We start from the raw sequence: 54901 nt of genomic DNA, 5'->3' as shown, positions 1-54901 counted from the left end.
GTCGAGGCTGCGGGGTCGGGGATGCAATACATTCCCCGACCCCGTATTCAATTCAGAAGAGAACCCCTGCATGCGCTTGGCGTCATTCCAGATCACCAACTTTCGCTCGATCCACGACAGCGGCCTCATCGATTCCTCGCAGATCACGGCGATCCTCGGTCGAAATGACAGCGGCAAGTCGAACCTGCTGCGCGCACTGCACAGCCTGAACCCGGCCGAGGGCTTGGCCGAGCTGAGCCCCATCAAGGACTTTCCGCGCCACCGGCGCCTGGACGAGTGCACCGGCGACACGCCGGTCGTCTTCACGCGCTGGGCGCTGGACGACAGCGAGCAGGCCGCGCTGGCCGACATGCTTCCGCGCGCGGCCGGTGTGCGCCACGTCACCGCGAGCCGTGGCTACGGCGCGGCGCGCTCGGCCGGGCTCGAAGGGCTCGCGGCGCTGTCGCTCGACGTGAGCGACATCAAGGGCAAGGTGCGCAAGATCGTGCCGGCCGTGAAGGCCGCCGCCGAGAAGGTCGCGGAAGAGGCGAAGGCCGCGCTGGAGCAGGCGGCCGACACCTTCGACGCCGTGATGATCATGAGCCCCGACTACATCCGGTGGTCCGCCGGTGCGGTCGCGGCGGTGCAGGCATTGCGCCGTGCGCTGGCCGCGGCGGGCGCCGAGCTCAGCGACAAGCAGGACCAGATGCTGGCCGAGCTGGAAGACATGGCCCTGGCCATCGCCAACGACGCACCGGCGCTGGCCAGGGCGCAGGCCTGGGTGCTGGAGAAGCTGCCGCGCTTCGTCTACGTCGACGAGTACCCGGCGCTGCCCGGGCGCCAGAACATCGCCGAGTACCTGGGGCGCCAGGGCTGGGGCCAGCGCACGCCCGCGCAACGCAGCTTCGGCCAGCTGTGCAAGGTGGCGGGGCTGGATCCGCAACGGCTGCAGGATCTGCTCGAGAAGAACGACCTGGCCACCCGCAACCAGCTGGCCAACCGCGCCGGCGCGGTGGTCACGGCAGAGATCCGCCGGCTGTGGAAGGACCGGGCGTTGAAGGTGCGCTTCAACCTCGACGGGCAGCACCTGGACACGCTGGTGTCCGACCCGGGCGACGCCTACGAGGTGGAGGTGAACCTCGACGAGCGCAGCCGCGGCTTCCAGTGGTTCTTCTCGTTCTACGTCGCGTTCTTCGCCGACACCCAGGGCGGCCGGGCGCAGGACGCCGTGCTGCTGCTGGACGAGCCCGGGCTGCACCTGCACGCCCACTCTCAGGCCGACCTGCTGGCGCACTTCGAGAAAGACTTCGGCAGCCAGATTCTCTACACCACGCACTCGCCGTTCATGGTGCCCGTGCACCGGCCCGACGCGGTGCGCACGGCCAGCAGGAGCGAGCGCGCCGGCACCACGGTGAGCAATACGGCCGAGGGCGATGCGCGCACGCGGTTTGCGCTGACGGCCGCTCTGGCGCTGAGCCGGATGGCGGCCGAGCCTGCGCCGGTGGCCGTGCCCAGCCCGGCTGCGGCGGCGCCTGCATCCGCCCCGGCGGCGGTCGCAGAGCCGGCCTGATCCGCCGCGGCAGGGCTCAGGCGGTCAGGCCCGGCTGTCCGCCGCTTCCAGCCGCGCCATCGCCTGGTTCACCGCGCCCAGGCGCACGTCCTGGGTGCGCGAGGCCTCGACGATGGCTTCCATGATCTTCGAGGCCTGCTGCGCCGAGTGCTGAATTTCCTGCATCACGCGGCCCGACTCCTGCACCTTTGCATTGCCGGTCTGCACGCGGGCCGCCGAAGCGGAGATCAGCCCGCTGATCTCGCGCGCGGCCGCCGCGCTGCGGTGGGCCAGGCTGCGCACCTCGCCGGCGACCACGGCAAAGCCGCGGCCCTCTTCGCCCGCGCGGGCGGCTTCCACGGCCGCGTTGAGCGCCAGCATGTTGGTCTGGAAGGCAATGCCGTCGATCAGCCCCACGATGTCGGAGATGCGCCGGGAGTCGGCCTGGATCTGCTGCATCGTCGTCATGGCGTCGGCCGAGGCGCTGGCGCCGTCGAGCGCAACCGTGGCAACCTGGCGGGTGTGGCTGTGCGCGTCGTCCGCCTGCGTGGCGCTCTGCTTGACCAGGTGCTGCAGTTCCTCGAACGCGCCCTGCACCATGCGCGTGGCTTCGAACCGTGCCGTGATGTCGGTGGCGTACTTGACCACCTTGAACGGCTGGCCCGACTGGTCCAGCACGGGGTTGTAGTTGGCCTCGATCCACACCGTGTTGCCTTCGCGGCCCACGCGCGCGAACTGGCCCTGGTGGAACTGCCCGCGCCCGAGGTGCTCCCAGAACGCGCGGTACGCGGCGCCCTGGCGCTCCTCGGCGCTCACGAACATGCTGTGGTGCTTGCCGACGATCTCGTGTTCGTGGCGGTAGCCCAGTGCGTCCAGAAAGTTGCGGTTGGCGCGCAGGATGCGGCCTTGCAGGTCGAATTCGATCACGGCCTGCGCCCGGCCGACCGCAGCCAGTTGGCTTTGCGTCTCGGCGTCGCGCAGCACCTGCTGCGAAATGTCCATGGCGTACTTGACGACCCGCACCACCTTGCCCGAGCCGTCGAGCACGGGGCTGTAGTTGGCTTGCAGCCACACCTCGCGGCCGTTGCCGGTGATGCGCCGGCAGCGCCCCACAAAGGCCTCGCCGCGCTGCAGCCGGCTCCAGAACTGCAGATAGTTCGGCGAACCCTGCTCGGTCGCGTCGACGAAGGTGCGGTGGTGCCGGCCCTTGAGTTCCCTCAGCGAATAGCCCATGAGCGCCAGGAACGGCTCGTTGGCATAGACCACGGTGCCGTCAGGCTCGAACTCGATGACCGCCTGGTTGCGGTAGAGCGACTGGAGCTGGCGGCGCGCGGAAACACGCGGACCCGACACAAGGGAGACCAGGGATGCGAAGAGGTTCATGACTCGAATCTGAGAACGATGGCATTACTCTACGCAGGCAAAGTCTGTCCGGATGTAAGAAATGTGCGCAATTTAATTGCGTAGCAGCCTATCTTTCAGAGGTCATCCGACCACCCGCTTCAGCGCCTCGAAGCAGGCCGGGTCGATGGCGGTGCCGACGCTCGCGGCCATCAGCGTGAGCGCTCCGGCGAGCGGAACCGCAGCGCGGTAGGGGCGCGTGGCGCAGAGCGCATCGAAGATGTCCGCGGTCGTGATGATGCGTGTCTCCAGCGGGATCTGTTCCGCCTTCAGCCCGCGCGGATAGCCCGTGCCGTCGAGCCGCTCGTGGTGGGCCGCCGCGATGCGTCCCAGGTCGCCGAAAGCGCCGATGCGCGACAGGATCGTTTCGGTGTGCTGCGCATGCCGCCGCACGGCGTCCCATTCGGCGCGGTCCAGCTTGCCGGGCTTGTCGAGCACCGCGTTGCTCACACCCAGCTTGCCGACGTCGTGCAGCAGTGCGCCGCGGCGCAGCCAGCGGCGGCGCGCGGGCGCCAGGCCGAACTCAAGGGCGATGTTGTCCACGCTGGCGGCCACGCGCGCGCTGTGGCCGGCCATGAACGGGCTCTTGCCGTCCACCACCTCGCCGAAGGCTTCGGCGATGTCATCGAGATAGCCGTCGTCCAGCGCGACCCGGCCCCTGGCCGGTTCCATCGCGAACACGCGGGCCTCCAAAGCCGGCGAAGCCAGGCGGTGCCAGAACAGCGGGTCGAGTGCGACATGGTCGAACGCCGCCACCAGCGACGGGTCGAACCAGGTGCCCGAGCGGCGGCGTACTTCATGAATGGCCAGGGGGGCGTGCCCCGCGCCATGGAGCACCTCCACCGCCTGCGACAGCAACGCGATGCGCGCATGCAGCGCAATGGCGTCGCCCTTGAGTTGTTGCGGCCGTCCGCTGCCGTCCCAATGTTCGTCCAGGCTTGCGATGCCTTGCGCCACCGGCTCGCCGAAGCGCAACCGCCGGGCGATGCCCGCGCCGCGCGTGCAGCGGGTGCGAATGAGCTCGTCCGCAATCAGCGGGCCGTTGCGCAGCACGTGCAGCAGCCCGCGCAGCCGGGCCGGCAGGCCGGCCTTCGAGCCGGTGTGCCTGAACACGAAGCGCAGCATGCGCGGCCAGCTGTCGCCGACCTCCTTGAACTCGCGCTTGAAGCGCAGGTCGTCGGTCATGTACAGCTCGGAAATGCGCGCGGCGTTGCTGCTGCAGCCCAGGTCCTTGAGAAGCACGGTGTAGTACAGGTCGCGCAACGACGCCTCGTCCAGGCCGATCTGCCGCCCGATGTTCATGCCGATCCAGCAGGCGCGCACGCAATGCCCCCTCGGCTGGCCCGAGGTGAGGTCCAGCGCGTGGCTCAGGGGCCCGATGAGTTCTGACAGCGCGAGGCCGCCGGCCGTGAACGCCTGCGAGTCCGGGAAGGCGTGGGAGGAAGGCATCTCCGTGTTATCGGCACGGCCGCCGGAAACTTTAAGCCTTAGTTCTCAATGCCGGTGGCGTCGCCGGCTGGCTTGAACATGTGCTCGCCCGCGAAATCCACGAACGCGCGCACCTTGGGCGAGAGCTGCCGGCTCGACGGCCACAGCGCGGAGAACTGGCCCTGGCGCACCAGGTGCGTGGCCAGCACACGCTGGAGTTCGCCGCGGCCCAGCGCATCGCGCGCCAGGAAGTCGGGCATGTAGGCCACGCCGAGGCCCGCGACGGCCGCGCCCAGCATGGCCTCCATGTTGTTGCACAGCAGGCCCGGCGGCAGCTGTTCGGGCAGGCCGGGCAGGTCCCATTCCTCGACCTTGCCGCCGGTGACGAACTTGTAGCGCAGGCAGGCGTGCCGCGCGAGGTCGGCCGGCACCAGCGGCACGCCGTGGCGCGCCAAATAGGCGGGCGACGCCGCCAGCACGAAATGGAACGGGCCGAGCCGGCGCGCGACCAGCTGCGAGTCGACCAGCTCGCCGCTGCGGATGGCCACGTCCACGCCTTCGGCGATCACGTCGACCAGCCGGTCGTTGAAGTCGAGGTCGAGCTCGATCTCGGGAAAGCGCGCCTTGAAGGCCGGCAGCACCGGCAGCAGGAAGCGATAGCCGATGGTCGGCAGGCTCACGCGCAGGCGGCCGCGCGGCGCGGCCACTGCGTCCTGCATCATGGCGCGCGCGTCGTCCAGTTCGTCGAGGATGCGGCGGCAGCGCTCGTGGAACATCGCACCCTCCTGCGTGAGCCGCGTGTGGCGCGTGGTGCGGTTGAATAGGCGCACCCCGAGCTGCTGTTCCAGCCGTGCGACGTTCTTGCCCACGGCGGAGGCCGAGATGCCCAGCAGCCGGCCGGCCTTGGCGAAGCTCAGGAGGTCCGCCGCGCGCACGAAGGATTCGAGTCCGCTGAAGCTGTCCATGGATTGGCAACCTTGGGTTGGGGGTCTGAGGATCAAAGGCGCCATTCTCATTCCATTGAATCCTTTTTATCTTTGCCCCTTCTTGTTCTTTCTGCGCGAAGGCGCTTTTTCGATGCTCTCGTCCTCCTCCAAGAACTGGCTGCTCGCCGCCGTCTGCCTGGCCGCGCTGGGCATGCCGCTGAGCTTCACCGGCCCGGCCGTGGTGCTGCCCGCCGTGCATGCCGCGCTCGGCGGCAGCCCGGTGCAACTGAACTGGGTGACCAATGCCTTCATGCTGAGCTTCGGCGCCACGCTGATGGCCGCCGGCGCGCTGGCCGATGCGTACGGCCGCAAGCGGGTGTTCCTGCTGGGGCTCGCGGTGATGGCGCTGGGCAGTGCGCTGCTGACGCTGGCGCCGGGCATCGTGGCCTTCGACCTCGCGCGCGCCCTGCAGGGGCTGGGCTCGGCCGCGGCCTTCGCGGCGGGCACGGCCGCGCTGGCGCAGGTGTTCGACGGCGCGGCGCGCATGCGGGCGTTCAGCCTCATCGGCACCGCGTTCGGCGTGGGGCTGTCGTGCGGTTCCGCGCTGTCGGGCTGGCTGGCCGTGGCGTTCGGCTGGCAGGCCGTGATGCTGGGCCCCGGGGCTGTCAGCCTCGTGGCGCTGTGCATGGCCGCGGCCTGCATGCGCGAGTCGCGCAATCCGCACGCGATGGGCCTGGACCTGCCGGGCACCATCACCTTCACCGCCGCGCTGAGCCTGCTCACGCTGGGCGTGCTGCAGGCGCCCGACAGCGGCTGGGGCAGCCCGTGGGTCGTCGGCCCGCTGGCGGGCGCGGCGCTGATGGGTGCGGCCTTCATCGCCATCGAGCGGCGCGTGGCGCACCCGATGCTCGACCTGACGCTGTTCCGCTTTCCGCGCTTCGTCGGCGTGCAGTTGCTGGCCGCGGCGCCGGCCTATGGCTTCGTGGTGCTGCTGGTGCTGCTGCCGATTCGCTTCATCGGGCTGGAAGGGCGCAGCGCGCTGGAGGCGGGCAGCATCATGTTCGCGCTGTCGGGGCCCATCCTCGTGGTGCCGACGCTGGCCGCGTGGCTGGCGCACCGGTTCTCGGCCGGTGCGATTTCCGCGGTCGGGCTGCTGGTGTGCGCGGCCGGGCTGGTCTGGCTGAGCCGCTGCGCGCCGGGCGCGCCGCTGCACGAACTGGCCGGGGCGCTGCTGCTGATCGGCGCGGGCATCGGCCTGCCGTGGGGCCTGATGGACGGGCTGGCCGTGAGCGTGGTGCCGCGCGAGCGCGCGGGCATGGCGTCGGGCATCTTCAACACGGTGCGGGTGGCGGGCGAGGGCATTGCGCTGGCGCTGGTCGGGGCGGGGCTCGCGGCGCTGGTGGCGGCGCAGCTGGGGCGCCTGGGCCATGACGCCGGGGCGTCGCAGGCGGCCCAGCGCATGACGACGGGCGACCTGTCGCAGGCGATGGCGTTGCTGCCCGGCATCGACCGCGCGGTGCTGCTTCAGGCGTACGGCGCTGCGTTCGGCACCTTGCTGTGCGTGCTGGCGGGGGTGACGGTGCTGACGGCGCTGGTGGTGTTCGTGTTCCTGCGCGGCGAGGCGCAGGCGCAAGAGGCGGCGGGGGCGTTGAAGTCGCCGGCTTGCTGAGGGGACGTCTTGCTCCTTCCCCTGACAGGTGAAGGCTGGGACGGGGGCACGCGGCCTTCGCAAAAGCCGCTGGTGTTTGACATGCCGCTTGCCCCCACCCCAGCCCTCCCCCGGAAGGGGAGGGAGCAAGGCAGGGTGTCACAAGGAAGCACTCGATCTTCCTGTCCAATAGCGGCATGGACCATTCACCGAACGCGCTCGCAGAGCGGCTGACCGAACTCGAGATCAAGTCCAGCTACGCCGAAGACCTGCTCGAGCAACTGAACATGACGATCTACCGCCAGCAGGAACAGATCGACCGGCTGATCCGGCAGGTTGCGCAACTGCGCGAGCAGAGCCAGAACGCGATGCAGGACGGCTCGGGGAGCAATCCTCGCGACGAGTTGCCGCCGCATTACTGAGGCGCAGGCTCGGCCGTGCGCACCGAGGCAGGCGCTCAGCCGTGCGCGTGCCAGAGCACGGCGAAGAAATGGCAGGTGCTGCCCGCGAGCACGAACAGGTGCCACACCGAATGCGCAAAGCGCACCTTGTTGTCGAACAGGAACACCACGGCGCCCGCCGTGTAGAAAAGCCCGCCTGCCACCAGCCAGCCCAGCCCTGCCGCCGACATGCGCTCGTACAGCGGCACGGCCGCCATCAGCGCCATCCAGCCCATCGCCACGTACAGCCCGGTCGACCACAGCGGATGCTGCAACCGGTTGAACAGCTTGGCGCTCACGCCCAGCACCGCGGCCGCGCAGATGGCGCCGAACAGCGTCCAGCCCAGCGGCCCGCGCAGCACGCCGAACAGGAAGGGCATGTAGCTGCCCGCGATGAACAGGTAGATGGCCGCGTGGTCCAGCCGGTTGAACCAGGCCTTGGCGCGGCCCATGGGCAGCGCGTGGTACAGCGTGGAAATCAGGTACAGCACGATCGCCGTGCCCGCGAACAGGCAGGCGCCGACCACGCCCGCGGCCTGCCCCTTCTGCGCCGCGCTGTAGACCAGCACGGGCAGCGAGGCGATGGCCAGCACCAGGCCCAGGCCGTGGCTCAGCGCGTTGAAGAGTTCTTCCATCGCCGTCTGGTCGCGTGCCGCCAGGAGGGTGCTGCGTGCCGCGGGTTGCGTCTGTGAAGGAGCTGTCATCGGTACCTCATGCGCGTGGGGTGGATGGGGGAGACGGGTTGCAAGAACCGCACCGTGCCGGCCTGGCCCGGCTCGGCCCGGCCCGGCCCGGCCTTATTTGACCTGCTGCTTGCCCAGCTTGCGCGCCAGCGTGCGCCGGTGCATGCCGAGCCTGCGCGCGGTCTCCGAGATGTTGAAGCCGGTCTCGGCCAGCGTTTCGTGGATGCGTTCCCATTCGAGCGTCTTGATCGAGGTGGAGCGGTTGGTCAGCTCCACCTCGGTGGTGCCGGCCGCACGGCCGAAGGCGGCCTCGATGTCGTCGGTGTTCGACGGCTTGGCCAGGTAGTGGCAGGCGCCCAGCTTGATGGCCTCCACCGCGGTGGCGATGCTGGCGAAGCCCGTGAGCACCACGATCAGCATCTTGGGGTTGTGACGGTGCAGGATCTGCACGCAGGCCAGGCCCGAGGCCTCGCCGTTGAGTTTCAGGTCGACCACCGCGTAGCCGGGCGACCTGGCGGCCAGCAGGGACTCGACCTCCACGAGGTTGGTCGCCTGCGCCACGCCGTAGCCGCGGCGCTCGAACGAGCGGCCGAGCGCGCGCGCGAAAGCGTCGTCGTCCTCGACGATCAGCAACTGGCGCTCAGCTTCGGTGTCTGTCATGGCCTTCCGATTCGATGGTTCCGCTCGCCGGGAGGGCGTCGTTCCCGACGAACGCGACGTCCTCTTCTTCCTCTTCTTCCACTTCTTCCTCTTCCAGCACGATCGCCGCCAGCGGCAGCGTGATCTTCACGATGGCGCCGCCCTCGGGCCGGTTGAGCGCCGCGACGCGTCCGCCCACCGTGCGCGCCACGTTGACCACCAGAAACAGCCCCAGGCCGCCGCCGGGGCGGCCCTTGCTCGACTGGTAGGGTTTGCCGAACTCCTTCAGGATGGCCGGCAGAAAGCCGGGGCCCGCGTCGGTGACGGTGATGGTCAGCGTGTCGGCGTCGTGCGCCGCTTCCAGGCGCAGCCAGTGCGGCGACGCCTCCAGTGCATTGTCGAGGACGTTGCAGATCATCTGCTTGAGCGCCGAGTCGGAGACCATGGGCAGGTCGCGGCCAAAGCGGTTGTCGTACTCGAAGTCCTCGATGGGGCGGGTGGTGCGCCATTCCGCGACCAGGGCGTCCAGGAAGGTGCTGACGGTGGTTTCCTCGGACGACTCGCCGCGCGCCTCGCCGGCCGACAGCAGGATGCCGCTCACGATGCTCTTGCAGCGCTGGATCTGCAGTTCCATTTCGGCCACTTCGGTCAGCAGTTCGGGGTCGGAGCTGAAGTGCGGCAGCCGGCGCCAGTCGCCCAGGATCACCGCCAGCGTGGCCAGCGGCGTGCCCAGTTCATGGGCCGCGCCCGAGGCCAGCAAGCCCATGCGCACGATGTGTTCTTCTTCCGAGGCGCGCTGGCGCATGTCGGCCAGCCGCGCATCGCGCGCGCGCAGGTTGCGGCTGATGCGCGTGATGAAGATCACCAGCAGCGCCGCGTTCAGCGCAAAGCACACCAGCATGCCCTGGATGTAGGGGCTCCACAGGCCGCGGTCGTGGTCCAGCGGCAGCGCGAGCGGGCGCGAGAACAGCGCCAGCAGCGCAAAGCAAAGGCTGGTGATGACTACGATGGTCCAGATCGACCAGGGCTTGAGCAGCACCGCGCCCAGCGTCACCTGCAGCAGGAACAAGAACACGAAGGGGTTGGTCGCGCCGCCGCTCAGGTAGAGCTGCGCCGTGAGCGTGGCCACGTCGATCAGCAGCGCCAGGAACAGTTCGCCGTTGGTCACGCGCCGGGGGCTGCGCGAGCGCCACAGGCTGACCATGTTGAAGAGCGCCAGGCAGGTCAGCACCTGCAGCATGTGGTCCAGCGGCAGCCGGATGGCGAAGCCGTAGTGCACCAGCAAGATGGTGACCACCTGCCCGACCACGGCGAACCAGCGCAGCTGGATCAGTTGCAGCATGTTCTGGTGGCCAGTGGCGTTGTCCAGGGTCGAGAACCCGACGCGGGGGGCAGGCAGCTCGCCCGCGACAGCCTCGGTCGTGGCGAACATCTTGGGTGGGGTGGGCGTCGGCATGGCCTGCATTTTCGCCGCACCCTCGGGGCTCACTCCGGTGACCCTCGGCGCTTCTCGTCGCGCCAGACGAACCACGCCGCGCCCAGCACCATCAGCGCCAGGCCGTACCAGGTGAAGGCATAGACGGCGTGGCTGTTGGGAAAGGCGATGACCGTCAGGCCGCCGGCGGGCCATGCGGGTGTGTCGGTGGACGGCGCTGCCTGCGCCGGTGCCCCCTCGGCATCGATGAAGTAGGGCGCCACCTTCGTCAGGCCGCGCGCCGCGGCAATGGCCTGCACGTCGCGCGAGAACCAGCGGTCGGCCGCGGGGTCGTTCTTGCGCAGGAAGCCGCCGTTCGGCTCGGTGAGGCGCAGCAGGCCGTTGACGGTCGTCTCGCCCTGGGGCTCGGGGGTGGTGCGCGCCTGGCGTTCACGCGCTTCGGGTGGCACGAAGCCGCGGTTGACCAGCACCGTGGTGCCGTCGGCGGCCTTCAGCGGGGTGAGCACCCAGAAGCCGGCGCCGAGCCGGGTGCTGGCCTGCACCAGGGTCTCTTTGTCGTGGAGGAAGGTGCCGGCGATGCGAAGGTGCCGGTACTCGTCGTTCGCCGCGCTGATGGCGGGCCATTCGCCTTGCCCCGGGGCCGCGGAGGCCGGGGCGTGCACGCGCCGGTCGACGCGGGCGATGAGATCGAGCTTCCAGGCCCGGCGCTCGACTTGCCAGGTGCCGAGTGCGAAGAACCCGGCGAAGGCGATGATGCCGAAGACCGCCAGCGCCACCCGCGCGGCGGCCGAACGCTGGCGGACTGCCGGCACTGCCATCAGGGCATGTTCTTCATGTCGTGCATGGACGGCATCATGTTGGTGTTCATGTGGTACATGACCCACAGCGAGCCGGCCAGCGTGATGACCACGACCACGATGGTGAAGATGAGTGCCAGCAGGTTCCAGCCGCCTTCGGACTTGGCGTCCATGTGCAGGAAATACACCATGTGCACCACGATCTGCACCACGGCGAAAGCGAGGATGACCAGGGCGGTGGTGTTGGGCTTGTCGAACACCTTGGCCATCACCAGCCAGAACGGAATGGCGGTCAGGATCACGGCCAGCACGAAGCCGGTCATGTAGCCCTTGAAGGTGCTGTGGCTCACGGGACCGTCGTCATGGTCGTCGTGGCCATGTGCGCCGTGGCCGGCGTTGTCGATATGCGCGCTCATTGCAGCGATCCCATCAGGTACACGAAGGTGAAGACGCCGATCCAGACCACGTCCAGAAAGTGCCAGAACATCGACAGGCACATCAGGCGGCGGCGGTTGGCGGCGGTGAAGCCGTGCTTGGGCAGCTGCACCATCAGCACGATGAGCCAGATGATGCCGAAGGTCACGTGCAGGCCGTGGGTGCCCACCAGCGCGAAGAACGACGACAGGAAGGCGCTGCGCTGCGGGCCGGCGCCTTCGTGGATCAGGTGCGCGAATTCATACAGCTCCAGGCCGATGAAGCCCGCGCCCAGCAGGCCGGTGATGGCCAGCCACACCAACACGCCGCCCATGCGGCGCTGCTGCATCTGCAGCATGGCGAAGCCGTAGGTGATGGACGACAGCAGCAGCAGCGAGGTGTTGATCGCCACCAGCGGCAGGTCGAACAGGTCGGCGCCCGAAGGGCCGGCCGCGTAGCTGCGGCCCAGCACGCCGTACACCGCGAACAGGCACGCGAAGATCAGGCAGTCGCTCATCAGGTAGAGCCAGAACCCCAGCAGGGTCCCGTTCTCCGGATGGTGGTCTTCGTTGCGGACGTTGAACAGCTCGAAGGTGGGCACGCTCGCGGCGTTGCCCACGGTGTTCGTGTGGCTGGAGGGGAGGGTGGTGCTGTTAGACATGGGCAGCCAGGAGGCGCGTGCGCGCGTCTTCGGTGCGAACCACTTCATCCGCGGGGATGTGGTAGTCGCGCTTGTAGTTGAAGGTGTGGACGATGATGGCGACCAGCATGGCGACGAAGCTCACGCCGGCCAGCAGCCACATCTGCCAGATCATGGCGAAGCCGAGCACCGCGCTCAGTGCGGCGATGACGAAGCCGGCGGCCGTGTTCTTCGGCATGTGGATCGGGCTGAAGCCGTCCAGTGCGCGCTGGTAGCCGCGGGCCTTCATGTCCGACCAGGCGTCGTTGTCATGGATGCGCGGGGTGAACGCGAAGTTGTAGGCCGGCGGGGGCGACGAGGTCGACCATTCGAGCGTGCGGCCGTCCCATGGGTCGCCCGTGGTGTCGCGCAGCGAATCGCGGCGGATGTAGCTCACCACCAGCTGGATGATGAAGCACGCAATGCCCAGTGCGATCAGCACGGCGCCGAAGGCGGCGACCTGGAACCAGATCTGCAGCGACATGTCCTGGAAGTGGCTCATGCGGCGCGTGACGCCCATCAGGCCGAGCACGTACAGCGGCATGAAGGCGGTCCAGAAGCCGACGATCCAGAACCAGAACGAGCACTTGCCCCAGAACGGGTCGAGCTTGTAGCCGAAGGCCTTGGGGAACCAGTAGGTGATGCCCGCCAGCATGCCGAACAGCACGCCGCCGATGATCACGTTGTGGAAGTGGGCGATCAGGAACAGGCTGTTGTGCAGCACGAAGTCGGCCGGGGGAACCGCCAGCAGCACGCCGGTCATGCCGCCGAACACGAAGGTGATCATGAAGCCGATGGTCCACATCATGGGCAGCTCGAAACGGATCCGGCCGCGGTACATGGTGAAGAGCCAGTTGAAGATCTTCGCCCCGGTCGGGATCGAGATGATCATCGTCGTGATGCCGAAGAACGAGTTCACGCTGGCGCCGGAGCCCATGGTGAAGAAGTGGTGCAGCCACACGAGGTACGACAGGATGGTGATCACCACCGTGGCGTACACCATCGAGGCGTAGCCGAACAGGCGCTTGCCGGAGAAGGTGGAGACCACTTCCGAGAAGATGCCGAAGGCCGGCAGGATCAGGATGTACACCTCGGGGTGGCCCCAGATCCAGATCAGGTTCACGTACATCATGGCGTTGCCGCCCATGTCGTTCGTGAAGAAGTTGGTGCCGACGTAGCGGTCGAGCGACAGCAGGGCCAGCACGGCGGTCAGCACCGGGAAGGCGGCGACGATCAGCACGTTGGTGCACAGGGCGGTCCAGGTGAAGACGGGCATCTTCATCATGGTCATGCCGGGCGCGCGCATCTTCACGATGGTCGCCAGCAGGTTCACGCCGGAGAGCAACGTGCCTACCCCCGCTATCTGCAATGACCATATGTAGTAGTCGACCCCCACGTCGGGGCTGAAGATGATGCCCGACAGCGGCGGGTATGCCAGCCAGCCGGTCTTGGCGAATTCGCCGACGAACAGCGACGCCATCACGAGGCCGGCGCCGAAGGTGGTCATCCAGAAGCTGAAGTTGTTCAGGAACGGGAAGGCCACGTCGCGCGCGCCGATCTGCAGCGGCACCACGAAGTTCATGAGGCCCGTGACCAGCGGCATCGCCACGAAGAAGATCATGATCACGCCGTGGGCGGTGAAGACCTGGTCGTAGTGGTGCGGCGGCAGGAAGCCGGCGTTGTCGCCGAAGGCCATCGCCTGCTGGGCGCGCATCATCAGCGCGTCGGCAAAGCCGCGCAGCAGCATCACCAGGCCCAGGATGATGTACATGATGCCGATCTTCTTGTGGTCGATGCTGGTGATCCAGTCACGCCACAAGGGGCCCCACAGCTTGAAGTACGTCAGGGCGATGAGGACGGCGAGGCCGCCCAGCACCACACCGCCGAAGGTTGCGAGCAGGATGGGCTCGTGGAAGGGAATCGCCTCCCAGGAGAGGCGGCCGAAGACCAGCTTCGTGAGGTCGAGGTGTTCGAGCATCGTTATTCTTCGGTAGTGCACATTGCCGTGACGTACTTACGCTTCGGCGAATTGATGTTGTCGGGCTGCCAGGGTTGCATGGTGGCCACGTTGAAGGCGCCGGGCTTGCCCAGTCCGCCGTCGGCATCGATGGCCATCATCTGCTTCATGCACATCTTGCTGCTGTCGACGCAGCGGTTCAGGATGGCGTCGTACAGGTCGGGCGCGACGCTCGCGTAGTGGCGCACCGGCTCGCGTTCGCTGGGCGCCTCGAGCTTCTGGTAGAGCGCGCGGCTGAGTTCGCCTTCGGTGCCGGTCTTGACCTTGGCGACCCACTGGTCGAAGTCGCCGTGGCTCAGGCCGTGGAACTTGAAGCGCATGCCCGAGAAGCCGGCGCCGCTGTAGTTGGCGGAGAAGCCTTCGAACTCGCCCGGCTTGTTGATGACCGCGTTCAGCTTGGTCTCCATGCCCGGCATGGCGTAGATCTGGCCGGCCAGCGCGGGAATGAAGAAGGAGTTCATCACCGAGGAGGCCGTGATCTTGAACAGGATCGGGCGGTCCACCGGGGCGGCCAGCTCGTTCACCGTGGCAATGCCCTGCTCGGGGTAGATGAAGAGCCACTTCCAGTCGAGCGCCACCACTTCGACCACCAGCGGTTGCGTGTCCGCGGGAATGGCGCGCTGGGCGTCGATGCGGCGCAGCGGCTGGTAGGGGTCCAGCGTGTGGGTGCTGATCCAGGTGATCGCGCCGAGCGCGATGATGATGAGCAGCGGCGCCGCCCAGATCGCCAGCTCGAGCTGGGTGGAGTGGTCCCAGTCGGGGCTGTAGACGGCCTCCTTGTTCGACTGGCGGTATCGCCAGGCGAAAAGAATGGTCAGGGCGACCACCGGGATGATGATGATCAGCATCAGCACGGTGGAGACGACGATGAGGCGTCCCTGCTGATGGGCGATGTCGCCGGAGGGGTTCATCAACACCGTGTTACAGCCGGCCAGGAGGGCGACTGGAAGCAGCAGGAGTGATCGGCGAAGGTTCTTTAGGATGTGCATGCCGTGGGGAAAAGAGGTGCAGGGTCGGCGCAAAATGACCCCACAATCTACGCCGTGAGACGGGTTTTGCCTATTGGACGTTTTGTCCTATGGCGGTAAACGTGTTTCAGTGAGACGCTACAGGTTGTCCATGATCCTTATGTGTCGCGCGCCCCCGCGACATTCGAAATACAGCAAGCAATGACGACGTCCAGCATCACTCCGCCAGGCGCCCATCCGCAGCCGAGCTCGCCTGAACGCGACGCCCGCCCGGGTGACGACCACTCGCACATCGCCCCCGGCGAAATCGCCGTCGGCGTGATCATCGGCCGCGCCTCCGAATATTTCGACTTCTTCGTCTACGGCATCGCCTCAGTGCTGGTGTTCCCGGCGGTCTTCTTTCCGTTCGAGCAGCACCTCGAAGGCGTGCTGTACTCCTTCCTGATCTTTTCCTTCGCGTTCATCGCGCGTCCGTTCGGAACTGTCATCTCGATGGCCATCCAGCGACGATTCGGGCGGGAAGCCAAGCTGACGCTGGCGCTCTTCGTGCTGGGCACGTCCACGGCGGGCATCGCGTTCCTGCCCGGCTATGCCAGCCTGGGCTTCACGGCCATCGTGCTGCTGTCGGTGTTCCGCTTCGGCCAGGGCCTGGCGCTCGGCGGCTCGTGGGACGGCCTGCCGTCGCTGCTGGCGCTGAACGCACCGGCCAACCGCCGCGGCTGGTACGCCATGCTGGGCCAGCTGGGCGCGCCCATCGGCTTCTTCATTGCCAGCGCACTGTTCGCCTATCTGTATTCGAGCCTGCCGCGCGAGGACTTCCTCGACTGGGGCTGGCGCTACAGCTTCTACGTGGCCTTCGCGATCAACGTGGTGGCGCTGTTCGCCCGCCTGCGCCTGGTGGCCACCGAAGAGTATTCGCGCCTGCTCGAAGAGCGCGAACTGCAGCCCACCAGCGTGGTCGAGCTGGTGCGCTCGCAGGGCAGCAACCTGCTGATCGGTGCCTTCGCCGCGCTGGCCAGCTATGCGCTGTTCCACCTGATCACCGTGTTCCCGCTGTCCTGGATCACGCTGTACTCCGACCAGTCGGTCTCCGAATTCCTGGTGGTGCAGATGATCGGCGCGGTGCTGTGCGCCGCCGGCATCGTGGCCTCGGGCCTGCTGGCCGACCGCATCGGCCGCCGCTTCACGCTGGGTGGCCTGGCTGCCGTGATCGCCGCGTTCAGCGGCTTTGCACCCACGCTGCTCGACGGCGGCCGGGTCGGCCAGGACATCTTCATCCTGCTGGGCTTCGTGCTGCTGGGCCTGTCGTACGGCCAGGCGGCCGGCGCCGTGACGTCCAACTTCGCCCCCAAGTACCGCTACGTCGGCGCGGCCCTCACGGCCGACCTGGCCTGGCTCGTCGGTGCGGCGTTCGCACCGCTGGTCGCGCTGGGCCTGTCGGCCCACTTCGGGCTGGCCTACGTCAGCATCTACCTGCTGTCGGGCGCCGTCGCCACGCTGGTGGCGCTGGGGCTGAACCGGGCGCTGGTGCGCGACTGACCGCCGGCACTGCCGCCACGTTTCTTTCAGAAGGGGCCTTTCGGCCCCTTTTTCATGAGGATGACCGGATGTTCGCCGCTGCAATTTTCGACATGGACGGGCTGCTCATCGATTCCGAGCGCCCCATCATGGCCGCCTGGATCGAGGCCGCCCGCACACTCGACATCGAGCTTTCGCACAGCCAGTACCTGCAGGTGGTGGGGCTGGCGATGTCGGAATCGCGGCTCATCCTGGCCGGGCTGCTGGGCGGCACCGAGGCCTACAGCCATGCCGTCGACCATGTGCGCCAGCGCCTGCAACTGGAGCGCTCGGACGGCACGCCGATGTTTCCCATCAAGCCCGGCGCGGCCGAGCTGCTGGGCGCGTTGCGCGCGCGTGGCGCGCGCTGCGCCGTGGCCTCGTCGTCCACCCGCGGGCAGATCGAGGCCTGCCTGGGCAGTCTCGGCGTGCTGCACCATTTCTCGGCCTTCGCGGGCGGCGACGAAGTGGCGCGTGCCAAGCCCGATCCGGCGCTCTACCTGCTCGCGGCCGAGCGCCTGGGCGTGGACCCGGCGGAATGCATTGCCTTCGAGGACAGCGAGAACGGCGCCAAGGCCGCGCTGGCCGCGGGCCTGCGCGTGGTCGTGGTGCCCGACCTGAAGCACCCGCCCGCGGCGATCGTCGAGCGGGCGTTCCATGTGCTCGAGTCGCTCAACGACGCGGTGCCGCACCTGCCTCGCTGGTTTCCGGCGGAGGCGGCGAGGCTGCCGTGATCAGGTGCGGCACGCGCCTTTCTTGAAAAGCCGGCCGCAACCCGCGCGATTCAGAGCACTTCGTCGCGCAACTGCGGAAACACCTTCGATACCTTGGCGAGCAGGTAGTCGCCGTAGCGCCCGCTGAAGGCGTGCACGTTGGCGCGGTCCCAGCGCTCGGCGCTGTCGTCGCGCGCCTGGGCCCCCTTGACGCCTTCGAGGCCCTCGATGCGCTGCACGCGCGCGTCGAAGTTCGGGTCGAAGAACAGCGGGAACGACAGCCGGTCGTGGCCCGAGGTGTTGCGCTTGACCCGGTGCGGCGTCGATCTGTACAGCCCGCCGGTCATGCGGTCGAGCATGTCGCCGATGTTGCAGACGAACGAGCCGGCAACGGGCGGCGCGTCGACCCAGCCGCCCGGCGTGTGCACCGCGAGGCCGCCGATGTGGTCCTGGTGCAGCACGGTCAGCAGCCCGTAGTCGGTGTGCTCGCCCACGCCCCATTGCACGTCGAGGCCTGCGGGCGCGGGCTGCGTCGGGTAGTTGAACAGCCGGAACAGGATGAGCGGATCGGCCGTGTAGCGCTCGGCGAAGTAGGCCGCAGGGAGGCCCAGGCTCAGCGCAATGCCTTCCATCAGCCGGTGGCCCAGTTGCGTGACCGCCGCCATGTAGTCGAGGATGGTTTCGCGAAAGTCCGGCAGGTCGGGGAACAGGTTGGGCCCATGCACCGGCGTCTTCGCCAGCACCCGCGGGTGGGTGGCGGGCAGCTCGGTGCCGAGGTAGAGGCCTTCCTTCCAGTCGGGCCGGCCCGAGGTCAGCTCGCCGCCGAGCGGAAAGTAGCCCCGCCACGCACGACCGCCCAGCGCCATGCGCCACCGCATCTTGGTGTCCTCCGGCAGCGCGAAGAAGCGGTGGCTCAGGTCTTCGAGCCGCTGCACCAGCGCCGCATCGACGCCGTGGCCCGTCACATAGAAGAAGCCGTGCGCGCGGCAGGCCGCGCCGATCTGCGCGGCCACCGCGTCGCGGCCGGACGTGCCCGCTATTAGGGGCGCCACGTCGATGAGAGGGAGGGATGCGAGGTTCGTCATGCGTCGCGTGCAAAAGGGGAGCGGATGTCGGACAGGAACTGCTGCGCGCGCGGATGCTGCGGGCGGTTGAAGAAGTCGTCGGGCGTGGCGCGCTCCAGCACCTTGCCTTCGTCCATGAACAGCACGCGGTCGGCCACTTCGCGCGCGAAGCCCATCTCGTGCGTGACGCAGACCATGGTCATGCCGTCGCGCGTGAGGTCGCGCATCACCAGCAGCACCTCGCCGACCATCTCGGGGTCGAGCGCGCTGGTGGGCTCGTCGAACAGCATCAGCGGCGGCTGCATGGCCAGCGCGCGTGCAATGGCCACGCGCTGCTGCTGGCCGCCCGAGAGTTCGCTCGGCCACGCATCGGCCTTGTTGGACAGGCCCACGCGGTGCAGCAGCGCCATCGCGCGCTCGTCGGCCTCCTTGCGCGACAGGCCGCGCAGCTGCATCGGCGCCATCGTGCAGTTCTGCAGCACCGTGAGGTGCGGGAACAGGTTGAACTGCTGGAACACGAAGCCGATGCGCGAGCGGAAGGCGTTCACGTCCAAGCCGCTCGCGTGGATGTCCTGGCCGTCGACCACGATGCGGCCCGACTGGATCGGCTCCAGCCGGTTGAAGGTGCGGATCAGCGTCGACTTGCCCGAGCCCGAGGGGCCGCACACGACCACCACCTCGCCCTTGTGGATGGTCTCGGTCACATCGACCAGGGCGTGATAGCTGCCGTACCACTTGTTGACTTTGTCGAGTTCGATCATGCGGTCACCTTGGCGGTGGCGGTGGAGATGCCGCGGCGCGCGAGCCGGCGTTCCAGCCAGTAGGCGAAGCGCGACAGGCCGAAGCAAAGAATGAAGTACGTGCCGCCCAGGATCAGGTAGATCTGGGCCGGCTTGGTGAACACCTGCGTGTTGATCTGCGTGGCGATGAACGACACCTCGGCCAGTCCGATGATGTAGCCCAGCGAGGTCTCCTTGATGGTCGAGACGAACTGGTTCACCAGCGAGGGCAGCATGCTGCGCAGCGCCTGCGGCAGCACCACCAGGCGCATCGCGCGGCCGTAGCCCAGGCCCAGCGCGCGGGCGGTTTCCATCTGTCCGCGCGGCAGGCCCTGGATGCCGGCGCGCACGATCTCCGCGAGGTAGGCCGCATCGAAGATGACCAGCGCGATCAGCATGGTGGTGAACTGGTCGGTCTTCACGCCGGTGACGCTGGGCAGGAAGAAGTAGGCCCAGAAGATGACCATCAGCAGCGGCACCCCGCGCACCACGAACACGAAGCCGGTGACCGGCCAGCGCAGCCAGCGCCACGGGCTCACGCGCGCCAGGCCCAGCAAGATGCCCAGCGGCAGTGCCAGCACCAGGCCGCACGAGGCCAGCAGCAGCGTGAGCACCAGCCCGCCGAGCGGGCCGTTGGGGTACTGCCCGATGAGGAAGTACACCCAGTAGTCGTTGATGATTTCGATCATCGGCAATGGCCCCCACGCTCGGCACCGCGTGTGCTCGCTGCCCCCCGAGGGGGCCGCTCGCGCCTTGGGGCGGCCCGGCGTCGCTCGAACGCCGTCATATCGTCCTCACCGGAAAGCGGTGTTGGTACCACGTGGCCAGCCCCGTGATGACCAGCGACACCGTCAGGTATGCCGCGCTCGCGAACGCGAAGGACTCGAAGCTGCGAAAGGTCGCGCTCTCGACCTGGCCGGCCTGGTACATCAGCTCGGCCACGCCGATCACGGTGGCGATGGAGGTGTTCTTCCACAGGCTCAGTGTCTGCGAAATGAGTGGCGGCACCGTCACGCGCAGCGCCTGCGGCAGCACCACGCGGCGCATGGTGGCGAGGTAGCTGAAGCCCATGGCGCGGCCCGCCTCGAACTGCACGGTGGGAATCGCGCGGATGCCGCTGCGTATGTCTTCCGCCATGAAGGCCGCGGTGTAGAGCGCGAGCGCGATGATGGCGCTGTAGGCCTCGATGTGGCCCGCATAGAGCCATTGCTTGATGCCCTCAGGCAGCAGCTCGGGCGCACCGAAATACCAGAACAGCATGTGGGCGAGCAGCGGGATGTTGCGTATCGACTCCACGTAGGCAAAGCCCAGCCAGCGCAGCGGCGCGAAGGGCGACAGCCGCAGCATGGCCACCACCAGCGCGATGGGCAGGGCCAGAACCAGCGCGGCCACGAGCAGCTGCAGCGACAGCAGCAGGCCCGCGACCAGCATGTCGTGGTACTTGCCGGTGAGCAGCAAGGAATAGTCGAACAGGGGCATGGGGGGCGACAGTATCACTGCCGCGTGGGGGATTCGCTCCCTCCCCCGCTGGGGGAGGGTTGGGGTGGGGGCACGGCGGCGGCTGTTACGGCGCGGCGCCTATATGGAGGCCGCGTGCCCCCATCCCGGCCTTCCCCCAGCGGGGGAAGGAGAAAGACCGAAGACCGGGGGTCAGTCGATCTTGTCGCTGTCGAGCTTGAAGTCGCGCGTCTGGAAGCCCGAGGCCGTCGTCGGCCCGTACCACTTCACGAAGATCTTCTGCGCCTCGCCCGACTTCTCGAGCTCGCGCAGCGTGTCGTCCACCACTGCCTTCAGGCCGCTCTCGCCCTTCTTGATGCCGATGGCCAGCGCCTCGGTGCTCAGGTTCTGCTTGAGGACCACGTACTGCGCCTTCTGCGGGCCCAGCTTGGCGTAGCTGCGCAGCAGCGCCGCCTCGTCGTCCACGTAGCCCACGCCCTTGCCCTGCTGCAGCGCCTGGAAGGCCTGCTGGCTGGTGTCGAAGGTCACGACCTCGACGTTGGGCACCGCCTTGCGGATGTTGGGCTCCTGCGTGCCGCCGCGGATGGTCAGCACCTTCTTGCCCGCGAGCTGCGGCACCTCGGTGATGCCGCTGTCCTTCTTCACGATGGCCTTCTGGCCGGTGACGAAGGTGGTGAGCGAGAAGTCGATCTGCGCCTCGCGCTCCTTGTTGTGCGTGAGGCCGGCGGCCACCAGGTCCACATGGCCCTGCTGCAGCTCGGGAATGCGCGCGGCCACGGCAATCTGCTTGAGCACCGGCTTCACGCCGATCTTCCTGGCGATGGCGTTCACCAGGTCGACCTCGTAGCCGACGATCTGGCGCGTCTTCGGGTCGACGAAGGTCGCGGGCTCGTCGGTGCCGAGCACGCCGACGACCAGCTCGCCCTTCTTCTTGATGTCGGCCAGCTGGTCGGCGTGGGCGACGGTGCCCAGCAGCAGGGTGGACGCGGCGACGGCCGCGGCAATCAGGTTCAAGCGCATGTTCTTCTCCTTGAGGGATGGCAGGGCGAGACCATATCAATAAAACCTCAGATCATTAAATGGTCAATTCATATATCGACATGTGTGCGTGGCTATGAGGCCGGCGTGGGCCACGGCTGCCTCCTGCCTGTGTGGCTGCTGAAGGTGCCGCCGCCTGCCTGGGTTAAATTCGCGGCGCCCCACGCGCTGCGGCGCTCCTGCCGCTCTCCTGCGGCCTGCGTCCCGCGTCCCATCCAGCGAGCTCCCCATGATCATCAAACCCCGCGTGCGCGGCTTCATCTGCGTCACGACCCATCCCACCGGCTGCGAGGCCAACGTCAACCAGCAGATCGCCTACGTGAAGGCCCAGGCGCCCATCGCGGGCGGGCCGAAGAAGGTGCTGGTGATCGGTGCATCGACCGGCTACGGCCTGGCCGCGCGCATCACCTCGGCCTTCGGCTGCGGGGCCGACACGCTGGGCGTGTTCTTCGAACGCGCGGGCAGCGAGACCAAACCCGGTTCGCCCGGCTGGTACAACACCGCCGCCTTCCACCGCGCCGCCGCCGCCGAAGGCCGCTATGCGAAGAGCATCAACGGCGACGGCTTTTCCGACGCGGTGAAGCAGCAGACCATCGACACCATCCGCGCCGACCTCGGCCAGGTCGACCTGGTCGTCTACAGCCTGGCCGCGCCGCGGCGCACGCACCCGAAGACGGGGCAGGTCTTCAACTCGGTGCTCAAGCCCATCGGCAAGTCGGTGAACCTGCGCGGCCTCGACACCGACAACGAGACCGTGAAGGAGACCGTGCTCGAAGCGGCCACGCAGGAAGAAATCGACAACACCGTGGCCGTGATGGGCGGCGAGGACTGGCAGATGTGGATCGACGCGCTGCAGCAGGCCGGCGTGCTGGCCGACGGCGCAAGGACCACGGCCTTCACCTACCTGGGCGAGCAGATCACACACGACATCTACTGGAACGGCTCCATCGGCGCGGCGAAGAAAGACCTCGACCAGAAGGTGCTCGGCCTTCGCAAGACGTTGGCCGCGAAGGGCGGCGACGCGCGCGTGTCGGTGCTCAAGGCAGTGGTCACGCAGGCCAGCTCGGCCATTCCGATGATGCCGCTGTACCTGTCGCTGCTGTTCAAGGTGATGAAGGAGCAGGGCACGCACGAGGGCTGCATCGAGCAGGTGCACGGCCTGTATGCCGAGAGCCTCTACGGCAGCGCACCGCACATCGACGACGAAGGCCGTCTGCGCGCCGACTACAAGGAACTGGCACCCGATGTTCAGGCGCAGGTGCTGGCACTGTGGCCCCAGGTCACCAGCGAGAACATCCACGCGCTCACCGACTTCGCGGGCTACAAGACCGAGTTCCTGCGGCTCTTCGGCTTCGCGGTCGATGGCGTGGACTACGAGGCCGACGTGAATCCCGATGTGGAGATTCCGAACCTCGTGCAGGGCTAGCCAGCGCACAGAGGGATACTCCCGCCCATGCAGATTCAAGACAAGCCGCCCGCCGGCACGCCCTTCGAGTGGATCGGCGGCGAACCCAAAGTGGAGGCGCTGGTCGAGCGCTTCTACGACCTGATGGACCTCGAACCCGCCTACGCGCAACTGCGCGCCGTGCACGGCACCAGCCTGGACAACGCACGCCAGCGCCTGTTCTGGTTCCTGTGCGGCTGGCTCGGCGGCCCGCAGCACTACACCGACCGTTTCGGCCATCCGATGCTGCGCGCGCGCCACCTGCCGCAGAGCATCGGCGGGCACTCCATCGGCATCAAGGAGCGCGACCAGTGGCTGGCCTGCATGGACCAGGCCATGGGCGAGACGGGCGTGCCCGAAGACCTGCGCGAACGCCTGCGCGACTCTTTTTTCAAGACCGCCGACTGGATGCGCAATCGCGGCGAATGACCGACCCACAACGATTTCGAAAGACGCTTTCCTCATCATGAATTCCATCGTCATCATCGGCGGCGGCCACGCCGCGGCCCAGTTGTGTGCCGGCCTTGCGGAAGCAGGGCAGGGCGCGCGCGTGCACCTGGTCTGCGAAGAGGCCTGCGAGCCGTACCACCGCCCGCCGCTGTCCAAGGCCTTCCTGAAGAGCGCCGAAGAGGTCACGCAGCCGCACAAGGCCGCCGACTGGTACCGCGAAGCGGGCATCACGCTGCACCTGGGCGATGCGGCCGTGGCCATCGATCGCGAGGCGCACACCGTCACGCTGCGCTCCGGCGCGGTGCTGCCGTGGGAGCGCCTGGTGCTGGCCACCGGCACGCGGGCGCGCCAGATGCCCGACCTGAAGCCGGGTCTGGAAAACGTCGCCAGCCTGCGCGCCGCCGATGAAGCGCATCGCCTGCGCGCGCGGCTCGCCTCGGCCGAGCGGGTCACCGTGCTGGGCGGCGGTTTCATCGGGCTCGAAGTGGCGGCCACCGCCAAGGCGCTCGGCAAGTCGGTGCAGGTGATCGAAAGCGCGCCGCGCCTGCTGGGCCGCGCCGTGTCGCCCGAGCTGTCGGCGCACGTGCTCGCCACGCACCGCGCGGCGGGCATCGACATCGTGCTCGGCGCGCAGACCGGCGCGTTCGAGGTCGAGGGCGACCGGCTGTTGTCGGTGCAGGTCAACGGCGTGAAGCAGCCGGTCGACCTGTTGCTGCTGGGCATCGGCGCGGTGCCCGAGACCGCGCTCGCGCAAGCGGCCGGCATCGAATGCGCCGACGGCATCGTGGTCGATGCACAGATGCAGACCAGCGCGGCCGGTGTGCTGGCGGTGGGCGACTGCACACGCTTTCCCGACCGCCGTGCGGGCCGCGTGCTGCGGCTCGAATCGGTGCAGAACGCCAACGACCAGGCCCGCACGGCCGTCGCCACGCTGACCGGCGCGGGCCGCGATCATGATGCGGTGGCGTGGTTCTGGTCCGACCAGGGCGGCATGCGCCTGCAGATGGCGGGCCTGATGCCGGCCGAAGGCACGCCGGGCCTGACCAGCGTGCGCCGCCCGGGCCCCAAGCCCGAGGCGTTCTCGCTGTTCCACTATGTCGACGGGCAGCTCGTGTGCGTGGAGTCGGTGAACGCGCCGGTCGACCACATGATGAGCCGCAAGCTGCTCGAAGCGGGGCGCAGCCCGGATGCGGCGGCTGTGGCTGACGTGTCGGTGCCGTTGAAGAACCACTTGGCCTGAAGCCGCCGCGTCTTGCTCCCTCCCCCGCTGGGGGAGGGTCGGGGTGGGGGCTCGCCGGCGATCAAGACATCGCAGCCTGTGCAAAGGCCGCGTGTCCCCCATCCCCGTCTTCTCCCAAAGGGGGAAGGGGCGAGACTCAGCGCCGCACGGGCGCCAGCAGCACCACCAGCGCCCCCGCCCCGCCTTCGGCCGGCTTGGCCTGCACGAAAGCGATGACTTCGTTCTTCTGGATCAGCCAGCGCTGCGCCTTCGTCTTCAGCACCGGCTGCTTGCCCGGCGAGCCCAGCCCCTTGCCGTGCACCACGCGCACGCAGCGCAGCCCCTGCTTGTGGGCGGTGCGGATGAAGCCGCCGAGCGCCTCGCGCGCCTCGTCGCTGCGCAGGCCGTGCAGGTCGAGCTGCGCCTGGATGGACCATTCGCCCTTGCGCAACCGTGCCGTCACGCCGGTGCCGATGCCGGGGCGGCGGAAGCTCATGGCGTCGTCCACGTCGAGCAGCGTGGTCACGTCGAACTCGTCGGACAGCGACTCGCGCAGCACGCGCTGCTCGTCGAGCTGGTGCTGCACCGGGATGGGCGCGGGCCGATCGGGCGCGAGCGGCACCGACGCCTTGCGGCGCAGCGGCTCGGTGGCACCGATGGCGCGGGCGAACAGGTCTTTTTCGGCCGCGCGCCTGCGTTCGGCCGCGGCCTTGGCCGCCGCTTCGGCGGCCTCGCGTTCGCGCGTTTCGGCAAGCACGCGCTGCACCTGCTTCAGGTCGGCCAGGTTCTTGAGGGAGGGGGGACGCGGCGCCATCAGAGCAGCCCTTTCTCGGCCATCGAGAAACTCTGCCCGGGGCTCACGATGACGTGGTCGAGCACCCGCACGTCCACCAGGGCCAGCGCGGCGCGCAGCGTTTGCGTGAGCGACTCGTCCGCGCGCGAGGGCTCGATGCTGCCGCTCGGGTGGTTGTGCGACAGCACCACGGCCGCGGCCTGGTGGTGGATGGCGCGAGTGACCACTTCGCGCGGGTAGACGCTGGTCTGCGTGAGCGTGCCGCGAAACAGCTCTTCCAGCGCGATCAGGCGGTGCTGCACGTCGAGGAACACCACCGCGAACACTTCGTGGGGGCGCGAGCCGATGTGCAACTGCAGGTACTGCTTGACCGTATCGGGCGAATCGAACACCGCGCGTTCTTGCAGCCGCTCGCCCATGGCGCGGCGGGCCAGCTCGAGCACCGCGATCAGCTCGGAGCGCTTGGCGCTGCCGCCCATGCCCTTCACGGTCTTGAGCTCGTCGGGGCCGGTGTGCAGCAGGCCCGACAGGCCGCCGAAGCGTTCGAGCAACTGCTGCGCCAGCTGCAGCACGTTCTGGCCCGCCACCCCGGTGCGCAGCAGCAGGGCCAGCAGCTCGGCGTCCGCAAGCGCGGCGGCCCCGCGCGAGATGAGTTTTTCGCGCGGGCGGGCGGCGAGAGGGAGGTCCTTGAATGCCATGAAACCCTGGGTGAAACCTTGGCGGAGCCGGGTGGAAGTCCCGCTCCTTAAAATGAGGGCCAGTTTATCGGGACACCCACCTTGTCTTTGCCCACCTCTGATGCCCCCATGTCCCAAGTTGTGACTTCTGGCTCCTTCCTGACCCTGCATTACCGGCTGGCCGGCCCCGCGGGCGACATCATCAACACCTTCGCCGACAAGCCCGCGACCCTGTCGCTGGGCACCGGGGAGCTTTCTCCCGCCATGGAGCAGCGCCTGATGGGCCTGGAAGAGGGCACGCACGCCACCTTCGAGCTGCCCGCCGGCGAGGCCTTCGGCGAGCGCAACCCCGACATGCAGCAGTGGGTGGCCCGCACGCTGCTCGCGAAGATGGGCGACCCCGACGAGAAGTACGCCACGGGCGACGTGGTGCAGTTCCCCACGCCCGACGGCACCGGCAGCTACGCCGGTGCGGTGGTGGAGGCCAGCGACACGGCGGTGCGCTTCGACTTCAACCACCCGCTGGCCGGCCAGCCCGTCACTTTCGAAGTGAAGCTGATCGGCGTGCTATGAACCCGGCCATTTCCGAAGTCCTCCTTGCCGAGCCGCGCGGCTTCTGCGCCGGCGTCGACCGCGCCATCGAGATCGTGGAGCGCGCGCTGGCCAAGTTCGGCGCGCCGATCTATGTGCGCCACGAGATCGTGCACAACACCTACGTGGTGAACGAGCTCAAGGCCAAGGGCGCGATCTTCATCGAGGAGCTGTCCGACGTGCCGCCCGGCGCCACGCTGGTGTTCAGCGCGCACGGCGTGAGCAAGGCGGTGGAGCAGGAGGCGCGCGACCGCGGCTTCGAGATCTTCGACGCCACCTGCCCGCTGGTGACCAAGGTGCACGTCGAGGTGGCCAAGCTCGCGAAAGAGGGCTACGAGTTCATCATGATCGGCCACAAGGGCCACCCCGAGGTCGAGGGCACGATGGGCCAGCTCACGAGCGGCATCCACCTGGTGGAAGACGTGGCCGACGTGGCCAGGGTCTCGCCGGGCCAGACGGACAAGCTCGCCGTGGTCACGCAGACCACGCTCAGCGTGGACGACGCCGCCGAGATCGCCGCCGCCGTGCGTGCGCGCTTTCCGAAGGTGCGCGAGCCCAAGCAACAAGACATCTGCTACGCCACGCAGAACCGCCAGGACGCGGTGAAGATCATGAGCCCGCAGGTCGACCTGGTGATCGTGGTCGGCAGCCCCACCAGCTCCAACAGCAACCGCCTGCGCGAGCTGGCCGAGCGCCTGGGCACCGAGAGCTACATGGTCGATTCCGCCGAAGAGCTCCGGCCCGAGTGGTTCGAAGGCAAGGCCCGCATCGGCCTCACGGCCGGTGCCTCGGCGCCCGAAGTGCTGGTGAGCGAGGTGATCGACCGCGTGCGCGCGTTGGGCGCGGTGTCGGTGCGCAAGATGGACGGCATCGAGGAAACCATCAAGTTTCCGCTCCCCAAGGGCCTCAAGCTCGACGACATTCCCCCTCCCGGACACATCTCTTGAACGACACGACAACGAATCACTGGCGCTCTGAAATCGATAGCGCCGCCGCCAGGCTGGACGAACGTGCTGGCCACTTTTTGCGCCAAACCCCGCTGTGGAAGCTGCCGGTTGCCGCATTCGGCGTCGACGCGCGGGGCGCCGAGGTCTGGCTCAAGCTGGAGCACATGCAGGTCAGCGGCAGCTTCAAGGCGCGCGGCATGATGAACCGGCTGCTGGCCAACGACATTCCCGCCAGCGGCGTGGTCGTGGCCTCGGGCGGCAACGCCGGCATTGCCACCGCCGCCGCGGCGCAGGCGCTGGGCGTGCCTTGCCAGGTGTTCCTGCCCGGCGTGTCGCCCGAAGCCAAGCGCGCGCGCCTGCGTGCGCTCGGCGCCGAAGTGGTCGTGGTCGGCCAGTTGTACCCCGATGCGCTGGCCGCCTGCCTTGCGCGCCAGAAGGAATCGGGCGCCTTGCTCACCCATGCCTACGACCAGCCCGAAGTGGTGGCCGGTGCCGGCACGCTGGGCCGCGAAATCGAAGCGCAGGGTGGCCTGCCCGACGCGGTGCTCGTGAGCGTGGGCGGCGGCGGCCTCATCGGCGGCCTGGCCGGCTGGTTCGAGAAGCGCGCCCGCGTGGTGGCGCTTGAGCCCGAGAAGGCCCCCACGCTGTACCGCGCCCGCGAAGCCGGCGAGCCGGTCGACGTGGACGTGAGCGGCATCGCCGCCGATTCGCTGGGCGCGCGCCGCATCGGCAACATCGCCTGGGAGATCACGCAGCAGCAGGTCGAACACGCGCTGCTGCTGTCCGACGAAGCCATCCGCACCGCCCAGCAGTGGCTGTGGAAGGAGCTCAAGCTCGCCGTGGAGCCGGCCGCCGCGCTGCCGCTGGCGGCGCTGCAGACCGGCGCCTACGTGCCGCGCGCGGGCGAGAAGGTGTGCCTGATCGTCTGCGGCGCCAACGTCGACCCCGCCACCGTCGCCTGACAGCCCCAGAAACCCGAACTCTAGAATCGACCGATGCTCGACATCACCCTGCTCCGCAAAGACCTGGCCTCCGCTGTGGCCGGCCTCGAAAAACGCAAGAAGAACCAGCCCTACCTCGACGTGTCGGCGTTCACCGCGCTCGAGGCCGAGCGCAAGACCGTGCAGACCCGCAGCGAGGAAATCCAGGCGCGCCGAAACACGCTGAACAAGCAGATCGGCCCGCTCAAGGCCAAGGGCGAGTCCACCGACGCGCTGATGGCCGAAGTCAATGCGCTGAAGGCTGAGCAGGAGTCGCAATCGAAGCGCCTCGACGAGATCCAGCCCGAACTGCATGCGCTGCTGCTCGCCGTGCCCAACCTGCCGCACGCCAGCGTGCCGCTGGGCGAAGACGAGACCGGCAACGTCGAAGTGCGCCGCTGGGCCCCGCAAGGCGGTGCCGGCGCCAACGCCGTGCCCCTGGCCTTCGCACCCAAGGATCACGTCGACCTGGGCGCGCCGCTGGGCCTCGACTTCGAGATGGGCGCCAAGCTTGCCGGCTCGCGCTTCACCGTCATGAAGGGCCCGATCGCGCGGCTGCACCGCGCGCTGGCGCAGTTCATGATCGACACGCAGACCGAGAAGCACGGCTACACCGAGTGCTACGTGCCCTACATCGTCAACGCCGCCACGCTCAGCGGCACCGGCCAGCTGCCCAAGTTCGAGGGCGACCTGTTCGCCGCGAAGAAGGGCGGCCAGGACGGCGAGCCTGCGCCCGATCATTCGGCGCTGTACCTCATTCCGACCAGCGAAGTGCCGCTGACCAACTTCGTGCGCGACGAGGTGGTGGCCGAGTCGCAACTGCCGATCAAGCTCACGGCCCACACGCCGTGCTTCCGCTCCGAAGCGGGGAGCGCGGGGCGAGACACGCGCGGCATGATCCGCCAGCACCAGTTCGACAAGGTCGAGATGGTGCAGGTCGTGCACCCCGACACCAGCTACGACGCGCTCGAGCAAATGACCGGTCACGCCGAGGCCGTGCTGCAGGCGCTGGAGCTGCCCTACCGCGTGGTGCTGCTGTGCACCGGCGACATGGGTTTCGGCGCCACCAAGACCTACGACCTGGAAGTGTGGCTGCCGGCGCAGGACACGTACCGCGAGATCAGCTCGGTGTCGAACTGCGAAGCCTTCCAGGCGCGCCGCCTGCAGGCCCGCTTCAAGAATGCCAACGGCAAGAACGAACTGGTGCACACCCTGAACGGTTCCGGCTTGGCCGTGGGCCGCGCGCTGGTGGCGGTGCTGGAGAACCACCAGAACGAAGACGGCTCGATCAACGTGCCGGCTGCGTTGCGCCCGTACATCGGCGGCGCTGAAATCTTGCGCGCCTGATTCTTTTTGTAGAAACGCCTTCAATTACCCGTATAATCGAAGGCTCGACAGACACCGGAGAGGTGGCAGAGTGGTCGAATGTACCTGACTCGAAATCAGGCGTACTAGCGATAGTACCGAGGGTTCGAATCCCTCCCTCTCCTCCAAGAATGGCCCCGCAAGGGGCTATTTTTTTGCCCGTACGTTCCCGAGCTCGCAATAAAAGGCGTTGCGCGGGGACTGCCCCGGCGCAACGCCCTGGTCGCAAAAACTCAGCCCCGCTCGGCCTATTCGATCCTGAACACGAACTCCTGCGTCGCCAGGATCTCCGCATCCCCCGTCGTCTGGCATTCGTATCGCATCATGGCCGAGCGCACGGCCGACTGGTACACCTTCGGCCCCGACAGGAAGCGCACCTCCGTCACACGTCCGCCCTTGATGCGCACCTCCGCCTTCACCACGCCGCTCGTGCCTTCGTCCAGCGCCTTGCGCGGCATCTCGGGCTTGACCTGCCTCGGGCATGCGACGGCGATGTCGGTCGACGTCGCCTGCGCCGGTGGGGCCGGCGGCGCGGGTGGCGCAGGCGGTGCGGCCGGCGGCGGCGCGACCGGCTCCTGGCTTTGCACCGCCGTGATCGCGGGCGCGGTGCTCGGCGGCGGCGTCACGGCCGGCGGCGGCACGTAGGCCGGCTTGGGCGGTGGCGGCGCCTTGGGCGGCGCCTGCTTGATGACCTTCTTCGGCGGCGGCGGTGGAGGAGGCGGCGGAGGCGGCGGCAGCTTCATCTCCGCGATGATCGTCGCGTCCATCGGCTTCTTGATCATCTCCACCGCCTGGCGGGCCAGGCCCGACACGAGCGCATAGCCGACCAGCACATGGAACAGCACCATCACGCCGATGCCCACGGGGCCGAAGCGCGACTTGGGGTCGAAGTCGTTGGCGCGGCTCATGGAACGAACTGCTCCGAACCCATGATGCCCAGCTTGGTCAGGCCCGAGCGCTGCGCCGAGGCCATCACGCCGGCCACCATGTTGTACTTGGCGCCCTTGTCGGGGCGCAGGTGCACCTCGGGCTGCACCGGCTGCGCGGCGACCTGCTCGAAGCGCCGCTCCACCTCGGCCAGCTCGCCCACGGCCTCGCCGTTCCACAGCACGGTGCTGCGCGCGTCGATGTCGATGCGCAGCACCTCGGGCTTGATGTCGCTCGGCGGCGGGTTGCCGTTGGGCATGTTCAGGTTCACCGCGTGCAGCTGGATCGGGATGGTGATGATCAGCATGATCAGCAGCACCAGCATCACGTCGATCAGCGGGGTGGTGTTGATGTCCATCATGGGCTCGTCGGACGGCGCGCCGCTGCGGCGCCCCTGTTTTTCTTTTCGCATGGCTGTGCCTTCTCAGTTGCGCGCGGGGGGCTCGGTGATGAAGCCCACCTTCACGATGCCGGCCGACTGGCACGCGAAGATGATCTTGCCCACCGGCTCGTAGTCGGAATGCCAGTCGCCGCGGATGTGCACCTCGGGCTGCGGCGTCATCGCGGCCACCTTCTTCAGCTTGTCGGCCAGGCTCGTCACGTCGCGCACAGGGGTGTCGTACCAGTAGATGCGCCCCGCGGCGTCCACCGACAGCACCACGGTATCGGGCTTGCTTTCGCGCACCTCGTTGCGCTGCTTGGGCACGTCCACCGGCACCGAGTAATTGACCACCGGGATGGTGATGAGGAAGATGATCAGCAGCACCAGCATCACGTCGACCAGCGGCGTGGTGTTGATGGCGGCAATGGCCTGTTCCTCGTCGCCTCCGGCGGATGGGATGTTCATCGCCATGGTGTGGGTCGCTCGCTTGCGTGCGGTGTCGCGGCGCTCAGGCCGGGGCGCTGCCGGCCAGGATCACCGAGTGCAGCTCGCCGCTGAACTCGCGCACGTCGTCCATCACGGTGATGTTGCGGCGCAGGAGCCAGTTGTAGCCCAGCACCGCGGGCACGGCCACGGCCAGCCCGATGGCGGTCATGATGAGCGACTCGCCCACCGGCCCGGCCACCTTGTCGATCGACGCCTGCCCCGCGATGCCGATGGCGGTGAGCGCGTGGTAGATGCCCCAGACCGTGCCGAACAGCCCGACGAAGGGCGCGGTGGAACCCACCGTGGCCAGCAGCGACATGCCGTTGCTCAGGCGGCGCTGCACGCGCTCCGTCGCGCGGTGGATGCACAGGTCGACAAAGTCCGCGAAGTCGACCTTGCCGCGCAGGCCGTCGTGCTTGCGCGTGGCGTGCACGCCCGCGTCGGCAATGAAGCGGAAGGGGCTGCCCTCGGCCAGCCGCTCGGTGCCGGCCTGCACGGTGCCTTCGTTCCAGAACGCGTTGTCGACCTCCTTCGCCTGGCGGCCCATGCGCATCTGCTCGAGCAGCTTGGTGACGATCACGTACCAGCTGCCCATCGACATGATCGCCAGGATGAGCAGCACGGTCTTGGCCACCAGGTCGCTCTGCGCCCAAAGTGCGCCCACGCCGTAGGGGTTGTCGACCTTGGCCGCGGCGGGTGCCGACACGGAGGGTGCCGCGGTCGGCATTGCGACTGCCGAGGCTGCCGGCGCGGAAGCGGCTGCGGCCGCGGGTTCAGCCGCCGCTGCAGGGGCCGCGGCGGCCTGTGCTTCGGCAGCGTGCGGCGTGGCGGCCAGTGTGAGTGCCAGAACGAACGGGGCGGCCGCGGCCATCAGCTTTGCGCAGAAGGTTTTCATCATGAGTGACTCCAAAAAAACATTACGTGTCCAGCGTCAGGCCGCGGGCTTGGCCGCATGCCAACCCTGGGCCTTGCCCCAGACGGCGTGCACTGCCGCACCGCTGCCGCGCACCACGTGGTAGCGGTCGTAGGGCGCGGCGGTCATGCAGGCGTGGTGCGGCAGGATGCGCACGCGGCTGCCCAGGGGCAGGGCGTCGAACATGGCCTGCACGGCCGCCTTGCCGTCGCCTTCGCAGGCGACCAGGCCGTGCTCCTGGTGCAGCTCGGCCACGCGCAAGCCGGGCAGCGGCGTGGTGCCCTGCGCATGGCACACCAGCCCGAAGCCCAGGCCGTCGCGAAACTCCGCGCCCGACGCGTCCTTCGACAGCGCGAGCGCGCCCGCGTCGATCAGCACCCGGCGCGAGCGCGGGTTGTGCCCGATCACCGTGGCCAGCACCGACAGCGCGATGTCCTCGATGCGGCAGATGCCGCGCGCGGCCTGGTCCAGGTCGAAGAAGGTGTAGACGCCGGGGCGCATCTCGGTGACGCCGTCGAGCCGGTCGGCGCACACCGCCGTCGGCGTGGCGCCCACGCTGACCGTGCCCACCTCGAAGCCGGCCGCGCGCAGGCGATCGGCCGCATGCACCGCGCCGGCCCGCTCGGCCTCGGCAATGCCGCGTATCGCGGCCAGCCCGGCGGCGTGGTAGCTGTGGCCCGCGTGCGTGAGCACGCCGGCCAGTTGCAGCGACTCGCTGTCTTGCACTTCTCGCGCAATGGCCAGCAGTGCCTCGTCGTCGGGCGCGACGCCACCGCGCCCGCCGCCGGTGTCGATCTCGATCAGCAGGGCGAACTTCGCACCCAGCGCGCGCGCACGCGCGGCCGCGGCCTGCACCGCTTCGACGCGATCGGCCAGCAAGGTCACGCGCGCGAAGTGCGTGCGCTGCACCAGGTGCAGCGCATCGATCTTGCCCGCGTCGATGCCCACCGCATAGGTGATGTCGAGGAAGCCGCGGCTGGCGAAGTAGTCCGCCTCGGCCACGGTCGACACCGTGATGGCGCCGCTGTGCCCGCGCGTGGCCAGGCGCGCTACCTCGGCCGACTTCGAGGTCTTCAGGTGCGGGCGCAGCGCCACGCCGTGGCGTGCCGCGCGCTGCGCCATCGCCTCGCAGTTGCGCTCGAGCACGGTGGCGTCGAGCAGCAGCGCGGGCGTGGTGAGTTCGGCCAGCACCGTGCGGCCGAGTTCCATCATTGCGCCCATCCGAGCTCCGCCATCATCAGGTCGACCGCTTGCGCGATCTGCTCCACGAAGGGCGGCAGCAGCACCAGCGTCATGTGCGCGGCGCCCTCCACCAGCTGCATGCGGCCGCGCGTCGACAAAGCCGCATGGTCCTGCTGGTACTCGGGCCAGAGCCGCTGGAGGTTCGCGGCGCCTTCGACCGCTGGCGGCAGCTTGTCCTGCGATGCCCACACCACCGCCACCGGCCGCGCGCCCAGGTCGGGCGATGCCGCGGCCTGCTGCGCGACCTGCGGCAGGCCCGTGTGCTCCGAGACCATCGTGTCGATGGTCTCGGGCGTGTAGGTCGCCTTCAGCTGCCGCACCACCTCGGGCATGTCGGCGAACATCGCCTCGATCGGCGCCATCTCCGGCGGCGGCGCGCCCCCGGCCTGGAAGGCGCTGCGCTTCGCACGCTCGGCATCCAGGTGCGCCTGCGGCAGCGGCTGCCTGAACAGTTCGTACTGGTCGGGGTGGCTGGCGTCGAGCATCACCAGCCCCACCACCTGCTCGGGATACAGCCCCGTGTAGATGCGGTTGAGCAGCCCGCCCATCGAATGGCCGACCAGCACGACCGGCCCGGTCACGCCGGCCGCCGTCAGCAGCGCGTGCAGCCGGTGCGCATTGCGCTGGCCGTCGAAGGGCTCGGGGTCGGCGTCGCTCCAGCCCATGCCGGGGCGGTCGTAGGCAACCACCGGGTACCTGGCCGACAGCGCCTGCCGCAGCCGCCCGTAGGTCGCCGAGGCGCAGCCGCCGCCGGCCTCGATCACCAGCGTCGGCTGCAGCGCGCTGGCCGGTGCCGGGCCGCTGCGCTGCAGGTGCATGGCGAGCCCGCCGATGTCGTACAGCTCGCCGGGCGCGGCGATCTTCCATGGCTTGGCCGCCTGCGCGGGCAGGCGCCTGGGCGCTTCCACGCGCGGCCAGTAGTCGAGGTCGCGCACGCGGTACGGCAGGTTGGCGAAGTCGGTGCTCAGCGAGGCCGGCGTCGACACGTACAGCACCGACTTGGCGATGGGCCCGAACTCGGCATGAAAGTGCTGCGCCGACTTCACGATGACCAGCTTCTTGGCCGAGAGGTCGATGCCCAGGCCCGTGAAGAGGTCGGTGCCGATGACCTGGTTGCGCTTGCTGATGAGCACGATGTCCACGCCGTCGGCGGCCTGCACCCACACGCACGGGCCCATGGGCGTGCGCACGCCCGAGAGGCCGCCCTGCGAATGCGCCTCCACCACGCGCATGATGGTCACGTGCAGGTCGATCGGGTCGCCCGAGGCCGGGCCGCACTTGCCGCCCAGGCGCAGCTCGAAGCTCGCGCCTTCGCCCGCGTCGCGGCACAGCTGCACCGCGCCCAGGTCCCACACGCCGCCGAAGGCCACGTCGCCGATGCCGCGCTCGACCACCGCGCGCAGCATGAAGGTGCTGTCGCTGGTGGCGCCGCCGCCGGGGTTGTCGGCGGTGTCGGCAATGACCACGGGGCCGTCGGGCGTGGCCATGGCCTTGGCGAGCGTCTCTTCGATCGAGAGCGAGGGCACGCCGGTCTCGTGGCGCAGGTCCCAGAAGGCGCGGCCCAGTTCCTCCGCGAGCCTGGCGGCGAGCACGGGGTCGTTGTCGGTCACCACCCACAGCTTGGCGCCCGACTCGGGCACGTCGGCCCAGGGGAAGCCATGGCCCAGCGACACCGAGAGCACGCCCGGCAGCTGTTCGGCAGCCTGCATGCGGCGCACGAAGCCGGCCATCGGTTCGCGCGTGGTGTGCCACTTGCCGACCATGCGGCAGTCGTGCACGGCCGTCACGGGGTGCACGCGGCCCTGCGCGGTGTCGACGACGATGCGGATCAGCTCGGTCAGGCGATCGAACGCGTCGGTGTGCGGATATTCCTTGTAGCAAATGATCGCGTCCGCCTCGGTCAGCATCTTCTGCGTGAAGTGGCAGTGCAGGTCGAGCGACACGCCGATGGGCACCTTCGGCCCGACGATCTCGCGCACGCGCGAGATCACGTCGCCTTCGCAATCGTCGTAGCCGTCGGCCACCATCGCGCCGTGCAGCACGAGGATCACGCCGTCGACCGGCCCGGCGTTGCGCAGGTCGTCCAGGATTTCATCGCGCAGGCGTTCGTACACGCTGCGCACAGTGCGACCCAGGGGCTGCGCAAAGGCCAGCAGGCTCTCGACCGTCTCGTGGCCTTCGGCGGCGAGCTGCCTGCGCACTTCCACCGCGTACAGGCCGTAGCCGGCCGCGTCGCGTGTGCTCGCATCGCCGCGGAAGATGCCGTATTCCTCGTAGCTGCCAAGGCCGGTGGGGGCCGAGACAAAGGTGTTGGTCTCGGTGGCGAACAGGGTGGTGAAGAACTTCATGCGCGGGGCTCCTGGCGGGCAAGGTGGATGTTTCTGGAGCGCGTCGTGGCGAACAGCAGTCCCACGACCCGGCCGTCCTTGCGCTCCACGTTGAGAACCGATTTGCCCAGCTGGGACAGCAGCGGGTCGATCGAGGAGAGCGTCATCACGTCGGCCGACAACGGCGTCAGCACGCACACGTGCTGGCCATGGCGGCCCTGCACGGTGAGCTGCAGCTTGCCGTCGACCAGCGCCATCTGCGCGGTGGCGTCGAGGTCGGGGCTGGTGTAGTCGCCGCACAGCTGGTCGGCGAGCGACACGGCATCGGGCGCGGTCTCGGGCAGGCGCTCGAAGCGGCGCGGCTGGCCGCCTTCGTGCAGCACGAAGGCATCGGGTGCGCGCTGGGGATCGATGTCGGCGGCGTCGAGCACGAGGTCGTTCGTGGGCAGGTCCTGCAGGCCCAGCCACAGCTTGCCGTCGCCCTGGTTCAAGGGTTTCGCCTCGCCGGCCTGCCACGACATCGCCAGCTTGCCGGCCACGTCCACGAAGCCCAGCACGCTGCCCGTGGAGGGGGCGTGGTAGCGCTGGCCGGGCAGCGCGGGGAAGGCGCTGGCCAGCGGGCGCACGTCGGGCGGCGCCAGCGCGTCGCCCAGCAGCAGCTCGATCACCTTGAGGGCCAGCGCCCCCGGCGACACCGGCGCGCCGTTCACCATGGCGATGATGTCCAGCCCGTGGCTGGGCACGCTGATCATCTGCGACTGCGCGCCGAGCACGGCGCCGGCGTGGTGGACGATCTCGACGCCGCGGTACGGGTGGCGCGCCAGCCCGAAGCCGTAGTTCACCGTCGAGCCCGACGACAGCGTGGTGGGCGCCGACAACAGGGCCCAGCTCTTCGCGCTGCCCACGATCTTCTCGCTGCCATGCATGTGCGCGAGCCAGCGCAGCATGTCGTCCGCGGTCGACACCAGCGAGCCGCCGCCGTCGAGTTCGCACGGGTACAGGCCGCGGCGCCAGCCGCCGCCGGGCGCGGGCATGTACAGGCCGGCCATGCCGGGGACCACGTCGAGGTCGGTCTGCACCGACGACGTCTGGTGCATGCCCAGCGGGCCGAACAGGCGCGCCTTCAGGAAGTCGTCGAAGCTCTGGCCGCTCACGCGCTCGACGATCTTGGCCAGCAGGAAGTAGCCGCCGTTGCTGTAGACCATGTGCGTGCCCGGCTCGAAGTTCAGCTCGCTCTGGCGCGCCATGGCGGGCAGGCCCGGGCCGGGCAGCGTGAACGTGAGGCCGTGCGCAATGGCCCACAGTTCGTCATGGCCGCGCCAGCCGCTGGTGTGCGTGAGCAGGTGGCGCAGCGTGGGGCCGTTGGCGCTGAGCTGCGGCAGCTCGGGCAGGTATTTCTGCACCGGGTCTTCCACGTCGAGCAGGCCCTCTTCGGCCAGCAGCAGCACGGCCATGGCCGTGAAGTGCTTGCTGGTGGAGGCGATGCGCATGCGCGTGGTCGGCGTGAGGGCCACGCCCATCTCCAGGCTGGCCATGCCGACGGCGCGGCGGTACAGCAGGCGGCCATGCTGCGCGATGCCCAGCACCAGGCCGGGCGCGTCGCTGCGGTTGAGGGGCGCCACCAGCGCGTCGATGGCGGCCAGTGCGCAAGCGGTGTCAGAGGGGGAGGCGGAGGATTCGGGTTGTGACATGGAAGGACGACAAGCGATGAAGGATCGGAGCGGGAAGAAAGGTCAGGTCGGCTGCGCTTCGCGCATCAGGCGCACGAACGGGCCTTCGGTGGCGCGCAGCACCATGGCGCCCAGGCAGCCGCCGACCAGCGTGGTCGCGACGATGGACACGGCCAACCCGTTGGGCATTGACTTGAGCGCGTCCGACAACATGCCGACCATCAGCGGCCCCACCACGCCGAAGGGCAGGCTGGCCAGCGTGAGCATCGCGATGGTGCGGGCGCGCAGGTGCGGCGGCGCCGCGTCCTGCAGCACGTTGGGCAGCAGCACCGCGCTGCCGATGAGCGGCACCACCAGCAGACCCAGCAGCATGAAGTTGTGGTTGGCCGAGCTCGTGAACAGCAGCAGCGTCGACATCAGTGCCGCCGAGAAGTTGCCCAGCATGATCAGGCGCAGCGCCGCGGCCGGCCCCATGCGCGGCTGCACATAGCGCATCGACAGCACGCCCAGCAGGCCGCCGGCCACCGTGCCGCACAGGAAGGCCAGGCCCATGCCCTGACCCATCTGCACCGGCGTGACGCCGTAGGTGCGCGCCGTGACGATCGGCAGCCAGGTGCCCAGCGAGCTCAGGCCCACGCTGGTCAGGCCCACGCCGGTCACCAGGCCCGCGAAGGTGCGCCAGTGCAGGCGCAGGTGTTCGCGCAGGGTCGTGGCGCCCGAAGCGTCGGCGGCCTTTGCACCCGGCTTCGCTGCCTGCGCACCGCCGCGCGGCGTGCGCCGGATCGACAGCACCAGCAGCGTCACGGGAATCCCGGCGCAGGCCAGCACGAAGAAGGTCAGGCGCCAGGCTTCGAGCTGCTGCATCGCGACGGGCAGCCAGGGCCGCAGGTCGTTCGTGAGGTGCACGATGGTACCGCCCAGCAGCGCACCCAGCGCACTGCCGAAGATGGCCGACAGCGCGAACACCGCGTTGGCCAGCACCCGCTGCGCACGCGGGAACAGGTCGGGGATCATGCTGTTGGTGATGGGCGTGAGGCCGGCCTCGCCCACGCCCAGGCCGACGGAGGCGACGAACAGCACGCCGTAGTCCATGGCCGTGCCGCGCATGGCGGTGGCGGCGCTCCACAGCACCACGCAGGCGGCGAGCACCACGCGCCGGTCGTAGCGGTCGCTGAGCCAGCCCAGCGGCAAGGTGGCGATGCCGGTGAACAGCACGATGCCGGCGCCCTGCAGCAGGCCGATCTGCGTGTCGGAGAGCGACAGCGTCTGGCGGATCGGCTCCGTCAGCAGCGTGAGGATGACCTTGTCGATCGACCCCAGCACGGTGGCGATGATGAGCACCGACAGTGCGTACCAGGCGCTGGTGGGCGCCTTGAGGGTCGTTTCCAGGGCCGCAGGGGCGGCCGCATCCAGCGGCATCGGCGCCGCGAAAGGTGGGAGGCCAGCCATGTCAGAACGGAACGTTGACGTTCACGCCGATGGTGCGCGCCGGCACGAGCGCCGCGGTCACCACGTTCGGGTTCGCGTTGAGTCCGGTTTCGATCGACACGAGGCCGCGCCGGTTCGTCAGGTTGCGCACATAGGCCGAGACGCTGAAGCGCTTGAAGTCGATGCCCGCCTGCAGGTCGACCAGCGTATAGGCCGGCATCATGATGCTCGGCAAGGACGTGCTGCCGCGGTAGCCCGCGTCGCGCTTGCCGGTGTAGCGCGCGCTGATGCCGACGTAGGCCGGGTGGTCGGCGAGGCTGAAGTTGCGCGTCACGCCCAGCGTGGTGGCAAAGCGCGGCGTGTGCGGCAGGCGAGTGCCGGCCTTGGCGCCCAGGCCCGTGGCGTCCTCGGTCAGGCGCGCGTCGATCGCGGCGGCGTTGGCGGTGAAGCGCCATTCCTTGCTGGGCTTCCAGTTGAGCGTGAGTTCGCTGCCCTTGATGCGGGCCGAGCCCGCATTGGTGACGAAAGTGAAGCCGCCGCTGCGCGTGGGCTGCTGCACGCCGCTCCACTCGATGTCGTAGAGCGCCGCTTCCAGCGACAGCGTGCGGTCGAGCAGGTCGGCCTTGTAGCCCAGCTCGTAGCTCCACAGCGAGTCGGAGTTGTACATCGGCTGCACCACGTTGCGGTCGGTGTTGGCCTTCAGCACATTCGGACCGCCGGGGCGGTAGCCGCTGGCCGCGCGGAAGTACGCGGTGCTCGTCTCCGACAGCGTGTACTTGGCCGCGGCCAGGTAGGTGGTCGGGCTTTCCGACGAGGTGCCTGCGGCCTCGGAGGCGACCGCGCCGACCAGCTGGCCGGTCTGGCGGCTGGCGTACTTCTGGTTGTTGCGCGACAGGCGCAGGCCGCCGGTGAGCGAGAACGCGGGCGTGACGTTCCAGGTGATGTCGCCGTAGGCCGCCTCCTCGCGGTAGCGCGACGACTGCGTCGACGTCAGCAGGCCGAGGCTGCCCCGGCCCCCGATCAGGTTGGCGTCCATGACGCCGTTGTTGCTGCCGCGCTCGCGGTTCAGGTACAGGCCCGCCAGCCACTCGATGGTGGTGCCCGAGCGCGAGGTCAGGCGGAACTCCTGGCTGACGCGGTGCTGCTCCACGGCGCTGTTGACCGGCACCGAGGCCACCGGCACGCGCAGCGCGCTCAACGCCGGTCCGTACAGGCCGGTGACGTCGACGGTGTTGTTGATCTTCACGTCCTGCGCGGAGGTGATCGAGTTCAGCCGGGCCCAGCCGAAGTCGTACTCCACGTCCAGCCCGAACAGCTGCGTGAGGTTGCGGACCGATTCGTTGGCCGACAGCTGGCGCGTGCGCTCCCGGCCCCAGGGGCGCAGCGTGCGCTTGTCCATCTCTTCGAAGCCCAGGCCCTTGCGATGCACGTCCTGCACCGTGCCCGTGAGGCGCACCGTGAGTTCGCGGGTGGGCGTGAGCAGCAGCGAGACCCGGCCGCCGTCGGTGTGGCCGCGGTCGATGTTGCGGCCACTCGCCAGGCCCGAGGCGTCGTAGCTGCCGCCGAGCTGGTCGGTGAAGGCGGCGAAGCGCACGGCCGCCACGTCTTCCTTGATCGGCACGTTGAGCACCGCGCTGGTCGTGAAGCCGGGGCCGCCGCCCTGCGTCCACGAGGTGCCGAGCCGCACCGAGCCCGCGAACTCCATGGTGTCGGGCTGGTTGGTCACGTACTTGAGCACGCCGCTCATGGCGCCGGCGCCGTACAGCGTGCCCTGCGGGCCGCGCAGCACCTCGATGTGGCTCAGGTCGAGCATGCCCATGTCCAGCGGCGTGTTGCCGCCGTTCGCGCCGGCCGAGCTCAGGCCGGTGGCCACGTCGTCCACGTACACGCCCACGGTCGCGATGCCCTGCACCGGGCCCATGGTCAGGCCGCGCATGGTGAGCGTGCCGCCCACGCTGCCGCTGCTCGTGAGGTTCACGCCCGGCTGCTCGGCCACGTAGTCGGCCAGGTTCTTGGCACCGGCGCGCTCCAGCGTCTCGGCCTTCATCACGTTGACCTGCATGGGCACTTCGCGCACCGGCTCGCGGCGGCGCGTGGCCGTCACGGTCACGCTGTCGAGCGACTGCGGTTCTTCGGTGGTCGGGCGCGTCACCACCGGCGCGGCGGTGTAGACCACGATGGCGCCGTCGTCGCCGCGGCGCGTGTTCAGCGGCGTGCCTTCGAGGATGCGCGCGAGCGCATCCTGCGGCGCCAGCGCACCCTTCACGCCGCGCGTGGCGAAGCCCTTCACGTCGTCCACCTTGTAGATCAGCTGCACCCCGCCTTGGGCCACGTAGGCGTCCAGCGCGCTCCTCAGGTCCCCGCCCGCGATGTCGAAACTCTGCAGGGCCTGCACCTGTGCCTGGCCCTGCGCCTGGGCCTGCGTGGACAGCCCGCCGATCAGCGCGCAACTGCCCGCGATGACCCAGGGGCGAAGGGCCACGCGTTTGCTTTTCTTCACGGACGGCACGGAAGGCAGGGTAGCGCTTTGCTCGATTCGATTCATGATCTACAGCGTGGTATTTGTTGGGGTACCCACTGAGACGAATGCGTCGTCACATTCCGGTAATAAGCTAGTTCGAAATTCTTGTTTCGTTGCCGCTGTCCTGCACCACCAGGCCGAAGCCCTGCTTGAGCAACGCCACGAAGCCGGCCATGTTGCCGGCGTCGAAACTGCCGCCGATCCGGATCTGCGCGACCGCCGCGTCGGTGATGACGAGCTTGCGCGTGTTGTAGCGGTTGAACTGTGTGGCCGCGTCGCCCAGCGTGGTCTGGTCGAACACGAGCTTGCCCTGGCGCCAGCTGAGCTCGTCGTCGATCTGCTTGGGGGCCTTGGGCATCACCAGCACGTTGCCCGCGTTGGCCACTGCCGCCTGGTTGCGCACGAGCACGGTGGGCGCGACGCCGTTGGCGGCCTGTGCCGACGCGATCTGCACGCGGCCTTCCTCCACCACCACGTTCACCTGGTCGCCCTGGCGGCGGACCACGAAGCGCGTGCCCAGCACGGTGATGCGGCGCTCGCCCGCGATCACCACGAACGGGCGCTTCTTGTCGTGCGCGATGTCGAAGTAGGCCTCGCCGTCTTCCAGCCACACCTTGCGCCCGCTGTCGTTCACCAGCGTGCGCAGCTGCGTGGCGGTGTTCAGCGTGAGCACCGAGCCGTCGGCCAGCGCCACCTGCTGGCGCGCGCCCACCGCGGTGGCGTAGTGCTCGCTCTGCCAGTCTTGTGTGTACCGCCAGCCCAGCCAGCTGCAGGCGCAGGCCGTGAGCAGCATGCCGGCCGCGATGCGTTGCGTGGAAAAGCGCGGCAGCCAGCGTGCGCCGCCTTGCCGCGGCGCGCGGCCGGACGCGGGGGCGCGCGCCGGCAGCGGAATGGGGACCGTCGCGGGGGAGGGCGCAGGCGCAGGCGCGGGCGCCGCTGTCGGGGCCGGTGGCGCGCGCAGGGCGCTCAAGCGGTCGGCGCGCTGCCAGGCGCTTGACAGCCGCAGCCACGCGATGCGGTGCGCGATCGACTCGGCGATCCAGGCGTCCAGCTGCTGCTGGTCGGTGTCGCCCCAGCTGCCGCTGTCGCGGCGGGCCAGCCAGTCGGCGGCGGCGGATTCGATGCGTTCGGCGTCGGTCATGGCGAGAGCCTCTTGTCGTTCTGTGCCCGGCCGAAGGCCTTGGTGTCGAGCTGCACGCCGCTGGCGAGCATGGCGTCGGCCAAGGCCCGCACGCCGCGCGACACCTGGCGCTCGACCGTGTCTTCGGTGATGCCCAGCTGCGAGGCCACCTCGCGCTGCGAGAGGCCGTCGATCTTGCGCATTTCCACCACGCGGCGGCACTTCGAAGGCAGGGCGTCGAGCGCCGTCTGCAGCAGCCGCAGTTCGCCGCGGCCCGCGGCATGGCGCTCGGGCGTCAGTTCGTCGGCCGAGAAGTCGAGCGCGTCCAGGTCGGCAATGATTTCGATGGACACGATCTGTGCCCGCCGCGCACGGTCGATCAGCAGGTTGCGGGCGGTGGCGAAGACAAAGGGCTTGACCAGGTCGGGGAGGGCTTTGGCAGCCGATTCATAGATACGCACGTAAACGTCCTGGCGCAGGTCGGGTATTTCGGCGTCGTCCCGCCAGTTGCGGCGAAGGAACCGCGTGAGCGCGGCCTCCATCGGCAGCACTTCGCTGACGAACCAGGTGTCCAAGTCACTGAGAACCAAAAGAGCGCTCCTGGGAATGGCCGGATGGATGACGACGGGCCGCCGGGATTGGCGACAGACAGTGAGACGAGCGCCGACAGGATTTCCGGTAACGCACGACGGAAATACCGGAAACCGCGGGCTGGCTCGTCTCACAAGGGTCACAAGAAAAATCACATCGCGGGAAGCACATCCAAATGAATCGAATCGGGAGGCAGAGCGTCACCCCCCCTGGCGGAGCCCGGCGGCACATGGCCATGGCCCTTGCGTTGAGCGGCGTCCTGCTGGCCTTGCCGTCGCCGGCTTCGGTGCCGGCCCGCGAGTTTGACGTGGACAGCGGCGCGCTCAAGCCCGCGCTCGACACTTTCATTGCCCAGTCGGGCGTGCAGCTCATCTACAAGGTGGAGGACGTCAAGGCCCTGTCCACGCGCGGCGTCAAGGGAAAGATCGCGCCCGAGGTGGCGCTGGACCGCCTGCTGGAGGGTACCCGCCTGCGCATCCGCCGCGGCCAGGACGGCGCCATGGTGCTCATTGCGCCGGCGGACCGTAAGCAGCCCTGAAATTCCGCTCCCCCGGCCGCCGCGCTTCAGCCCGGCTTAAGGTGGGCGGCCGATACTGGTCGGGACGGTCGGCTGGCGCTGGTAGAGGTCGCTCAGGCACCCGCCCCGCAGGGGTGGTTCCTCGAAGCCGGCGATCGTCCCATCTTCACCATCGGCGCGGGGTGGCAGCGAGGGTTTTCCACGCTGCCCGTTTCGCAGGCACCGTGGTGCAGGCCACGCCAGGCAACGATTCCGCGCGAACTTCGCACGGTTGTCCCCAGTGTTGTCCCCAATTGGCGGGGACAACCTCCACCCGGCCCGATTCAGGCCTGTTCCGGTCGGCCCCGGCCGATTCGAGCCGGTTCTGCCCGGTTCAAGCCCAGGCGAGCGCCGGCGCTTCCGCACGCCGGTTCGGCTCGGTCGACGTGGCCGGAAGCGTGGCGGGAAATGTGACCGGAAACGCCAGGCCGTGCCCCGGGGTGTCGGCAGGCACCGGGGTCACCGGGAGGTGGCGCAGCTCGTAGCCCCGCCCGTACACCGAATGCAGCACGAACTCGCTCTGCTTGTGCAGCGCCAGCTTGCGCCGGATGTTGGCCACGCAGCAGTCGAGCACGCGGCTCTTGCGTTCGATGCGCGAGTCCATCCACAGCGAGGCCAGCAGCCAGTCGCGCTCCAGCAGCCTGCCGGCATTGCGGAACAGCAGCAGCGCCAGCTCGAACTCGCGGGGCTTCAGGCGGATGTCCTCGCCCTTGTGCATCACCAGCTTGCGGCTGCCCAGGAACTGGTAGTCCCCGAAGCTCGCACTCACCGTCTGCGGATGCAGCAGCGTCTGGTTGCGGCGCAGCGCCTCGCGCGCACGCAGTTCCACCTCGAAATCGTCCACCGGCAGCACCGCGAAGTCGATGGGGGCGCCGTTCGGCTCGGCGTCGACCGACGACAGCACCGCCGCCAGTAGCTCGCGCTGCAGCGCATTGGCCACCAGGAAGATCGGCAGGCGCAGCGCCTTGCACATCGAGGTCAGCACCGGCCATGCCCCTTCGTCTTTCAGCACCACCAGCAGCAGGCCGAACTGGCTGCCGTGTGTCACGGCCAGCAGGAACTCGGAGCTGCTGTCGAAGCGCACCGGGGTGCAGCCCATCAGGCGCAGCCTGTGGCCCCACGACTGGGTCTGGGCTTCGTCGCAGCCCACCATGGCCACCTGGCGCGAGCCCTGGGCGTTCTTCGTGTCGATAGCTTCCATCGGATCTCAGGGGTTGGGGCCGGTGTTCAGCCCGCTGCGAGGCGTGTTCCGGCGCCCGGCTGGGTCTTGCGAACGCCGTCCGGGCCGTAGAAGAGTTGTGCGCTGGCCTGCAGGAAATGCAGGGCCTGCTGCGTGAAGTCGAGGTGCGCGTACACCATGGAGCCGTTGCGCATGTTGTGGCTGCGGGCCTGTACGGCCAGCACCAGCAGCTCGGCCCAGGCCTGCTGCACCGGCTTGCCGTCGGCCGCCGCGGCGGCATCGCCCCCGGCACGGCCGGGCCCGAAGCCCAGCGCCACCTGCAGCGCCTCGCGTTCGATGTCCAGCGCCGCCATGCGGTCCAGCAGGCGGGTTTTCTCCGCGGCAATGCCCGCCAGGTCGCCGAACACGTGGTCGGACATCGCCTTGGCCTCGCGGTCCAGCAGGGCCAGGAATTCCTGGATGCTGGCGGCTTCGGTGCGCAGGTGCGTCAGCAAGGAGGCGGTCATTCGCGGCCTTTCGGATCGGGTTTGGCCTCGACCGGGGCGTCGAGCAGGTCGCGCACGCTGGCCAGCAGGCCGTCGGCGATGCGCTCGGGTCGGATCTGGTAGCGCCCGGCCCGGATGTCCTCGCGGATCGCGGCCACCCGGGCGGCGTCGAAATCGCTCCCACCCACGGCGCTGGGCATGGTGTGGACGTGCGCGGAGGGCTGTGCCGCTTCCTTGGGGCGCGCGGCGGCGGCTGCTGCCGTGGTGGCGGCGGCGCTCGTGGCGGCCGCGCCCGTGGCGGGCGGTCGGGGAAGGGGCGTGGCCGAAGGGGCGGGTTGATCGATTTTCAAGGTGATTCCTCAGGGGCTGACCCATATATCGGCAGCACGGGCAAGAACTTTAGAAGCGGCTTGCAACAAAGCGTACGGCAAGTCTTCAGGGGCCGCTCGGCTCACTGGGCCAGCTGGATCTGCCCCTGCATGTCCGCCACGCCGCTGACCAGCCGCCCGTCGAGCGTCTTGGCCTGCACCACGGCGCCCGCTGCGGCGCCGCTCATGGCCTTGGCGTCGGTGCTGACCACGAAACCCTGGCCCTGCGCCACCACTTTCACGGACTGGCCCTGCTGGATCACGGTCACGCCGCGCACCAGCTCCTTGCGCAGCGGCGCGCCCGGCGCAATGCGGTTCGACGCCACCACGCCGTTGAGTTCGCCGGCGCTGGTGATCACCGAGCGCGGCAGCCGCGACAGGTCGCCCGTGCGTTCGGTGAAGTCGCCCGCGCCCAGCGGACGGCCCGCGTCGATGGCGCGCGCGGCCACGAAGTAGCTGCCTTCCACCGACACATGCGCCTGCACGAAGCGCGTCCAGGGCCGTTCGGTCTGGCAGCGCACGCCCACCGACACGCGGCCCCAGGGCGTCGCGCCCGGCGGCAAGAACACTTCGGGCGCGTCGCAGGCGGGCAGGGCGGCGGTGCCGCGGCCTTCCAGGCGCACCGTCACCTTGCCCGGCAGGCCGGCGGTCTGCACCTGCAGGTACCTGGCGATGGCGGCTTCCGCGGCCGGGTTCGGCACATCCTGAGCGGGCTGCTGCGCGGGCTCCGCCGCCAGTGCGGACACCGGGCAGCAGGCCACAGGCAGCATGGCCAGCACGGTGTGCAGCAGGCGGGTGCGCAGCTTGAAAAGGGTCATCGGAGGCGTCTGGATAGGGGCGTGGAGTGCGGTGCGTCCTGTACAGGGGGCACAAGCCACCGCCCGGAAATTCTAGAAATTCCCGGTGCGATCGAAGGTGCGAGCAGCAGGCGAAAACCCCCTTTGTTCGAACGATTGCAAACGCGGGTCATGCATAGACTCGCTTTCCATCTGTCGCCGCGCCTTGCGCATTCGCGACGCTTCAACGGATGGAACACACATGATCGACAAGCTGGATGCGGCGTTTCGCTTCAACCGCGAAGCCCTCAACCTCCGGGCGGAACGCCAGGAGGTGATTGCGGCCAACATCGCCCATGCCGACACGCCCAACTACAAGGCGCGCGACTTCGACTTCAGCGCCCGCCTGAGCGAGGCCGTGGAACGCGGCCGCTCGTCGCAGTCGATGTCGATGGCCACCACGTCGGCGCGCCACATCGAGGGCCAGGCGCAGACGGCCTCCGACAAGGACCTGCTCTACCGCACCCCCAACCAGTCGAGCATCGACGGCAACACCGTCGAGATGGACGTCGAGCGCATCGCCTTCGCCGACAACGCGCTGCGCTACGAGTCGAACCTCACGGTGCTCAACGCCAAGATCAAGTCGATGCTTTCGGCGGTCGCGCCCTAAGCCCAGGAGGCACGCATGCCGTTTCCCAGCACATCCATGAACATCTTCAACGTGGCGGGTTCCGCCATGACCGCGCAGTCGCAGCGCATGAACGTGACCGCCAGCAACATGGCCAACGCCGAGAGCGTGGCCGGCCCCGACGGCATGCCGTACCGCGCCAAGCAGGTGGTGTTCGAGGTCGCTCCCTCGGGCATGCAGGACATCGGCGGCGTGCGGGTGTCCGGCGTCGTCGAGGACCCGTCGCCGCCCCGGCTGGTGTTCGACCCCAAGAGCCCGAACGCCAACGCCCAGGGCTACGTGGCCATGCCCAACGTCAACGTGGTCGAGGAGATGACCAACATGATCTCGGCCTCGCGCAGCTACCAGGCCAACGTCGAAGTACTCAACACCGCCAAGACGCTGATGGTCAAGACGCTGACGCTCGGCCAGTAATCCCTCTCTTCCACAGACCCCCCCCTCCACACCATGGCCATCTCCGACACCTCGTCCATCACCGGGCAGAACGCCACCAGCGCCGCAGCCTCCAGCAACGGCAGCGTCTCCAACGAAGACAGCGAGCAGCGCTTCCTCAAGCTGCTGGTCACGCAGCTCAACAACCAGGACCCGCTCAACCCGATGCAGAACGCCGAGCTCACCTCGCAGCTGGCGCAGATGAGCACCGTGAGCGGCATCGAGAAGCTCAACACCACGCTGTCGGGCCTGGTGAACCAGACCGGCTCCAACCAGGTGCTGCAGGCCGCCTCGCTCATTGGCTACAACGTGCTGTCGCCCGGCGACGTGCTCACCACCAAGAAGACCGAAGAAGGCAAGGACCCGGCCACGCAGGCCTTCGCCGTGGAGCTGCCGGGCACGGCCGCCGACGTCGACATCAAGATCCTCGACGCCTCCGGCAACGTGGTGCGCACCATCAACGCCGGCGCCATGAAGGAAGGCGTCAACGCCGTCACCTGGGACGGCAAGGACGACGCGGGCAACGCGGTGCCCGAGGGCGCCTACCGCTTCACCGTGGACGCCACCAACGGCAGCACTGCCGTGAAGGCCACCGCGCTCACCTTCACGCAAGTGGCTGCGGTGAAGCAGGGCACCGACGGCGTCACGCTCGAATTGTCTTCGGGCAACAACATCGGCCTGGCCGACGTGCGCCTGTTCCTCTGAGTCATCCATCGCATCCAACGCAAACGAATTAAGGAACCATCATGGCTTTTTCCCAGGGCATCAGCGGACTCGGCGTTGCCGCCGCCAACCTCGACGTCATCGGCAACAACATTGCCAACTCCGGCACCGTCGGCTTCAAGTCGGCCGCCGCCACCTTCCAGGACGTGTACGCCGGCTCGCGCGTGGGCCTGGGCGCCTCGGTGTCGGGCGTGTCGCAGAACTTCACGCAGGGCACCACGCAGTCGAGCAGCCGCCCGCTGGACGTGGCCATCCTGAACGGCGAAGGCTTCTTCCGCATGGCCAGCGCCAGCGGCGAAATCATGTACTCGCGCAACGGCCAGTTCACCAAGGACAAGGACGGCTACATCACCAACGCCCAGGGCCTGCGGCTCACGGGCTTCGGCGTGAACGCCAGCGGCGGCATCAGCGGCGGCACGCCAGCGGCCATCCAGATCCCGACCGCGGCCATGACGCCCAACCCGACCAGCAACATCAAGGCCGAGTTCAACATCGACGCGCGCCTCAGCGCCCCCACGAAGACGCCGTTCAACGCGGCCGACTCCGACACCTTCAACTACTCGAACGCCGTCGGCCCGATCTACGACTCGCTGGGCAACCCGCACGACGTGGCCGTGTACTTCGTGAAGACCGCGGCCAACACCTGGAACGTGTACGGCTCCTCCGACGGCGCGCCGATCGGCGCCGGCCCGATCCTCACCGGCATGACCTTCGACACCAAGGGTGTCATGACGGCGCCGGCCGGCGGCTCGGTGAACATCGGCCCGCTCAACTTCGCCAACGGCTCCGCCGCGCTGACTGCCAAGGTCGACCTCACGGGCACCACTCAGTTCGGCGCCGCCAACGCCATGAGCAAGCTCAGCCAGGACGGCTACCGTTCGGGCGAGCTCACCTCGTTCTCGATCAACGCCGACGGCACGCTGACCGGCAAATTCTCCAACGAACAGACCAAGCTGCTCGGCCAGATCGTGCTGTCGTCGTTCGCCAACCCCAACGGCCTGGAGCCCAAGGGCGACAACGTGTGGGCCGAAACGGCCGCCTCGGGCGCCGCGCTCACCGGCACGCCGGGCGAGGGCACCAAGCTCGGCGCGCTGCAGTCCGGCGCGCTGGAGTCGTCCAACGTCGACCTCACGTCGGAGCTGGTCAACCTGATCGTCGCGCAGCGCAACTACCAGGCCAATGCGCAGACCGTGAAGACGCAGGACCAGGTCATGCAGACGCTGATGAACATCCGCTGACGCACCGCCCCCCAACGACTCACACCAGGAACACCCAGTGGATCGCATGTTGTATGTCGCCATGAGCGGCGCCAAGCAAATCATGGAACAGCAGGCCTCGGTCGCCAACAACATGGCGAACGTCTCGACGCCTGGCTTCCGTGCGCAGATTGCCAACTTCCGCGCGGTGCCCGTGGTCGGCGGGGAATCGCCCACGCGCGCCTTCGTCGCCGCCACCACGCCCGGCGCTGACTTTTCCCACGGCCCGCTCACCGAGACCGGCCGCCCGCTCGACGTGGCCGTGAGCGGCCCCGGCTGGCTGGTGGTGCAGACGCCCGATGGCGGCGAGGCCTACACCCGTGTGGGCAACCTGCAGATCGGTGCCGACGGCCAGCTGACCACCATGGGCGGTCGCCCGGTGATGGGCGACAACGGCGCGATGACCGTGCCGCCCGGCTCCGCGCTGACCATCGCCTCCAACGGGCTGGTCGCGGCGCGCGACCCCGCCTCGGGCACCTCCACCGGCATTGCCGAAGTGGGCCGCCTGAAGCTGGTGAACCCGGACAACGCCGACCTCGAGCGCGGCGACGACGGTCTGTTTCGCATGCGCGCGGGCCAGCAGCCGGCGCAGGCCGACGAGGCCGTCACGCTGGTCAGCGGCGCCATCGAAGGCAGCAACGTCAATCCGGTCGAGGCCATGGTGGCCATGATCGCCAACGCGCGCGGCTTCGAGATGCAGATGAAGTCGATGCAGACCGCCGACACCAACGCGCAGTCGGCCAACAAGCTGCTGTCGTACGGCTGATTCGCGGCCCACGCGCCCGCTTCAGTCGCCACCCGCCTCGCCACACACGCAGGACTCCCAAGAAATGATTCGCTCCCTCTACATCGCCAAGACCGGCCTCGACGCGCAGCAGACGCAGCTCGACGTGGTCTCCAACAACCTGGCCAACGTCGGCACCACCGGCTTCAAGCGCAGCCGCGCCGTGTTCGAAGACCTGGTCTATCAGAACCTGCGCCAGAGCGGCGGCCAGTCGTCCGACCAGACTCGCCTGCCTTCGGGCCTGCAGGTCGGCACCGGCGTGCACGTGGTCGCCACCGAGCGCATCCACTCGCAAGGCAACCTCACCAAGACCGACAAGCCCACCGACGTGGCCATCAACGGCGGCGGCTTCTTCCAGGTGCTGATGCCCGACGGCACCACCTCGTACACGCGCGACGGATCGTTCCAGAAAGACCGCGACGGCCAGCTCGTGACCGCCAGCGGCTTCCCGGTGCAACCCGCGATCACCATTCCGGCCAACGCCACCAGCATCACCGTGGGCCGCGACGGCATCGTCTCGGTCGTGCAGGCGGGCAGCACCAACACCGTGCAGGTCGGCCAGCTCCAGCTCGCGACCTTCATGAACCCCACCGGCCTGGAAAGCAAGGGCGAGAACCTGTACGCCGAAACCGACGCCTCGGGCGCACCCAACCAGGTGAACCCCGGCGTCGACGGCGCGGGCACGCTGAGCCAGGGCTATGTGGAAGCGTCGAACGTCAACGTGGTGGAAGAGCTGGTCAACATGATCGCCACCCAGCGTTCGTACGAAATCAACAGCAAGGCCGTGCAGACCTCCGACCAGATGCTGCAGCGCCTGGCGCAGATGTGATGAGCGGCGTGCGTCTTCTTCATCGGGCCGTGCGGGGCGGCAGCGCGGTGTCTCGCGCGCTGGTGCTGGTGTGCGTCACCGCGCTGGGCGCGGGCTGCGCGCAACTGCCGCGCGAGCCGCTGGTGCACCAGCCGATGACGGCGCGCGCCGAAAGCTACGCGGCCCTGCAGCCGCGACGCGCTCCGGGCGCGATCTTCCAGGACGGCCCCGGCGCCAACGCGCTGTTCGAGGACCGCCGTCCGCGCAACGTCGGCGACATCCTGACCATTCTCATCAGCGAGAAGGTCAACGCCACCAAGAACTCCGGCGCGAACGCCAGCCGTGCGGGCAGCACCGCCAGCGTGTTCGCCGTCATTCCGAAGCTCATCGGCGGCCTGCTCGACGGACAGGACTCCAAGCTCAGCGGCACCAACACGCTCACCGCCAAGGGCGGCGCCAACGCCAACAACACCTTCAACGGCGTGATCACGGTCACGGTGACGGACGTGATGGGCAACGGCAACCTGCTCGTGAGCGGCGAGAAGCAGATGGGCATCAACCAGGGCACCGAGTACATCCGCTTCTCGGGCGTGGTGAACCCGCGCACCGTGTCGGGCAACAACACCGTGCCCTCCACGCTGGTGGCCGATGCACGCATCGAGTACTCGGCCAAAGGCTACATCGACGAGGCGCAGACGATGGGCTGGATGCAGCGCATCTTCCTCAACGTGATGCCATTCTGAACATGAAAAACATCCTGGCTTCGCGCACCTCGGCGCTCCTGCGCACCGCAGCTATCGCGGTCTTCGGCACCTTGTGCCTCGCACCCGTTCATGCCGAGCGGCTCAAGGAGCTCGCCAGCATCCAGGGCGTGCGCGACAACCCGTTGATCGGCTACGGCCTGATGGTGGGCCTGGACGGCACCGGCGACCAGACCATGCAGACGCCGTTCACCACGCAGAGCCTGAACAACATGCTGCAGCAGCTGGGCATCACGATCCCGCAGGGCGTGAACATGCAGCTGAAGAACGTGGCGGCGGTGATGGTCACGGCCACGCTGCCTTCGTTCGCGCGGCCGGGGCAGAACATCGACGTCACCGTGTCGTCCATGGGCAATGCCAAGAGCCTGCGCGGCGGCACGCTGCTGATGACGCCGCTGAAGGGCGTGGACGGCGCGACCTACGCGGTGGCACAGGGCAACATGGTGATCGGCGGCGCGGGCGCCGCGGCCAACGGCAGCAAGGTGCAGATCAACCAGCTGAGCTCGGGCCGCATTCCGGCCGGCGCGCTGGTGGAGCGCACGGTGGAAGCGCCCGTGGGCGCGGAAGGCACCTTCGCCATCGAGCTCAACCGCTCCGACTTCGGCACCACGCAGCGCGCGGTGGACGCGATCAACCGGCAGTTCGGCCCCGGCACGGCCGAGGCCATCGACGCGCGGGCGATCCGCGTGCGGGCGCCCGAGCCGCAGCAGCGCGTGGGCTTCCTCGCGCGGCTGGAAGACCTCGAGGTCACGCCCACGCAGGCCGCGGCCCGCGTGGTGGTCAACGCGCGCACCGGCTCGGTGGTCATGAACCAGGCGGTTCGCGTGCGCGACTGCGCCATTGCGCACGGCAGCCTGTCGGTGGTGATCAATACCGAGCCGGTCATCAGCCAGCCGGGCGCGCTCTCGGGCGGCAGCACGGTGGTGGCGCAGACCTCGCAGATTTCAGTGAACCAGGGCGGCGGCGCGATCCAGATGGTGCGCGGCGGCGCCTCGCTGGCGGACGTGGTGAAGGGGCTGAACGCCCTGGGCGCGAATCCGCAGGACCTGGTGTCGATCCTGCAGGCCATGAAGTCGGCCGGCGCCCTGAGCGCCGAGCTCGAGATCATCTGAGGACGACGCAATGACGGTATCCACCTCCAGCGCCTGGAGCGGCGCCGACGCGGCCAGCCGCACCGGTGCGCTCGACCAGCGCTTCGCGCTCGACGTGCAGGGCGTCGACGCCCTGCGCCACACCGTGCGCTCCTCGCCCGAAGAAGGCCTCAAGCAGGTCTCGCGGCAGTTCGAGGCGCTGTTCATGAACATGGTGCTCAAGAGCATGCGCGAGGCCACGCCCTCCAGCGGCCTGCTCGACAGCCAGGACCAGAAGGTCTACATGTCGATGTTCGACCAGCAGCTCACGCAGAACCTCTCGGGGCGCGGCGTGGGGCTGGCCGAGTCGATGCTCGCGCAGCTGCGCCGCCAGCTGCCCTCGGGTCCGACCGATTTCGAGGCCGACGCGGCCATCGGCACCAAGCCCATGTCGCTGGAGCCGCGCGGCGGCTTTCCGTATGCGCCGAACGCGGGCATTCCGCTGGGCTCCGCGCCGACCAACCGCGTCGGCACGCAGGCCGACCTGAGCGTCTACCAGTTCAACAGCGACCGCCGCGGCAACGGCACGGGCGGTGGCGGCGACGCTTCGCTGCAGGGCAAGGTCGACGACTTCGTGGGCCGCATGGGCGCCTCCGCGCAGGCGGCCAGCACGGCCAGCGGCGTGCCCGCGCCGCTGATCCTGGCGCAGGCCGCGCTGGAGTCGGGCTGGGGCAAGCGCGAGATCCGCGCCGACGACGGCACGCAGAGCTTCAACCTGTTCGGCATCAAGGCCGACAAGAGCTGGAAGGGCGCGACGGTCGAGACCACCACCACCGAGTACGTCGACGGCGAACCGCAGAAGATGCGCGCCAGGTTCAGGGCCTACGGCTCGTACGAAGAGGCCTTCACCGACTACGCGCAGTTCATCACGCGCAACCCGCGCTACGCCAACGTGCTGGCCACCGACGACCCCGCCGCGGCCGCCCACGGCCTGCAGCGCGCGGGCTATGCCACCGATCCGAAGTACGGCGAGAAGCTGGTTCGCATCATGCAGAAGTTCGGTTGAACCGCACCCGGCCCGCCCGCCTGCCCGAGGCTTCGTGGCGGGCCACACCCTACCGAGAAACGCCATGACAGAGATCGCGGGCATCGCCCACACGCAGCAGCAGTCGCAACACATCGTCGCCGCCCGCCTGGAGGTCGTGACCTTCAAGCTGGGCGAAGAGGAATACGGCATCGACATCCAGAAGGTGCAGGAGCTGCGCGGGTACGACGCGGTGACGCGGATTGCGAACGCGCCGGACTACATCAAGGGCGTGGTGAACCTGC

General features: G+C 68.7%; 56 protein-coding genes and 1 tRNA gene. 24 read left to right on the top strand and 33 right to left on the bottom strand.

The genetic code is table 11. The features are described from left to right. Window positions 1-70: 70 nt before the first annotated feature. Window positions 71-1549 carry an ATP-dependent nuclease gene (locus AC1DJH_RS28785; RefSeq protein WP_478188018.1) on the top strand — a complete coding sequence of 493 codons (1479 nt, stop codon included), beginning with the start codon at window positions 71-73 and terminating at the stop codon, window positions 1547-1549. Between the two features lie 24 nt (window positions 1550-1573). Here AC1DJH_RS28785 and AC1DJH_RS28780 read toward each other — a convergent pair whose 3' ends face one another. The 3 genes from AC1DJH_RS28780 to AC1DJH_RS28770 all read right to left on the bottom strand — a co-directional run bounded on the left by AC1DJH_RS28780 (window position 1574) and on the right by AC1DJH_RS28770 (window position 5322). Beyond that, complete coding sequence (locus AC1DJH_RS28780; protein ID WP_478188017.1) at window positions 1574-2911, bottom strand: methyl-accepting chemotaxis protein; 1338 nt, start codon at window positions 2909-2911, stop codon at window positions 1574-1576. A gap of 102 nt (window positions 2912-3013) precedes the next feature. Further along, window positions 3014-4378, bottom strand: coding sequence for an HD-GYP domain-containing protein (locus AC1DJH_RS28775; protein WP_478188016.1), 1365 nt, complete (start codon window positions 4376-4378; stop codon window positions 3014-3016). Between the two features lie 38 nt (window positions 4379-4416). Next, entirely contained in the window at window positions 4417-5322 is a 906-nt protein-coding gene (locus AC1DJH_RS28770; protein ID WP_478188015.1) for a LysR family transcriptional regulator, read from the bottom strand. Window positions 5323-5434: 112 nt separating this feature from the next. Between AC1DJH_RS28770 and AC1DJH_RS28765 the strand changes: the two genes are divergently transcribed. Together AC1DJH_RS28765 and AC1DJH_RS28760 are read left to right on the top strand one after the other, a co-directional pair. Further along, window positions 5435-6952 carry an MFS transporter gene (locus tag AC1DJH_RS28765; protein ID WP_478188014.1) on the top strand — a complete coding sequence of 506 codons (1518 nt, stop codon included), beginning with the start codon at window positions 5435-5437 and terminating at the stop codon, window positions 6950-6952. A gap of 176 nt (window positions 6953-7128) precedes the next feature. After that, complete coding sequence (locus AC1DJH_RS28760) at window positions 7129-7353, top strand: SlyX family protein (RefSeq protein ID WP_472121159.1); 225 nt, start codon at window positions 7129-7131, stop codon at window positions 7351-7353. 35 nt (window positions 7354-7388) lie between these two features. Here AC1DJH_RS28760 and trhA read toward each other — a convergent pair whose 3' ends face one another. From trhA to cyoA, 8 genes are all read right to left on the bottom strand, one after another. Then, window positions 7389-8075 (bottom strand): PAQR family membrane homeostasis protein TrhA, encoded by a 687-nt coding sequence (gene trhA, locus AC1DJH_RS28755; RefSeq protein ID WP_478188013.1) that lies wholly within the window; start codon window positions 8073-8075, stop codon window positions 7389-7391. Between the two features lie 93 nt (window positions 8076-8168). Further along, window positions 8169-8714, bottom strand: coding sequence for a response regulator transcription factor (locus AC1DJH_RS28750; protein WP_478188012.1), 546 nt, complete (start codon window positions 8712-8714; stop codon window positions 8169-8171). Further along, window positions 8695-10125 carry an ATP-binding protein gene (locus tag AC1DJH_RS28745; protein WP_478188068.1) on the bottom strand — a complete coding sequence of 477 codons (1431 nt, stop codon included), beginning with the start codon at window positions 10123-10125 and terminating at the stop codon, window positions 8695-8697. The genes AC1DJH_RS28750 and AC1DJH_RS28745 overlap by 20 nt, the downstream gene beginning before the upstream one ends. A 53-nt stretch (window positions 10126-10178) precedes the next feature. Then, window positions 10179-10946, bottom strand: a complete 768-nt coding sequence (locus tag AC1DJH_RS28740; protein ID WP_478188011.1) for an SURF1 family protein — start codon at window positions 10944-10946, stop codon at window positions 10179-10181. Then, entirely contained in the window at window positions 10946-11341 is a 396-nt protein-coding gene (gene cyoD, locus AC1DJH_RS28735; RefSeq protein WP_435484709.1) for a cytochrome o ubiquinol oxidase subunit IV, read from the bottom strand. Before cyoD ends, AC1DJH_RS28740 begins: the two co-directional genes overlap by 1 nt. Continuing rightward, window positions 11338-12000 (bottom strand): cytochrome o ubiquinol oxidase subunit III, encoded by a 663-nt coding sequence (gene cyoC, locus AC1DJH_RS28730; protein ID WP_478188010.1) that lies wholly within the window; start codon window positions 11998-12000, stop codon window positions 11338-11340. The genes cyoD and cyoC overlap by 4 nt, the downstream gene beginning before the upstream one ends. Further along, entirely contained in the window at window positions 11993-13996 is a 2004-nt protein-coding gene (gene cyoB, locus AC1DJH_RS28725) for a cytochrome o ubiquinol oxidase subunit I (RefSeq protein WP_435484707.1), read from the bottom strand. Before cyoB ends, cyoC begins: the two co-directional genes overlap by 8 nt. A 2-nt stretch (window positions 13997-13998) precedes the next feature. Continuing rightward, window positions 13999-15024: a ubiquinol oxidase subunit II gene (gene cyoA / locus AC1DJH_RS28720; protein WP_478188009.1), complete on the bottom strand. Its 1026-nt coding sequence runs from the start codon at window positions 15022-15024 to the stop codon at window positions 13999-14001. A gap of 180 nt (window positions 15025-15204) precedes the next feature. Between cyoA and AC1DJH_RS28715 the strand changes: the two genes are divergently transcribed. After that, complete coding sequence (locus AC1DJH_RS28715; RefSeq protein WP_435436124.1) at window positions 15205-16542, top strand: MFS transporter; 1338 nt, start codon at window positions 15205-15207, stop codon at window positions 16540-16542. A 68-nt stretch (window positions 16543-16610) separates the two neighbouring features. After that, complete coding sequence (locus tag AC1DJH_RS28710) at window positions 16611-17294, top strand: HAD family hydrolase (protein ID WP_478188008.1); 684 nt, start codon at window positions 16611-16613, stop codon at window positions 17292-17294. A 50-nt stretch (window positions 17295-17344) separates the two neighbouring features. On the opposite strand, the gene AC1DJH_RS28705 is transcribed toward AC1DJH_RS28710, so the two are convergent. The 5 genes from AC1DJH_RS28705 to AC1DJH_RS28685 form a co-directional block, all read right to left on the bottom strand. Further along, window positions 17345-18358, bottom strand: coding sequence for an isopenicillin N synthase family dioxygenase (locus AC1DJH_RS28705; RefSeq protein WP_478188007.1), 1014 nt, complete (start codon window positions 18356-18358; stop codon window positions 17345-17347). Next, window positions 18355-19098, bottom strand: a complete 744-nt coding sequence (locus AC1DJH_RS28700) for an amino acid ABC transporter ATP-binding protein (RefSeq protein WP_478188006.1) — start codon at window positions 19096-19098, stop codon at window positions 18355-18357. The genes AC1DJH_RS28705 and AC1DJH_RS28700 overlap by 4 nt, the downstream gene beginning before the upstream one ends. Further along, window positions 19095-19805, bottom strand: a complete 711-nt coding sequence (locus AC1DJH_RS28695) for an amino acid ABC transporter permease (protein ID WP_435484702.1) — start codon at window positions 19803-19805, stop codon at window positions 19095-19097. The genes AC1DJH_RS28700 and AC1DJH_RS28695 overlap by 4 nt, the downstream gene beginning before the upstream one ends. A gap of 94 nt (window positions 19806-19899) precedes the next feature. Then, on the bottom strand, window positions 19900-20595 hold the full coding sequence (locus AC1DJH_RS28690; RefSeq protein ID WP_478188005.1) for an amino acid ABC transporter permease: 696 nt from the start codon (window positions 20593-20595) through the stop codon (window positions 19900-19902). Between the two features lie 171 nt (window positions 20596-20766). Continuing rightward, window positions 20767-21594 carry an ABC transporter substrate-binding protein gene (locus AC1DJH_RS28685; RefSeq protein ID WP_435484700.1) on the bottom strand — a complete coding sequence of 276 codons (828 nt, stop codon included), beginning with the start codon at window positions 21592-21594 and terminating at the stop codon, window positions 20767-20769. 247 nt (window positions 21595-21841) lie between these two features. Between AC1DJH_RS28685 and fabV the strand changes: the two genes are divergently transcribed. From fabV to AC1DJH_RS28670, 3 genes are read left to right on the top strand one after another with little or no spacing between them, the layout of a single operon-like run. Next, window positions 21842-23038, top strand: a complete 1197-nt coding sequence (fabV, locus tag AC1DJH_RS28680; RefSeq protein ID WP_478188004.1) for an enoyl-ACP reductase FabV — start codon at window positions 21842-21844, stop codon at window positions 23036-23038. A gap of 27 nt (window positions 23039-23065) precedes the next feature. Continuing rightward, window positions 23066-23485, top strand: a complete 420-nt coding sequence (locus tag AC1DJH_RS28675; protein WP_472121199.1) for a group II truncated hemoglobin — start codon at window positions 23066-23068, stop codon at window positions 23483-23485. Between the two features lie 37 nt (window positions 23486-23522). Continuing rightward, window positions 23523-24746: an NAD(P)/FAD-dependent oxidoreductase gene (locus AC1DJH_RS28670; protein WP_478188003.1), complete on the top strand. Its 1224-nt coding sequence runs from the start codon at window positions 23523-23525 to the stop codon at window positions 24744-24746. 136 nt (window positions 24747-24882) lie between these two features. On the opposite strand, the gene AC1DJH_RS28665 is transcribed toward AC1DJH_RS28670, so the two are convergent. Together AC1DJH_RS28665 and radC are read right to left on the bottom strand one after the other, a co-directional pair. Further along, on the bottom strand, window positions 24883-25539 hold the full coding sequence (locus AC1DJH_RS28665; protein ID WP_472121204.1) for a Smr/MutS family protein: 657 nt from the start codon (window positions 25537-25539) through the stop codon (window positions 24883-24885). After that, entirely contained in the window at window positions 25539-26216 is a 678-nt protein-coding gene (gene radC / locus AC1DJH_RS28660) for a RadC family protein (protein WP_478188002.1), read from the bottom strand. The genes AC1DJH_RS28665 and radC overlap by 1 nt, the downstream gene beginning before the upstream one ends. A gap of 108 nt (window positions 26217-26324) precedes the next feature. Here radC and AC1DJH_RS28655 point away from each other — a divergent pair, with 108 nt between their 5' ends. The 5 genes from AC1DJH_RS28655 (at window position 26325) to AC1DJH_RS28635 (ending at window position 30206) form a co-directional block, all read left to right on the top strand. Further along, complete coding sequence (locus AC1DJH_RS28655) at window positions 26325-26768, top strand: FKBP-type peptidyl-prolyl cis-trans isomerase (RefSeq protein ID WP_435436136.1); 444 nt, start codon at window positions 26325-26327, stop codon at window positions 26766-26768. Continuing rightward, a complete protein-coding gene (gene ispH / locus AC1DJH_RS28650; RefSeq protein WP_478188001.1) occupies window positions 26765-27733 on the top strand; it encodes a 4-hydroxy-3-methylbut-2-enyl diphosphate reductase in 969 nt (322 codons plus the stop codon). Before AC1DJH_RS28655 ends, ispH begins: the two co-directional genes overlap by 4 nt. After that, window positions 27730-28695, top strand: a complete 966-nt coding sequence (locus AC1DJH_RS28645) for a threonine/serine dehydratase (protein WP_478188000.1) — start codon at window positions 27730-27732, stop codon at window positions 28693-28695. Before ispH ends, AC1DJH_RS28645 begins: the two co-directional genes overlap by 4 nt. A gap of 33 nt (window positions 28696-28728) precedes the next feature. After that, entirely contained in the window at window positions 28729-30060 is a 1332-nt protein-coding gene (serS, locus tag AC1DJH_RS28640; protein ID WP_435484694.1) for a serine--tRNA ligase, read from the top strand. A 56-nt stretch (window positions 30061-30116) separates the two neighbouring features. Then, window positions 30117-30206 (top strand) — tRNA-Ser (locus AC1DJH_RS28635). Between the two features lie 120 nt (window positions 30207-30326). Here the strand turns inward: AC1DJH_RS28635 and AC1DJH_RS28630 are convergent. The 11 genes from AC1DJH_RS28630 to AC1DJH_RS28580 all read right to left on the bottom strand — a co-directional run bounded on the left by AC1DJH_RS28630 (window position 30327) and on the right by AC1DJH_RS28580 (window position 43669). Beyond that, window positions 30327-30986, bottom strand: a complete 660-nt coding sequence (locus tag AC1DJH_RS28630) for an energy transducer TonB (protein ID WP_478187999.1) — start codon at window positions 30984-30986, stop codon at window positions 30327-30329. Continuing rightward, the gene (locus AC1DJH_RS28625; protein ID WP_478187998.1) at window positions 30983-31417 is read right to left on the bottom strand and encodes an ExbD/TolR family protein; all 435 of its coding nucleotides are present in this window, start codon (window positions 31415-31417) and stop codon (window positions 30983-30985) included. The genes AC1DJH_RS28630 and AC1DJH_RS28625 overlap by 4 nt, the downstream gene beginning before the upstream one ends. Before the next feature lie 12 nt (window positions 31418-31429). Then, window positions 31430-31858: an ExbD/TolR family protein gene (locus tag AC1DJH_RS28620; RefSeq protein ID WP_472121221.1), complete on the bottom strand. Its 429-nt coding sequence runs from the start codon at window positions 31856-31858 to the stop codon at window positions 31430-31432. Window positions 31859-31895: 37 nt separating this feature from the next. Beyond that, complete coding sequence (locus tag AC1DJH_RS28615; protein WP_478187997.1) at window positions 31896-32771, bottom strand: MotA/TolQ/ExbB proton channel family protein; 876 nt, start codon at window positions 32769-32771, stop codon at window positions 31896-31898. 33 nt (window positions 32772-32804) lie between these two features. Next, a complete protein-coding gene (locus AC1DJH_RS28610) occupies window positions 32805-34007 on the bottom strand; it encodes an alanine racemase (protein WP_478187996.1) in 1203 nt (400 codons plus the stop codon). Then, entirely contained in the window at window positions 33995-36376 is a 2382-nt protein-coding gene (locus AC1DJH_RS28605) for an alpha/beta fold hydrolase (RefSeq protein ID WP_478187995.1), read from the bottom strand. Before AC1DJH_RS28605 ends, AC1DJH_RS28610 begins: the two co-directional genes overlap by 13 nt. Then, window positions 36373-38046, bottom strand: a complete 1674-nt coding sequence (locus tag AC1DJH_RS28600) for a serine hydrolase domain-containing protein (protein ID WP_478187994.1) — start codon at window positions 38044-38046, stop codon at window positions 36373-36375. The genes AC1DJH_RS28605 and AC1DJH_RS28600 overlap by 4 nt, the downstream gene beginning before the upstream one ends. A gap of 42 nt (window positions 38047-38088) precedes the next feature. Then, window positions 38089-39474: an MFS transporter gene (locus AC1DJH_RS28595; protein ID WP_478187993.1), complete on the bottom strand. Its 1386-nt coding sequence runs from the start codon at window positions 39472-39474 to the stop codon at window positions 38089-38091. 1 nt (window position 39475) lies between these two features. Next, a complete protein-coding gene (locus tag AC1DJH_RS28590) occupies window positions 39476-41935 on the bottom strand; it encodes a TonB-dependent receptor (protein ID WP_478187992.1) in 2460 nt (819 codons plus the stop codon). Window positions 41936-42065: 130 nt separating this feature from the next. Next, entirely contained in the window at window positions 42066-43115 is a 1050-nt protein-coding gene (locus AC1DJH_RS28585) for a FecR family protein (RefSeq protein WP_478187991.1), read from the bottom strand. Beyond that, the gene (locus tag AC1DJH_RS28580) at window positions 43112-43669 is read right to left on the bottom strand and encodes an RNA polymerase sigma factor (protein WP_472121241.1); all 558 of its coding nucleotides are present in this window, start codon (window positions 43667-43669) and stop codon (window positions 43112-43114) included. Before AC1DJH_RS28580 ends, AC1DJH_RS28585 begins: the two co-directional genes overlap by 4 nt. 245 nt (window positions 43670-43914) lie before the next feature. Here AC1DJH_RS28580 and AC1DJH_RS28575 point away from each other — a divergent pair, with 245 nt between their 5' ends. Beyond that, window positions 43915-44223, top strand: coding sequence for an STN domain-containing protein (locus tag AC1DJH_RS28575; RefSeq protein WP_472121243.1), 309 nt, complete (start codon window positions 43915-43917; stop codon window positions 44221-44223). A gap of 352 nt (window positions 44224-44575) precedes the next feature. Here AC1DJH_RS28575 and AC1DJH_RS28570 read toward each other — a convergent pair whose 3' ends face one another. The 4 genes from AC1DJH_RS28570 to flgA all read right to left on the bottom strand — a co-directional run bounded on the left by AC1DJH_RS28570 (window position 44576) and on the right by flgA (window position 47092). Further along, the gene (locus AC1DJH_RS28570) at window positions 44576-45442 is read right to left on the bottom strand and encodes a winged helix-turn-helix domain-containing protein (protein WP_478187990.1); all 867 of its coding nucleotides are present in this window, start codon (window positions 45440-45442) and stop codon (window positions 44576-44578) included. A 26-nt stretch (window positions 45443-45468) separates the two neighbouring features. Further along, window positions 45469-45927, bottom strand: coding sequence for a flagella synthesis protein FlgN (locus tag AC1DJH_RS28565; RefSeq protein WP_472121247.1), 459 nt, complete (start codon window positions 45925-45927; stop codon window positions 45469-45471). Continuing rightward, window positions 45924-46256 (bottom strand): flagellar biosynthesis anti-sigma factor FlgM, encoded by a 333-nt coding sequence (gene flgM / locus AC1DJH_RS28560; RefSeq protein ID WP_478187989.1) that lies wholly within the window; start codon window positions 46254-46256, stop codon window positions 45924-45926. Before flgM ends, AC1DJH_RS28565 begins: the two co-directional genes overlap by 4 nt. Window positions 46257-46357: 101 nt before the next feature. Next, the gene (gene flgA / locus AC1DJH_RS28555) at window positions 46358-47092 is read right to left on the bottom strand and encodes a flagellar basal body P-ring formation chaperone FlgA (protein WP_478187988.1); all 735 of its coding nucleotides are present in this window, start codon (window positions 47090-47092) and stop codon (window positions 46358-46360) included. A 220-nt stretch (window positions 47093-47312) separates the two neighbouring features. On the opposite strand from flgA, the gene flgB reads away from it, so the two are divergent. From flgB to AC1DJH_RS28505, 10 genes are all read left to right on the top strand, one after another. After that, window positions 47313-47720 (top strand): flagellar basal body rod protein FlgB, encoded by a 408-nt coding sequence (gene flgB / locus AC1DJH_RS28550; protein WP_435436158.1) that lies wholly within the window; start codon window positions 47313-47315, stop codon window positions 47718-47720. A 15-nt stretch (window positions 47721-47735) separates the two neighbouring features. Continuing rightward, window positions 47736-48152 (top strand): flagellar basal body rod protein FlgC, encoded by a 417-nt coding sequence (gene flgC, locus AC1DJH_RS28545; protein WP_472121255.1) that lies wholly within the window; start codon window positions 47736-47738, stop codon window positions 48150-48152. A gap of 33 nt (window positions 48153-48185) precedes the next feature. Further along, complete coding sequence (locus tag AC1DJH_RS28540; RefSeq protein WP_472121257.1) at window positions 48186-48875, top strand: flagellar hook assembly protein FlgD; 690 nt, start codon at window positions 48186-48188, stop codon at window positions 48873-48875. Between the two features lie 41 nt (window positions 48876-48916). Further along, complete coding sequence (gene flgE / locus AC1DJH_RS28535; RefSeq protein WP_472121260.1) at window positions 48917-50131, top strand: flagellar hook protein FlgE; 1215 nt, start codon at window positions 48917-48919, stop codon at window positions 50129-50131. Between the two features lie 37 nt (window positions 50132-50168). After that, a complete protein-coding gene (gene flgF, locus AC1DJH_RS28530; protein WP_478187987.1) occupies window positions 50169-50915 on the top strand; it encodes a flagellar basal-body rod protein FlgF in 747 nt (248 codons plus the stop codon). A gap of 64 nt (window positions 50916-50979) precedes the next feature. Beyond that, complete coding sequence (flgG, locus tag AC1DJH_RS28525; RefSeq protein ID WP_116910947.1) at window positions 50980-51762, top strand: flagellar basal-body rod protein FlgG; 783 nt, start codon at window positions 50980-50982, stop codon at window positions 51760-51762. Then, window positions 51762-52484, top strand: a complete 723-nt coding sequence (locus AC1DJH_RS28520) for a flagellar basal body L-ring protein FlgH (RefSeq protein ID WP_472121265.1) — start codon at window positions 51762-51764, stop codon at window positions 52482-52484. The genes flgG and AC1DJH_RS28520 overlap by 1 nt, the downstream gene beginning before the upstream one ends. A 2-nt stretch (window positions 52485-52486) precedes the next feature. Continuing rightward, entirely contained in the window at window positions 52487-53614 is a 1128-nt protein-coding gene (locus AC1DJH_RS28515) for a flagellar basal body P-ring protein FlgI (RefSeq protein ID WP_478187986.1), read from the top strand. Window positions 53615-53624: 10 nt separating this feature from the next. After that, window positions 53625-54638 carry a flagellar assembly peptidoglycan hydrolase FlgJ gene (gene flgJ / locus AC1DJH_RS28510; protein ID WP_478187985.1) on the top strand — a complete coding sequence of 338 codons (1014 nt, stop codon included), beginning with the start codon at window positions 53625-53627 and terminating at the stop codon, window positions 54636-54638. Window positions 54639-54702: 64 nt separating this feature from the next. Next, window positions 54703-54901 (top strand): chemotaxis protein CheW (locus tag AC1DJH_RS28505; RefSeq protein ID WP_478187984.1); only part of this gene is annotated, 199 nt, incomplete at its 3' end.

This window comes from Variovorax sp. 10N412, from assembly GCF_056394985.1.
Note: the sequence above shows the minus strand (reverse complement) of the source record. Positions and strands in the feature narration are given on the sequence as shown.

Coding starts and splice junctions, on each gene's coding strand:
- AC1DJH_RS28585 (WP_478187991.1), bottom strand. CDS start 43,115: ATGACCGACGCCGAACGCATCGAATCCGCCGCCGCCGACTGGCTGGCC.
- AC1DJH_RS28610 (WP_478187996.1), bottom strand. CDS start 34,007: ATGGGCGCAATGATGGAACTCGGCCGCACGGTGCTGGCCGAACTCACC.
- serS (WP_435484694.1), top strand. CDS start 28,729: ATGCTCGACATCACCCTGCTCCGCAAAGACCTGGCCTCCGCTGTGGCC.
- AC1DJH_RS28625 (WP_478187998.1), bottom strand. CDS start 31,417: ATGCGAAAAGAAAAACAGGGGCGCCGCAGCGGCGCGCCGTCCGACGAG.
- AC1DJH_RS28770 (WP_478188015.1), bottom strand. CDS start 5,322: ATGGACAGCTTCAGCGGACTCGAATCCTTCGTGCGCGCGGCGGACCTC.
- AC1DJH_RS28740 (WP_478188011.1), bottom strand. CDS start 10,946: ATGGCAGTGCCGGCAGTCCGCCAGCGTTCGGCCGCCGCGCGGGTGGCG.
- fabV (WP_478188004.1), top strand. CDS start 21,842: ATGATCATCAAACCCCGCGTGCGCGGCTTCATCTGCGTCACGACCCAT.
- AC1DJH_RS28745 (WP_478188068.1), bottom strand. CDS start 10,125: ATGTTCGCCACGACCGAGGCTGTCGCGGGCGAGCTGCCTGCCCCCCGC.
- AC1DJH_RS28750 (WP_478188012.1), bottom strand. CDS start 8,714: ATGACAGACACCGAAGCTGAGCGCCAGTTGCTGATCGTCGAGGACGAC.
- AC1DJH_RS28785 (WP_478188018.1), top strand. CDS start 71: ATGCGCTTGGCGTCATTCCAGATCACCAACTTTCGCTCGATCCACGAC.
- trhA (WP_478188013.1), bottom strand. CDS start 8,075: ATGACAGCTCCTTCACAGACGCAACCCGCGGCACGCAGCACCCTCCTG.
- flgA (WP_478187988.1), bottom strand. CDS start 47,092: ATGACCCTTTTCAAGCTGCGCACCCGCCTGCTGCACACCGTGCTGGCC.
- AC1DJH_RS28540 (WP_472121257.1), top strand. CDS start 48,186: ATGGCCATCTCCGACACCTCGTCCATCACCGGGCAGAACGCCACCAGC.
- cyoC (WP_478188010.1), bottom strand. CDS start 12,000: ATGTCTAACAGCACCACCCTCCCCTCCAGCCACACGAACACCGTGGGC.
- AC1DJH_RS28665 (WP_472121204.1), bottom strand. CDS start 25,539: ATGGCGCCGCGTCCCCCCTCCCTCAAGAACCTGGCCGACCTGAAGCAG.
- AC1DJH_RS28565 (WP_472121247.1), bottom strand. CDS start 45,927: ATGACCGCCTCCTTGCTGACGCACCTGCGCACCGAAGCCGCCAGCATC.
- AC1DJH_RS28705 (WP_478188007.1), bottom strand. CDS start 18,358: ATGACGAACCTCGCATCCCTCCCTCTCATCGACGTGGCGCCCCTAATA.
- AC1DJH_RS28520 (WP_472121265.1), top strand. CDS start 51,762: ATGAGCGGCGTGCGTCTTCTTCATCGGGCCGTGCGGGGCGGCAGCGCG.
- flgC (WP_472121255.1), top strand. CDS start 47,736: ATGCCGTTTCCCAGCACATCCATGAACATCTTCAACGTGGCGGGTTCC.
- AC1DJH_RS28600 (WP_478187994.1), bottom strand. CDS start 38,046: ATGTCACAACCCGAATCCTCCGCCTCCCCCTCTGACACCGCTTGCGCA.
- AC1DJH_RS28775 (WP_478188016.1), bottom strand. CDS start 4,378: ATGCCTTCCTCCCACGCCTTCCCGGACTCGCAGGCGTTCACGGCCGGC.
- radC (WP_478188002.1), bottom strand. CDS start 26,216: ATGGCATTCAAGGACCTCCCTCTCGCCGCCCGCCCGCGCGAAAAACTC.
- flgJ (WP_478187985.1), top strand. CDS start 53,625: ATGACGGTATCCACCTCCAGCGCCTGGAGCGGCGCCGACGCGGCCAGC.
- AC1DJH_RS28710 (WP_478188008.1), top strand. CDS start 16,611: ATGTTCGCCGCTGCAATTTTCGACATGGACGGGCTGCTCATCGATTCC.
- AC1DJH_RS28570 (WP_478187990.1), bottom strand. CDS start 45,442: ATGGAAGCTATCGACACGAAGAACGCCCAGGGCTCGCGCCAGGTGGCC.
- AC1DJH_RS28715 (WP_435436124.1), top strand. CDS start 15,205: ATGACGACGTCCAGCATCACTCCGCCAGGCGCCCATCCGCAGCCGAGC.
- AC1DJH_RS28700 (WP_478188006.1), bottom strand. CDS start 19,098: ATGATCGAACTCGACAAAGTCAACAAGTGGTACGGCAGCTATCACGCC.
- AC1DJH_RS28670 (WP_478188003.1), top strand. CDS start 23,523: ATGAATTCCATCGTCATCATCGGCGGCGGCCACGCCGCGGCCCAGTTG.
- flgG (WP_116910947.1), top strand. CDS start 50,980: ATGATTCGCTCCCTCTACATCGCCAAGACCGGCCTCGACGCGCAGCAG.
- AC1DJH_RS28515 (WP_478187986.1), top strand. CDS start 52,487: ATGAAAAACATCCTGGCTTCGCGCACCTCGGCGCTCCTGCGCACCGCA.
- AC1DJH_RS28575 (WP_472121243.1), top strand. CDS start 43,915: ATGGCCATGGCCCTTGCGTTGAGCGGCGTCCTGCTGGCCTTGCCGTCG.
- flgE (WP_472121260.1), top strand. CDS start 48,917: ATGGCTTTTTCCCAGGGCATCAGCGGACTCGGCGTTGCCGCCGCCAAC.
- cyoB (WP_435484707.1), bottom strand. CDS start 13,996: ATGCTCGAACACCTCGACCTCACGAAGCTGGTCTTCGGCCGCCTCTCC.
- AC1DJH_RS28595 (WP_478187993.1), bottom strand. CDS start 39,474: ATGGCTGGCCTCCCACCTTTCGCGGCGCCGATGCCGCTGGATGCGGCC.
- AC1DJH_RS28655 (WP_435436136.1), top strand. CDS start 26,325: ATGTCCCAAGTTGTGACTTCTGGCTCCTTCCTGACCCTGCATTACCGG.
- AC1DJH_RS28630 (WP_478187999.1), bottom strand. CDS start 30,986: ATGAGCCGCGCCAACGACTTCGACCCCAAGTCGCGCTTCGGCCCCGTG.
- AC1DJH_RS28685 (WP_435484700.1), bottom strand. CDS start 21,594: ATGCGCTTGAACCTGATTGCCGCGGCCGTCGCCGCGTCCACCCTGCTG.
- cyoA (WP_478188009.1), bottom strand. CDS start 15,024: ATGCACATCCTAAAGAACCTTCGCCGATCACTCCTGCTGCTTCCAGTC.
- flgB (WP_435436158.1), top strand. CDS start 47,313: ATGATCGACAAGCTGGATGCGGCGTTTCGCTTCAACCGCGAAGCCCTC.
- AC1DJH_RS28690 (WP_478188005.1), bottom strand. CDS start 20,595: ATGCCCCTGTTCGACTATTCCTTGCTGCTCACCGGCAAGTACCACGAC.
- AC1DJH_RS28695 (WP_435484702.1), bottom strand. CDS start 19,805: ATGATCGAAATCATCAACGACTACTGGGTGTACTTCCTCATCGGGCAG.
- ispH (WP_478188001.1), top strand. CDS start 26,765: ATGAACCCGGCCATTTCCGAAGTCCTCCTTGCCGAGCCGCGCGGCTTC.
- AC1DJH_RS28760 (WP_472121159.1), top strand. CDS start 7,129: ATGGACCATTCACCGAACGCGCTCGCAGAGCGGCTGACCGAACTCGAG.
- cyoD (WP_435484709.1), bottom strand. CDS start 11,341: ATGAGCGCGCATATCGACAACGCCGGCCACGGCGCACATGGCCACGAC.
- AC1DJH_RS28675 (WP_472121199.1), top strand. CDS start 23,066: ATGCAGATTCAAGACAAGCCGCCCGCCGGCACGCCCTTCGAGTGGATC.
- AC1DJH_RS28780 (WP_478188017.1), bottom strand. CDS start 2,911: ATGAACCTCTTCGCATCCCTGGTCTCCCTTGTGTCGGGTCCGCGTGTT.
- AC1DJH_RS28605 (WP_478187995.1), bottom strand. CDS start 36,376: ATGAAGTTCTTCACCACCCTGTTCGCCACCGAGACCAACACCTTTGTC.
- AC1DJH_RS28615 (WP_478187997.1), bottom strand. CDS start 32,771: ATGATGAAAACCTTCTGCGCAAAGCTGATGGCCGCGGCCGCCCCGTTC.
- AC1DJH_RS28765 (WP_478188014.1), top strand. CDS start 5,435: ATGCTCTCGTCCTCCTCCAAGAACTGGCTGCTCGCCGCCGTCTGCCTG.
- AC1DJH_RS28620 (WP_472121221.1), bottom strand. CDS start 31,858: ATGGCGATGAACATCCCATCCGCCGGAGGCGACGAGGAACAGGCCATT.